General features: G+C 70.7%; 49 protein-coding genes, 2 tRNA genes and 2 pseudogenes (1 of these 53 only partly in view). 18 read left to right on the top strand and 35 right to left on the bottom strand.

From position 1 onward, the window contains the following. Positions 1–811, top strand: partial view of a CHAD domain-containing protein gene (locus ACFHWY_RS05165; RefSeq protein WP_416578914.1) — the 3' portion only. The gene continues 239 nt to the left of window position 1, outside the view; the window shows 811 of its 1,050 coding nt (coding positions 240–1,050); its start codon lies off the left edge, out of view; its stop codon occupies positions 809–811. Beyond that, entirely contained in the window at positions 805–1,677 is an 873-nt protein-coding gene (locus ACFHWY_RS05170; RefSeq protein WP_416578915.1) for an NUDIX hydrolase, read from the top strand. Before ACFHWY_RS05165 ends, ACFHWY_RS05170 begins: the two co-directional genes overlap by 7 nt. A 219-nt stretch (positions 1,678–1,896) precedes the next feature. Here the strand turns inward: ACFHWY_RS05170 and ACFHWY_RS05175 are convergent, their stop codons facing one another. The 4 genes from ACFHWY_RS05175 to leuC all read right to left on the bottom strand — a co-directional run bounded on the left by ACFHWY_RS05175 (position 1,897) and on the right by leuC (position 6,855). Then, a complete protein-coding gene (locus tag ACFHWY_RS05175; RefSeq protein ID WP_416578916.1) occupies positions 1,897–3,828 on the bottom strand; it encodes an endonuclease/exonuclease/phosphatase family protein in 1,932 nt (643 codons plus the stop codon). 144 nt (positions 3,829–3,972) lie between these two features. After that, positions 3,973–4,635, bottom strand: coding sequence for an HU family DNA-binding protein (locus ACFHWY_RS05180; protein ID WP_416578917.1), 663 nt, complete (start codon positions 4,633–4,635; stop codon positions 3,973–3,975). Positions 4,636–4,807: 172 nt separating this feature from the next. Continuing rightward, a complete protein-coding gene (leuD, locus tag ACFHWY_RS05185) occupies positions 4,808–5,395 on the bottom strand; it encodes a 3-isopropylmalate dehydratase small subunit (RefSeq protein WP_416578918.1) in 588 nt (195 codons plus the stop codon). 14 nt (positions 5,396–5,409) lie between these two features. After that, a complete protein-coding gene (gene leuC / locus ACFHWY_RS05190) occupies positions 5,410–6,855 on the bottom strand; it encodes a 3-isopropylmalate dehydratase large subunit (protein ID WP_416578919.1) in 1,446 nt (481 codons plus the stop codon). Positions 6,856–6,904: 49 nt separating this feature from the next. On the opposite strand from leuC, the gene ACFHWY_RS05195 reads away from it, so the two are divergent. Further along, the gene (locus ACFHWY_RS05195; protein WP_416578920.1) at positions 6,905–7,591 is read left to right on the top strand and encodes an IclR family transcriptional regulator; all 687 of its coding nucleotides are present in this window, start codon (positions 6,905–6,907) and stop codon (positions 7,589–7,591) included. A gap of 119 nt (positions 7,592–7,710) precedes the next feature. On the opposite strand, the gene ACFHWY_RS05200 is transcribed toward ACFHWY_RS05195, so the two are convergent. The 3 genes from ACFHWY_RS05200 to ACFHWY_RS05210 form a co-directional block, all read right to left on the bottom strand. Beyond that, positions 7,711–7,783, bottom strand: a tRNA-Glu gene (locus tag ACFHWY_RS05200). A gap of 138 nt (positions 7,784–7,921) precedes the next feature. Further along, positions 7,922–7,993, bottom strand: a tRNA-Gln gene (locus ACFHWY_RS05205). A 96-nt stretch (positions 7,994–8,089) separates the two neighbouring features. After that, positions 8,090–8,893 carry a fumarylacetoacetate hydrolase family protein gene (locus ACFHWY_RS05210; protein WP_416578921.1) on the bottom strand — a complete coding sequence of 268 codons (804 nt, stop codon included), beginning with the start codon at positions 8,891–8,893 and terminating at the stop codon, positions 8,090–8,092. Between the two features lie 135 nt (positions 8,894–9,028). On the opposite strand from ACFHWY_RS05210, the gene ACFHWY_RS05215 reads away from it, so the two are divergent. Then, positions 9,029–10,333, top strand: a complete 1,305-nt coding sequence (locus ACFHWY_RS05215; RefSeq protein WP_416578922.1) for a hypothetical protein — start codon at positions 9,029–9,031, stop codon at positions 10,331–10,333. Positions 10,334–10,429: 96 nt separating this feature from the next. Next, positions 10,430–11,323, top strand: a complete 894-nt coding sequence (locus ACFHWY_RS05220) for a 3-methyladenine DNA glycosylase (RefSeq protein ID WP_416578923.1) — start codon at positions 10,430–10,432, stop codon at positions 11,321–11,323. 42 nt (positions 11,324–11,365) lie between these two features. Here ACFHWY_RS05220 and arfB read toward each other — a convergent pair whose 3' ends face one another. From arfB to cimA, 8 genes are all read right to left on the bottom strand, one after another. Beyond that, positions 11,366–11,791, bottom strand: coding sequence for an alternative ribosome rescue aminoacyl-tRNA hydrolase ArfB (arfB, locus tag ACFHWY_RS05225; RefSeq protein WP_416578924.1), 426 nt, complete (start codon positions 11,789–11,791; stop codon positions 11,366–11,368). A gap of 9 nt (positions 11,792–11,800) precedes the next feature. After that, positions 11,801–12,097 (bottom strand): hypothetical protein, encoded by a 297-nt coding sequence (locus tag ACFHWY_RS05230; RefSeq protein WP_416578925.1) that lies wholly within the window; start codon positions 12,095–12,097, stop codon positions 11,801–11,803. A 109-nt stretch (positions 12,098–12,206) separates the two neighbouring features. After that, a complete protein-coding gene (locus ACFHWY_RS05235; protein WP_416578926.1) occupies positions 12,207–13,070 on the bottom strand; it encodes a S1C family serine protease in 864 nt (287 codons plus the stop codon). A 73-nt stretch (positions 13,071–13,143) separates the two neighbouring features. Further along, on the bottom strand, positions 13,144–14,103 hold the full coding sequence (locus ACFHWY_RS05240) for a VWA domain-containing protein (protein ID WP_416578927.1): 960 nt from the start codon (positions 14,101–14,103) through the stop codon (positions 13,144–13,146). Further along, entirely contained in the window at positions 14,100–15,092 is a 993-nt protein-coding gene (locus tag ACFHWY_RS05245) for a DUF58 domain-containing protein (RefSeq protein WP_416579028.1), read from the bottom strand. The genes ACFHWY_RS05240 and ACFHWY_RS05245 overlap by 4 nt, the downstream gene beginning before the upstream one ends. Before the next feature lie 26 nt (positions 15,093–15,118). Further along, the gene (locus tag ACFHWY_RS05250) at positions 15,119–16,162 is read right to left on the bottom strand and encodes an AAA family ATPase (RefSeq protein WP_416578928.1); all 1,044 of its coding nucleotides are present in this window, start codon (positions 16,160–16,162) and stop codon (positions 15,119–15,121) included. A gap of 189 nt (positions 16,163–16,351) precedes the next feature. Continuing rightward, positions 16,352–16,813 carry a hypothetical protein gene (locus ACFHWY_RS05255; protein WP_416578929.1) on the bottom strand — a complete coding sequence of 154 codons (462 nt, stop codon included), beginning with the start codon at positions 16,811–16,813 and terminating at the stop codon, positions 16,352–16,354. A gap of 513 nt (positions 16,814–17,326) precedes the next feature. Continuing rightward, positions 17,327–18,919, bottom strand: coding sequence for a citramalate synthase (gene cimA / locus ACFHWY_RS05260; RefSeq protein ID WP_416578930.1), 1,593 nt, complete (start codon positions 18,917–18,919; stop codon positions 17,327–17,329). A gap of 294 nt (positions 18,920–19,213) precedes the next feature. Here cimA and ACFHWY_RS05265 point away from each other — a divergent pair, with 294 nt between their 5' ends. Further along, positions 19,214–19,954 carry a tyrosine-protein phosphatase gene (locus ACFHWY_RS05265; RefSeq protein ID WP_416578931.1) on the top strand — a complete coding sequence of 247 codons (741 nt, stop codon included), beginning with the start codon at positions 19,214–19,216 and terminating at the stop codon, positions 19,952–19,954. Positions 19,955–20,021: 67 nt separating this feature from the next. Here the strand turns inward: ACFHWY_RS05265 and ACFHWY_RS05270 are convergent, their stop codons facing one another. Together ACFHWY_RS05270 and ACFHWY_RS05275 are read right to left on the bottom strand one after the other, a co-directional pair. Beyond that, positions 20,022–21,119, bottom strand: a complete 1,098-nt coding sequence (locus ACFHWY_RS05270) for a branched-chain amino acid aminotransferase (protein WP_416578932.1) — start codon at positions 21,117–21,119, stop codon at positions 20,022–20,024. Between the two features lie 214 nt (positions 21,120–21,333). After that, on the bottom strand, positions 21,334–22,365 hold the full coding sequence (locus tag ACFHWY_RS05275; protein WP_416578933.1) for a 3-isopropylmalate dehydrogenase: 1,032 nt from the start codon (positions 22,363–22,365) through the stop codon (positions 21,334–21,336). 214 nt (positions 22,366–22,579) lie between these two features. Here ACFHWY_RS05275 and ACFHWY_RS05280 point away from each other — a divergent pair, with 214 nt between their 5' ends. Next, complete coding sequence (locus tag ACFHWY_RS05280; RefSeq protein WP_416578934.1) at positions 22,580–23,425, top strand: FAD:protein FMN transferase; 846 nt, start codon at positions 22,580–22,582, stop codon at positions 23,423–23,425. A gap of 336 nt (positions 23,426–23,761) precedes the next feature. Further along, positions 23,762–24,127 carry a hypothetical protein gene (locus ACFHWY_RS05285; RefSeq protein ID WP_416578935.1) on the top strand — a complete coding sequence of 122 codons (366 nt, stop codon included), beginning with the start codon at positions 23,762–23,764 and terminating at the stop codon, positions 24,125–24,127. Between the two features lie 59 nt (positions 24,128–24,186). Here ACFHWY_RS05285 and serA read toward each other — a convergent pair whose 3' ends face one another. The 5 genes from serA to ACFHWY_RS05310 form a co-directional block, all read right to left on the bottom strand. Continuing rightward, the gene (gene serA / locus ACFHWY_RS05290; protein ID WP_416578936.1) at positions 24,187–25,785 is read right to left on the bottom strand and encodes a phosphoglycerate dehydrogenase; all 1,599 of its coding nucleotides are present in this window, start codon (positions 25,783–25,785) and stop codon (positions 24,187–24,189) included. Positions 25,786–26,062: 277 nt separating this feature from the next. Beyond that, positions 26,063–27,076, bottom strand: a complete 1,014-nt coding sequence (gene ilvC, locus ACFHWY_RS05295) for a ketol-acid reductoisomerase (protein WP_416578937.1) — start codon at positions 27,074–27,076, stop codon at positions 26,063–26,065. A gap of 112 nt (positions 27,077–27,188) precedes the next feature. Next, the gene (gene ilvN, locus ACFHWY_RS05300) at positions 27,189–27,704 is read right to left on the bottom strand and encodes an acetolactate synthase small subunit (protein WP_416578938.1); all 516 of its coding nucleotides are present in this window, start codon (positions 27,702–27,704) and stop codon (positions 27,189–27,191) included. Positions 27,705–27,766: 62 nt separating this feature from the next. Then, positions 27,767–29,641, bottom strand: coding sequence for an acetolactate synthase large subunit (locus ACFHWY_RS05305; protein WP_416578939.1), 1,875 nt, complete (start codon positions 29,639–29,641; stop codon positions 27,767–27,769). A gap of 231 nt (positions 29,642–29,872) precedes the next feature. Beyond that, the gene (locus ACFHWY_RS05310; protein WP_416578940.1) at positions 29,873–32,233 is read right to left on the bottom strand and encodes a putative bifunctional diguanylate cyclase/phosphodiesterase; all 2,361 of its coding nucleotides are present in this window, start codon (positions 32,231–32,233) and stop codon (positions 29,873–29,875) included. 110 nt (positions 32,234–32,343) lie between these two features. On the opposite strand from ACFHWY_RS05310, the gene ilvD reads away from it, so the two are divergent. The 3 genes from ilvD to ACFHWY_RS05325 all read left to right on the top strand — a co-directional run bounded on the left by ilvD (position 32,344) and on the right by ACFHWY_RS05325 (position 36,268). After that, on the top strand, positions 32,344–34,191 hold the full coding sequence (gene ilvD, locus ACFHWY_RS05315) for a dihydroxy-acid dehydratase (protein ID WP_416578941.1): 1,848 nt from the start codon (positions 32,344–32,346) through the stop codon (positions 34,189–34,191). A gap of 168 nt (positions 34,192–34,359) precedes the next feature. Beyond that, on the top strand, positions 34,360–34,830 hold the full coding sequence (locus ACFHWY_RS05320; protein WP_416578942.1) for a hemerythrin domain-containing protein: 471 nt from the start codon (positions 34,360–34,362) through the stop codon (positions 34,828–34,830). A gap of 211 nt (positions 34,831–35,041) precedes the next feature. After that, positions 35,042–36,268 carry an endonuclease/exonuclease/phosphatase family protein gene (locus tag ACFHWY_RS05325; RefSeq protein ID WP_416578943.1) on the top strand — a complete coding sequence of 409 codons (1,227 nt, stop codon included), beginning with the start codon at positions 35,042–35,044 and terminating at the stop codon, positions 36,266–36,268. Positions 36,269–36,293: 25 nt separating this feature from the next. Here ACFHWY_RS05325 and ACFHWY_RS05330 read toward each other — a convergent pair whose 3' ends face one another. From ACFHWY_RS05330 to ACFHWY_RS05340, 3 genes are all read right to left on the bottom strand, one after another. Next, on the bottom strand, positions 36,294–36,710 hold the full coding sequence (locus tag ACFHWY_RS05330; protein ID WP_416578944.1) for a VOC family protein: 417 nt from the start codon (positions 36,708–36,710) through the stop codon (positions 36,294–36,296). Positions 36,711–36,745: 35 nt separating this feature from the next. Further along, on the bottom strand, positions 36,746–37,150 hold the full coding sequence (locus tag ACFHWY_RS05335; RefSeq protein ID WP_416578945.1) for a helix-turn-helix domain-containing protein: 405 nt from the start codon (positions 37,148–37,150) through the stop codon (positions 36,746–36,748). 215 nt (positions 37,151–37,365) lie between these two features. Next, positions 37,366–38,949 carry a right-handed parallel beta-helix repeat-containing protein gene (locus ACFHWY_RS05340; protein WP_416578946.1) on the bottom strand — a complete coding sequence of 528 codons (1,584 nt, stop codon included), beginning with the start codon at positions 38,947–38,949 and terminating at the stop codon, positions 37,366–37,368. Positions 38,950–39,373: 424 nt separating this feature from the next. On the opposite strand from ACFHWY_RS05340, the gene ACFHWY_RS05345 reads away from it, so the two are divergent. Beyond that, the gene (locus ACFHWY_RS05345; RefSeq protein ID WP_416578947.1) at positions 39,374–39,676 is read left to right on the top strand and encodes a DUF6342 family protein; all 303 of its coding nucleotides are present in this window, start codon (positions 39,374–39,376) and stop codon (positions 39,674–39,676) included. 152 nt (positions 39,677–39,828) lie between these two features. Here ACFHWY_RS05345 and ACFHWY_RS05350 read toward each other — a convergent pair whose 3' ends face one another. Continuing rightward, positions 39,829–40,836: a helix-turn-helix domain-containing protein gene (locus ACFHWY_RS05350; protein ID WP_416578948.1), complete on the bottom strand. Its 1,008-nt coding sequence runs from the start codon at positions 40,834–40,836 to the stop codon at positions 39,829–39,831. 157 nt (positions 40,837–40,993) lie between these two features. On the opposite strand from ACFHWY_RS05350, the gene ACFHWY_RS05355 reads away from it, so the two are divergent. Beyond that, positions 40,994–41,452, top strand: coding sequence for a DUF2690 domain-containing protein (locus ACFHWY_RS05355; protein WP_416578949.1), 459 nt, complete (start codon positions 40,994–40,996; stop codon positions 41,450–41,452). A gap of 97 nt (positions 41,453–41,549) precedes the next feature. On the opposite strand, the gene ACFHWY_RS05360 is transcribed toward ACFHWY_RS05355, so the two are convergent. From ACFHWY_RS05360 to ACFHWY_RS05375, 4 genes are read right to left on the bottom strand one after another with little or no spacing between them, the layout of a single operon-like run. Continuing rightward, entirely contained in the window at positions 41,550–44,042 is a 2,493-nt protein-coding gene (locus tag ACFHWY_RS05360) for a glycoside hydrolase family 2 protein (RefSeq protein WP_416578950.1), read from the bottom strand. Then, on the bottom strand, positions 44,039–44,938 hold the full coding sequence (locus tag ACFHWY_RS05365) for a carbohydrate ABC transporter permease (RefSeq protein ID WP_416578951.1): 900 nt from the start codon (positions 44,936–44,938) through the stop codon (positions 44,039–44,041). The genes ACFHWY_RS05360 and ACFHWY_RS05365 overlap by 4 nt, the downstream gene beginning before the upstream one ends. Next, a complete protein-coding gene (locus ACFHWY_RS05370; RefSeq protein WP_416578952.1) occupies positions 44,935–45,924 on the bottom strand; it encodes a carbohydrate ABC transporter permease in 990 nt (329 codons plus the stop codon). Before ACFHWY_RS05370 ends, ACFHWY_RS05365 begins: the two co-directional genes overlap by 4 nt. Next, positions 45,924–47,195 (bottom strand): ABC transporter substrate-binding protein, encoded by a 1,272-nt coding sequence (locus tag ACFHWY_RS05375; protein ID WP_416578953.1) that lies wholly within the window; start codon positions 47,193–47,195, stop codon positions 45,924–45,926. Before ACFHWY_RS05375 ends, ACFHWY_RS05370 begins: the two co-directional genes overlap by 1 nt. 309 nt (positions 47,196–47,504) lie before the next feature. Here ACFHWY_RS05375 and ACFHWY_RS05380 point away from each other — a divergent pair, with 309 nt between their 5' ends. Continuing rightward, positions 47,505–48,527 (top strand): LacI family DNA-binding transcriptional regulator, encoded by a 1,023-nt coding sequence (locus ACFHWY_RS05380; RefSeq protein WP_416578954.1) that lies wholly within the window; start codon positions 47,505–47,507, stop codon positions 48,525–48,527. A gap of 22 nt (positions 48,528–48,549) precedes the next feature. On the opposite strand, the gene ACFHWY_RS05385 is transcribed toward ACFHWY_RS05380, so the two are convergent. Next, complete coding sequence (locus tag ACFHWY_RS05385) at positions 48,550–50,757, bottom strand: EAL domain-containing protein (protein ID WP_416578955.1); 2,208 nt, start codon at positions 50,755–50,757, stop codon at positions 48,550–48,552. 325 nt (positions 50,758–51,082) lie between these two features. Between ACFHWY_RS05385 and ACFHWY_RS05390 the strand changes: the two genes are divergently transcribed. Continuing rightward, entirely contained in the window at positions 51,083–51,460 is a 378-nt protein-coding gene (locus ACFHWY_RS05390) for a PH domain-containing protein (RefSeq protein ID WP_416578956.1), read from the top strand. On the opposite strand, the pseudogene ACFHWY_RS05395 reads toward ACFHWY_RS05390, so the two are convergent. Then, positions 51,454–52,140 (bottom strand): annotated as a pseudogene (locus ACFHWY_RS05395) (NAD(P)-dependent oxidoreductase). The gene ACFHWY_RS05390 and the pseudogene ACFHWY_RS05395 overlap by 7 nt on opposite strands. Positions 52,141–52,236: 96 nt before the next feature. Between ACFHWY_RS05395 and ACFHWY_RS05400 the strand changes: the two are divergent. Together ACFHWY_RS05400 and ACFHWY_RS05405 are read left to right on the top strand one after the other, a co-directional pair. Further along, positions 52,237–53,400, top strand: a complete 1,164-nt coding sequence (locus tag ACFHWY_RS05400) for a PQQ-dependent sugar dehydrogenase (protein WP_416578957.1) — start codon at positions 52,237–52,239, stop codon at positions 53,398–53,400. Positions 53,401–53,463: 63 nt separating this feature from the next. Further along, on the top strand, positions 53,464–55,077 hold the full coding sequence (locus ACFHWY_RS05405) for a metallophosphoesterase (RefSeq protein WP_416578958.1): 1,614 nt from the start codon (positions 53,464–53,466) through the stop codon (positions 55,075–55,077). A 96-nt stretch (positions 55,078–55,173) separates the two neighbouring features. Here the strand turns inward: ACFHWY_RS05405 and ACFHWY_RS05410 are convergent, their stop codons facing one another. Both ACFHWY_RS05410 and ACFHWY_RS05415 read right to left on the bottom strand, forming a co-directional pair. Next, complete coding sequence (locus tag ACFHWY_RS05410; protein WP_416578959.1) at positions 55,174–55,374, bottom strand: DUF397 domain-containing protein; 201 nt, start codon at positions 55,372–55,374, stop codon at positions 55,174–55,176. Beyond that, positions 55,365–55,740, bottom strand: a pseudogene (locus tag ACFHWY_RS05415) (Scr1 family TA system antitoxin-like transcriptional regulator). The gene ACFHWY_RS05410 and the pseudogene ACFHWY_RS05415 overlap by 10 nt, the downstream one beginning before the upstream one ends. Before the next feature lie 392 nt (positions 55,741–56,132). On the opposite strand from ACFHWY_RS05415, the gene ACFHWY_RS05420 reads away from it, so the two are divergent. Continuing rightward, positions 56,133–56,564: a hypothetical protein gene (locus ACFHWY_RS05420; RefSeq protein WP_416578960.1), complete on the top strand. Its 432-nt coding sequence runs from the start codon at positions 56,133–56,135 to the stop codon at positions 56,562–56,564. Positions 56,565–56,567: 3 nt separating this feature from the next. Here the strand turns inward: ACFHWY_RS05420 and ACFHWY_RS05425 are convergent, their stop codons facing one another. Beyond that, positions 56,568–57,284, bottom strand: a complete 717-nt coding sequence (locus ACFHWY_RS05425; protein WP_416578961.1) for a hypothetical protein — start codon at positions 57,282–57,284, stop codon at positions 56,568–56,570. Positions 57,285–57,671 lie beyond the last annotated feature (387 nt).

Here is a 57,671-nt window from a genome sequence, read left to right on the forward strand (position 1 = left end):
GATCTCCCGGGCCGGCGCGGCCCACGCGGTACCGGCGGAGCTGGTCGAGCCGGTCACCGTCGTGCACCGGGGCGCCCGACTCGCCCCGGTGGCGATGGTACGCACCGTCAGGCACGGTCACGAGATCCTCGACCGCGCCAGCACCGTACTGGCCGAGGTGGTGGACGACCAGGTCACCGTGCTCGACGCCGAGGGCGCCGGCACCGGCGGGTTCCGTGAGGTGGAGGCGAAACGCAAGGCGGGCGACGTCGACCTGCTCGACCGGCTCACCCTGGCCGACGTCGACGAGGCGCTTCGGTCACCGAGGTATCCGGCCCTGGTGGACGCGCTGGTGCTGGCCGCCCGGGCGCCGCGCTTCACGCCCCGGGCGGAGTTGCCGGCCAACCGGGTGCTGCCCCGGCTGGTGGCCCGCCCGTGGCGACGACTGGCCGGCACGGCGAGAAAGCCGGGCGGCGTGGCGCTGCTCGATCCCGCCGGGCCAGACGAGCAGTGGCACACCGTACGCAAACAGGGCAAGCAGGCCCGCTCGGCGGTGACCGCGGTCGCCCCGGTGCTCGGCGGGGACGCGACGAAGCTGGCCCGGGCGCTGGCGAAGGTGCAGAAGCTGTTGGGCGAGCACCAGGACGCGGCCGTGGCGGCGCAGACCTGGCGGGCGGTGGCCGAGGCCCGACCCGCCGACCATGAACTGGCCGTGACCGCCGGCCGGCTGCTGGAACGCGAACGCGCCGCTGTTCGCCGGGCCCGGGCCGACTTCCCGTACGCCTGGCGGCGGGCCAGCCGGCGGCGACGGACCCGGTGGCTGGCGTGGTGAACACCATCCGGGCCGCCGGCGGCGTGGTGTGGCGACCCGGGCCGAGCACGAGGAGCCAGGTGTGCCTGGTGCACCGCCCCCGGTACGGCGACTGGTCCCTGCCGAAGGGCAAGCTGGAGCCGGGAGAACATCCGCTGGTCGCCGCCGCCCGCGAGGTCGCCGAGGAGGCCGACGCCCAGGCGGTACCCGAACTGCGGCTGCCGTCCGCGCGGTATGTCAGCGAGGGCCGGGCCAAGGTGGTCGACTACTGGTCGATGAGGGCGGTGGGCACCGGTGGTTTCCAGCCGGACACCGAGGTCGACGACGTGCGCTGGCTGGACGTCGACGAGGCGGTGGCCCTGGTCAGCTATCCGCACGACGCTGAGGTCCTCGCCGCGTTCGCGGCGCTGCCGCGGGTCACCGCGACGCTGCTACTGGTCCGGCACGGGCATGCCGGCAAGCGGCTGGCCTGGACCGGGCCGGACACGGCTCGGCCACTGGATGCTCGTGGCTGGTCCGAGGCGTACGCGCTGGCGCCGCTGATCGGGCTGATCCGCCCGGCCCGGCTGCTCTCCGCCTCGCCACGCCGCTGTGTGCAGACCCTGGATCCGGCGGCAGCCTCGCTGGACCTGCCGATCGAGGTGTGCGGGGACCTCGACGAGCCGCTCGCCGGCCAGCAGCCTGACGAGTGCGTGCTCGCCGCCGCTGCCCGCCTGGCCGCACTGGCTGGCGTCGGCGAGTCGGCGACGGTGTGCAGCCAGGGCAAGGTGATCCCGGGTGCCCTGGAGCGGCTCGCCGGGCAGTGCGGCGACTACACCACGGACAAGGGCGGCGGCTGGCTGCTCGCCTTCACCGGCGACCGGCTCGTCGCCACCGACCGTCTCTGACAAGGGCAGGGCGGGTGCTCGCCGGGTCTCGCGCCCCGGCCGGCCCCCATCGGAGCACGGCAGCCGGCCTCGACGGCCACGGAACTCCACCTCTTCACGCGGTCCGCGCCGACAGCAGCCGAGCAGGCCGAGACACCAGCGCGGCCGTGCCGAAGCACCACTGTCCACCAAGCTGCCCGCACACCACGGCGCGGCCCACGTGCGCCGCGCCGTGGTGGCTCAGCTGGTCGGCAGCGTGAGGGTGACGGCGACCGGCAGGTGGTCGCTGGCGGTGCTCCGCACCGCGACGGGGCTGGTGGCGACCAGGTCGGGCGAGACGAAGATGTGGTCGAGCTGCTCTCGCGGGTCGTCGGCGGGGCTGGTCGGCAGCGGACGGGCGGGTCCGAAGGCGTCGACCAGTCCGGCACTGGTGAGGGCGGTGAACGCCGGGTCGCCCGGCTCGGTGTTGAGGTCACCGGCGACCACCAGCGGCAGCCCGTCCGCGTACCCGGTGGCGAAGTCGGCGACCGCCCCGGCCTGGACCACCGGATCCGCGCCGGGCGGCGGCTGCAGGTGGGTGCTCACCACGGCCAGGCGTACGCCCTCACTGAAATCAACGGTGACGCCGAGCGCCTGCGCCCCGATGGGCGCGCCCACTGCGGGAAGCTGGCGGGTCCGCGCACGCTGCACCGGCCAGCGGCTGAGCACGGCGTCTCCCCAGAACGGGCCGGCGGCCGGCGCGAAGACGTAGGGCATCTCCAGCCGGGCGGCGAGCAGGTTCAGTGTGTCGTGCCCACCGTTGAGCAGCCAGCCCCGATCGACCTCGCTGAGCACCACCACGTCGGCCTCTTCGACCGCCCGGTCGAGGCCGGCCAGGTCAAGGCGACCGTCGAGGCCGAAGCCCATCCTGATGTTGTACGCCACCAGCCGCACCTGTTCCGGCGGACCGTCCCGGTTGCTCGCCACCAGCCACGGCCCGTGCATCCAGGCCGCGAGAAAGCCGATGAGCGCGGCCAGGGCCGCCAGCCGCAGCGGGACCCGGGCCGGCGCGGCGGGTTGCGGCCCGGCGGACGGCACCCGGGCGCCGTCCGCCTTGCCAGCGGCCCGCAGGGCGACCACCCCGATCAGGGCTGCCACCACCGCCGGCAGCCACCCGTTGGGGTAGCCGATGTCGTAGGCGGCGTAGAACAGCACCACGGCGACGGCGAAGACGAGCATCCCGCCGACCGCCGCGTACCCGCGTCGGACCGGGTTCCGGTCGGTGGCGCGCCCCGCCGCCGGCGCCTCACCGGCAAGGGCGAGGCAGCCACCCAGGCCGGCCGCGGTGAGCAGCACGGCGAAGGTGAGCAGCGCCGGCGGTCCGTACCCGAACAGCACGGCCCCGGCAACGAGCAGCGACGGCGGCAGGGGACGCCACCGGCGGCCGAGCGGAATCAGCGCGGCCAGCACGAACAGCGCCGCCGCGGCCCCCAGGGGTGCCAGTGCGAACGGTGGCGGCCCGGCAGTGCCGGCCTCCCCGTACCAGAACGACATCGCGGTGCTGGCGACCGCCGGCGACAGTGCGACCATGCCGGCGAGCAGCAACGCGGGGCCGGCGAGCAGCCAGGCCGGGCCGCCGGAATTGGGATGGGCACCGACCGGCACAGCCGATCCGTGGCGACGCGCGAGGGTCCCCTCGGCGACGACCAGTGACACCACCAGCACGATGCTGGCCACCCACGCCGCCCAGTGTTCCCTCCAGAGAAGGTCGTACGTGCCGAGCAGGGCATGACCGAGCGCGCCGGCGGTCAGCCCCAGCGCCAGTCCGGGCACCGGACGTTCGACCCGGACGGCGGTGGCGGCCAGCCACGCCAGACCGGCGAGCAGTCCGGCGGTGGCCAGCCAGAGTTGGGCGCGACCGCCGGGTGCGGCGGTGAGGGCGAGGCGGGCGGCACCGAGCAGCGCTGCCGCCGCGACACCGACGAGGTGGGGGCCGATCCGCGCGACGAGGGCGGGTACGGCGAGCGCGAGTACGAACCAGCCGAGCGTGAACGCACCGAGCAGTTCGGCCGGCGTCGACGCGGCCTGGCCGAAGATGGTGATGACCGAGGGCAGAAAGACCCGCAGCATGTCGGTCAGGACGACGAGGCCGAGCGCCAGGGTGACGGTGTTGAGGCGACGAAGGCTTGGCACGGTTCTCTTTTCTCCGAGGGGTCGTGCTGCAATTCTGAGCTGAGTGCCGGGCCCGCCACCGTCAACCATGGCGGCGACACGCCGATGTGCCGGGAACGGCGAGGGCGCCCGCCATCACGGCGGGCGCCCTCTCGTACGACCGGCTCAGCGCCGGGTGGCTGTCTTTCTGGCCGGCGCCTTCTTCGCCGGAGCCTTCTTGGCTGTCGCGGTCTTCTTCGCCGTGGCGGTCTTCTTTGCCGCCGTCGACTTGGTCGCCGTGGCGGTCTTCTTCGCCGGTGCGGTCTTCTTCGCCGGTGCCGCCTTCTTCGTGGCGGTCTTCTTGGCCGCCGCCGTCGACTTGGCCGGCGCGGTCTTGCTGGTGGTGGTCTTCTTGGCCGCCGTGGTCCTGCTGGCGGTGGTCTTCTTTGCTGCGGTGCTCTTCGCCGCGGTCGTCTTCTTCGCGGTGGTCGCCTTGGCACCGGTCGCCTTCGCGCCGGTGGTCCGGGTGCTGGCCGTGGCGGTCTTCTTCGCCGCAGCCGTGGCCTTCGGCACCTTGCCGCTGGCCACCATCTCCTTGAACCCTGCGCCCGGGCGGAAGGTCGGCACCGAGGTCTTCTTGACCTTCACCGCCTCCCCCGTACGCGGGTTCCGGGCTGTTCGCGCGCCCCGTACGCGCTTCTCGAACGCCCCGAAACCGGTGATCGCCACTTTCTCGCCCTTGGTGACCGCCGCCTGGACCTCAGCGAGTACCGCGTCGAGCGCGGCCGTCGCCGTTTTCCGGTCCCCCAGGCGAACGGCGAGGGCCTCGATGAGCTCGGCCTTGTTCACGACTTCCTCCTGATTGTGCAACTGACTCGACGCGAGCCATTCTGCGCGCACCGTATGCCCTGTGCTGCCGGGACACAAACATTCGGTGGAAAAAAGCCCTTGTGTCGTAACGGTTTCGCCCCCACCGGTGGCACCGGTGGGGGCGAAATCGAGTACGGGGGGCGGCGAACGGCTACCCGACCCGGGGCAGGAAGGCCGGCCGACTGGCCTCGAAGACGCTGATCTGCGCCTCGTGCCGGAGGGTGAGTCCAATGTCGTCCAAGCCCTCGATCAGCCGCCACCGGCTGAAGTCGTCGAGCGGGAACGACCAGGCGGCGTCGCCGGCCCGGACCTCCCGGGCGGTCAGGTCGACGGTGACCCGGGTGGTCGGATCCGACTCGACCAGGTCCCAGATTTCCTCGACGGCTTTCAATTCCAGCTCGACCGGAAGTAGCCCTTCCTTGAGGGCGTTGCCGCGGAAGATGTCACCGAAGCGCGGCGAGATCACGGCCCGGAAGCCGAAGTCGCGCAACGCCCACACGGCGTGCTCACGCGACGACCCGGTGCCGAACTCGGGACCGGCTACCAGAATCGACGCACCCCTATACGCTTGATCGTTGAGTACGAATCGGGGATCCTCGCGCCACGCGCTGAACAGTCCGTCGGCAAATCCGGTGCGGGTCACCCGCTTGAGGTACACGGCGGGGATGATCTGATCGGTGTCCACGTCGGACCGACGCAGCGGCAGCGCGGTGCCGGCGTGCACGGTGAACTTGTCCATCTGTCGCAGCCCTTCTACAGGTCGGCTGGTGCGGCCAGCCGGCCGACGACGGCGGTGGCGGCGGCCACCGGCGGGCTGACCAGGTGGGTGCGCCCACCCCGGCCCTGGCGGCCCTCGAAGTTGCGGTTGGAGGTGGAGGCGGCGCGCTGCCCCGGTGAGAGAGTGTCCGGGTTCATGCCCAGGCACATCGAGCACCCCGCGAAGCGCCACTCGGCACCGGCATCGACGAACACCTTGTCGAGACCTTCAGCCTCGGCGGCCTCGCGAACGGCGGCCGAGCCGGGCACCACCAACATGCGCACCCCGTCGGCGACCGTGTGGCCGCGCAGCACGTCGGCGGCGGCGCGCAGGTCTTCGAGGCGCCCGTTGGTGCACGAGCCGACGAAGACCACGTCGACGGCGAGGTCGCGCAGTGCCGTTCCAGGGTGCAGGTCCATGTACTCCAGTGCCCGCCGGGCGGCGGCCCGCTCCGGTTCGGTGACGAACTCGTCCGGATCCGGTACGGCCGCACCCAGCGGCGCACCCTGGCCCGGGTTTGTGCCCCAGGTGACGAACGGCGTGATCTCGGCGGCGTCCAGGGTCACCTCGGCGTCGAAGGTCGCGCCCTCGTCGGTGGGCAGCGTTCGCCAGTACGCCACCGCCGCCTCCCAGTCGGCCCCCGCCGGAGCGTTCGGCCGCCCCCTGAGGTACGCGAAGGTGGTCTCGTCCGGCGCGATCATGCCGGCCTTGGCACCCCACTCGATGGACATGTTGGCGATGGTCATCCGGCCTTCCATGGACAGCGCCCGGATCGCCTCGCCTCGGTACTCCACGATGTGCCCACGGCCTCCGCCGGTGCCGACCTTGGCGATCAGGGCGAGCACCAGATCCTTCGCGGTCACCCCGGGGCGCAGTTGGCCGTCGGCGGTGACCGCCATGGTCTTCGGCCGGCCCTGTGGCAAGGTCTGGGTGGCGAGGACGTGCTCGACCTCACTGGTGCCGATGCCGAAGGCCAGGGCGCCGAACGCGCCGTGGGTGGCGGTATGCGAGTCGCCGCAGACGATCGTCATGCCGGGCTGGGTGAGGCCGAGCTGCGGCCCGATGACGTGCACGATCCCCTGGTTGGCGTCGCCTAGTGGGTGCAGCTTCACGCCGAACTCGGCGCAGTTGCGCCGCAGCGTCTCGATCTGGGTCCGGGAGGTCGGATCGGCGATGGTGAGCAGGTCGCCACGGCGCTGCTGGAACGAGACGTCCGCGTACCCGGTCGGGGTGTTGTGATCCTCGGTCGCGAGCGTGAGATCGTTGCGGCGCACCCGGCGGCCGGCCACCCGCAGCCCGTCGAACGCCTGCGGGCTGGTCACCTCGTGCAGCAGATGCAGGTCGATGAAGAGCAGGTCGGGCTCACCATCGGCGGACCGGACGACGTGCGCGTCCCAGACCTTCTCGGCCAGGGTCCTCGGCTCAGGCGTGACTCCCACCATCTGGACATCCTAAATTCTGGGAGGTAAGTTTCGGCTTGTGGGACACAGTATGAGCGGTGTCGGCGTTCTCGACAAGGCGGTGGTCATCCTGGCCGCCTGTGTCGACGGCGCCAGCCTGGCCGAACTCGTTGAACGCACCAAGCTGCCCCGAGCCACCGCGCACCGGTTGGCGCAGGCGCTGGAGATCCACCGGATGCTTGTCCGGGACACCCAGGGTCGCTGGCGTCCGGGCCCACGCATGGGTGAGCTGGCGAACGCGGCGCCGGACGTGCTGCTGACCGCGGCCGAGCCACTGCTGGCGGCGTTGCGGGACGCCACCGGCGAGAGCGCCCAGCTCTACCTGCGGCGGGCGGACGAACGGATCTGCGTGGCCGCCGCCGAGCGGGCCAGTGGGCTGCGGGACACCGTGCCGGTGGGTTCGGTGCTGCCGATGATCGCCGGCTCGGCGGCGCAGATCCTGCTCGCCTGGGAGCCACCCGAGGCGGTGATGCCGCTGCTGCCCCGGTCCAAGTTCACCGGCCGGACCCTCGCCGAGGTACGTCGCCGTGGCTGGGCGCAGAGCGTCGCCGAACGCGAAGCCGGCGTGGCGAGCGTCTCGGCTCCGATCCGCGACCGGACCGGCCGCGTCATCGCCGCGATCAGCATTTCCGGCCCGATCGAGCGCCTCGGCCGCCGCCCCGGCGAACGCCACGCCATGGCCGTGGTCCGCGCCGGCCAACGCCTCTCCGGCCTCTGACCAGGCACGAAATCCCGATCAACGGAGGTTGGGAGGAAAGGTCGGAAGGCTGGCGGAGGCGCTCAGGTGAAAGGAAACGACTCGTCCCGCCTGAGCGGAACGAGCCGTACCTCAATTTGTAGCCCCGACCGGATTCGAACCGGCGCTACCGCCTTGAGAGGGCGGCGTCCTGGGCCACTAGACGACGGGGCCAGAACTTTTGCGGCACCGCCCTGTCAGGCGGTGCCGCTGAACCCTACCAGATCTTTCGCGACCGAGCCCCTCGCGGTGCATCGGTGACGAACTCCACCAGAATCCAGCGACCTCGATTCTTGACGAATCTCGGCTGCGCTGGGGTACCAGGACTCGAACCTAGACTAACTGAACCAGAATCAGTTGGGCTGCCAATTACCCCATACCCCAATGGCGCCTCGCGGCACCGAGGTCGAACTTTACCCTCCCCGGCACCGACAGGCCAAATCGACTTCCCAAAACGCACATGAGCTGCGAAAACAGGGATCAGGTCGCAGACACCACCGGGTTGGTCAGCTCGCCGATCCCCTCGATCCGGACGCTCACCGTATCCCCCTCGACGAGCGGGCTAACCCCCGCCGGAGTACCGGTCAACACGATGTCGCCGGGCAACAACGTCATCACGTGCGAGACGTACGACACAAGTGCCGGCACGTCGAAGACCATGTCCCCGGTACGGCCCAGCTGACGGACCTCCATCTCCTCCGGATCGCGCCCCACCTCGCAGCGGACCTCCAGGTCGGTGACGTCGAGTCCGGTGGTGATCCACGGACCGATCGGACAGAACGAGTCGAACCCCTTGGCCCGGGTCCACTGACTGTCGGAACGTTGCAGGTCGCGAGCGGTGACGTCGTTGGCGCAGGTGTAACCGAAGATCGCCCGCTCCGCGGCGACCCGGTCCGCCCGACGGGCACCCGGCGCACCGATCACCACCGCCAGTTCGGCCTCGTGCTCGACCTGCTTGCTGAACTCCGGCAGCCGGATCGCGTCCCAAGGGCCGATGACGGAGGTGGAAGGCTTGAGGAAGAGCAGCGGCTCCTTCGGCACCTCGTGGCCGTGCTCGACGGCGTGCTCGGCGTAGTTGCGGCCGACGCAGACCACCTTGCTGGGCAGGATCGGCGAGAGCAGCCGGACGTCGGACAACGCCCAGCGGACACCGCTGAACGTGATCTGGCCGAACGGGTGGCCGGAGATCTCCGCGACGGTGAGTCCTTGGGGGCTCGCCTCCGGTTCCCCCTCGACGACGCCGAACGACATTCCCTTGGCATGAGCGAAACGAGCGATACGCACCAGGCCAATCTAGTCCCGCCGGCAGCCGGGCTGGGCGCACCTTACAGGTGACGGTCACCTCCCAGGCTGGATTCACCGCTTCGTACCCGCACGGCGGGCGGCCGCACCTAGCGTCGGCGGCGGAGGTTCGTTGGTATGCCTGCATCGAGACGACACCACAGGACCCTCGCGGCGATCGTGCACTGCGTCGGTCTGCTCACCGCCCTGCCGATCCTGCCGGCGGCCACCACACCGGCGGCCGAACGGCCCCGGGCATCCACCGTCGCGGCGGCAGGACGGCCCGGGGCGGCGGCCACGCCCGATCCCAGTATGCCGGCGGCGCCGCCGGCGGTGCCCACGCCGACGCGGGTCGCCTCGCCGGTCGCCAAACCGGAGATCAGCGTTGCGGTCACGCCCGACAACACCGCCGAACCCGGGTACCGGATCAAGGTCCACAACCGGGGCGACGCACCGGTCGACACCACCGTGCGCCAGGAACTGCCGCAAGGGCTGCACGCCAGCACGATCAGCGACGGAGGCCGGGAGACGCGCCCCGGGGCGTCGGCGACGACCGAGGTGACCTGGCGCCTGAAGCTGCCGCCGCGCAGCACCACCACGCTGGGCACCACGCTCACCACCACGGCGACCCGGCAGCCGGTGACCGCACCGGCGTGCGCCTTCTCCAGCGACGGCCGGCGGCCGTACGACTGCTCGACCGCCACCTGGACCGCGCCGGGCGCGGTCGCGGACGAGGCGCAGGAACCGGCGGGATGGCGTCGCCAGCTGCCCGCACTGCTCGCTGGCGTGGTCGCGGTGCTGGTGCTCGGCATCGCGGGACTGCTCACCTGGCGGCGCCGCCGCCCGGTGGCCGCCGCGCTCGCCACGGACGGGCCGGGCACGATCTATCCCCGCCCGGCCACTCCCCGCCCGCCGGCCCGGCGGCGCAAGCCACCGGTCTGGGTGGTGGTGCCGATCGCCGCCGCGGTGCTCGCCGGCACGGTCGGTGCGGCCACCTGGTCCGCTACCCAGCGGGTCACCGCGATCGACACCGACAGCCGGCCGACCAGCGGGGCGTGGAAGGGCACCGGCGCCAGTGGCGAGCTGGGCATGCCGCTGCGCGAGGATGCGTTCGAGTTCACCGTCTACCGGATGACCTGCGAACCGGGCCGGACCGCCCGGCAGTGCCATACCACCCTCGGGGTTCGTAACCTGACCCGGGAGAACCAGGTCTGGCACGGCAAGCTGCAGCGGGCGTACCTGGCGAACGGGAACTGGGTCACCACCGACGAGCAGGCCACCCGCCGGGCGAACCAGGGACGGGACGTCTTCGCCCAGCCGATGGCGGCGGGCAGCCGCATGGTGCTGCCGCTGGTCTTCACGATCAACGGGCGCGAGACGCCGCAACGGCTGGAACTGCGCAGCGGTGTCTTCTCCGCCGGGGTGCGGGTGGCCGTGCCCTGACCGGCGGCGGGGCCGGCGGCCGTACCCTGGGCTGGTGACCGCTGTCCTCGCCCCCACCACAGCCGACCGGCAGGGCCACCCGGCGGGGGCGGACCGGTGACCAGCCTTCCCGCGACAACCTGGCGCCGCCTGCTGGAGGCCCACCAGCAGCGCGCCGACTTCCTCACCGCGGACCACCGTGCCCGCAGGGCCGCACGGGAACATCACGCCATCGACGATTTTCTGTACGAGTACTACGGCACCAGGCCCGCGGTGCTGCGCCGTTGGCACCCGGGCGTCGGCGTCGGCCTTGAGCCCGGGCCCGACGGCTCAGCGCCGCAACGGCAGTGGCGCTGGTACGCGACCGAGCCGGATGGGTCGACACAGCTCGACAGCACGGCGTTCCTCACCGACCGGGCCGACTCGGTGCGCTTCATCCACCGCCTGCTGTCCGCGATCGCCTCGCGGCCGGCCTTCACCGGCTGCTTCGGCCTGCACGAGTGGGCGATGGTGTACCGCCAACGTGAGCACCGGCATCCGCTGCCCCTACGCCTCGGACAGGCGGGCACCGACGCGGTGGTCGACTCGCACCACATGCGCTGCACGCACTTCGACGCGTTCCGGTTCTTCACTCCCGCCGCCGTGGACCTCAACCGCCTGCGTCCCACCCGGGCGAGCCAGGTGCAGCTTGACCAACCGGGCTGCCTGCACGCCTCGATGGACTGCCACAAGTGGGCTACCAAGCTGGGCCCCGCCGTCCCCGGAGACCTGGCCCTCGACTGCTTCGAACTGGCTCGGGACATCCGGCTGCTCGACATGCGGGCCTCCCCGTACGATCTCTCCTCCTACGGTGAACCGGCGGTGCCGATCGAGACTCCGGAGGGCAAGGCCGAGTATGTGGCCCGTCAGCGCGAGTTCGCACAGCGTGCCGGCGAACTGCGAGCCCGGCTGATCGAGGTCTGTGCGGCATTGCTCGACCAGCCGGAGCCGGCAGCTCGGGCGGTACGGTAGGCCCGGCGGAACCGCAGTGCCCGCGAAACCGCAGGGCCGCGGCTACTCGCCGTCCACTCGCCGGTCGCGCTTGCGCTGGGCGCGACGCTTCTTCTCGGCCAGCCGTCGTTCCTTGGCTCCCCGCGACGGTCGGGTCGGGCGGCGGGGCGGAGGCGGCGGGGCCACCGCGGCTCGCAGCAGTGAGAGCAGCCGCTGCCGGGCCGCCTCACGGTTCGCCAGTTGCGCCCGGTGCTCACTCGCGGCGACGGTCAGCACCCCGTCGACCAGGCGCCCGGCGAGCCGGTCCAGTAGCCGGGCGCGGAGCGACTCAGGAATGCTCGACGAGCCGGCCACGTCGAAGCTCAGCTCGACCCGGGAGTCGGTGGTGTTGACTCCCTGGCCACCCGGCCCGGACGACCGGGAGAAGCGCTCCCGCAACTCGGCGTCGGGCAGCACCCACCGGTCGGTCACCCGCAGTCCCTCGTCCACGCCCTGAGGTTAGCTTGCGGGCCGTTCGTCCGGAGAGGTGCTCGGGTTCGGCGTCACCGGCGCCGGATCCTCGTCTCCACCGGCGGCGGCGTAAGCGACCGCGCCGATCAGCAACAGGGCGATCACGCCGACTTTCGTGGTGACCACCTTGATCAGTAGCCACGCGGCGTGACGCGCGCCCGGCACGGTCTTCTTCGCCGCCTGGTAGTCGTTCCAACCCCGTCGGGCACGCGCGTACGACGAGCCGACGCCACTTCCGATAATGAGGCCCACCAGCAGGAGGACCGCGATGAGAGGACGCTCCACCCACGCCAGTATCCATACCCAGCGTCATATTTCCATGCCCCGATCACCGGCCGCCGATATCCGACAGATCGCCCCATCTCTCAGTAATCGGACAGTGGCTCTGTGTGACTTATCCACCCTTGCCGATGATCGTGTCGGCGGTCTGCTGCACCTGCTCGATCGGGATGGCGAAGCCGATCCCGATCGAGCCGTTGCCGTCGATAGTGGCGATCGCGGTGTTCACTCCGACCACCTCACCCCGCGCGTTGACCAGCGGTCCGCCCGAGTTGCCCGGGTTGATGGAGGCATCTGTCTGCACCGCCCGATGCCGGTTGTCGCCGAGCCGTACCTGCCGATCCAGCGCGCTGACGATGCCGGCGGTGACCGTGCCGGGAAGCCCCAGCGGCGAGCCGACGGCCAGCACCGGTTCACCCACCCGGGTCGACCCTTGCCGGGCCAGCGGCAACGGCGCCAGGCCCGCCGACGACGGCACCTTGAGCACCGCGAGATCGCTGCCAGGTTCCCTACCCACCACCTCCGCCGCGAACCGCCGGCCGTCCGGTAGCTCCACCGTCACCGGCCCGGCCCGCCCCTTGGCCAAGATGTGGTCGTTGGTGATGATGTGCTGCTCGGCGTCCACCGCGAAGCCGGAACCGCTCGCCGAACCGCCACCGGCCCCGCCGACCAGCACCGACACCACACCGGGCACGGTCTTCTCGGCGGCCGTCACCAGCTCGGCCGGCACCGGTGCGGCCGACGCCGCGGCCGGCCCCGCGACGCCGTCGCGGCCGGCCACCCAGCCGCCGGCCAGCCCCCCCGACCCGGTGGACAGCGCCACCACGGCCAACCCCGCCAGCAGCCGACGGCGCCAACCCCAGGCCGCCCGGTCCCCTGAACCCGACCCGCCGTCCGGCCCGTCCCGTCCGTCCGGGCCCAGGTCCGGCGAGACGAACCAGGGACCGCGCGGCTCACCCAGTCCGGTCTGTACAGCCATCTAGGTACGCTCCTCACGTGCGCGGCCACCCGCCGGCCGCTGCTGAGAATCGGTTGTGCCGGTCCCGACGAGGTCAGGGCAGGCGGGAGAACCACCGCATCGAGCCGTACGCCGCACCCATCGCGAACACCAGCCCGATCCCGATGAACCGCGCCGAGACGTCCTGCCGCACCTTCCGCCACCCCACCGAGCTACCGATGTCGTCGTAGACGGCACGCAGCTCGTCGCTCGTACCCGCCTCGTGGAAGCCGCCCCCGGTCTCCTCGGCGACGGCCTGCAACGTCTCACCGTCCACCGGCACTCGGATCGGCCGCCCGCCACGGTCGACGAAACCGCCCGGCGTACCGAACGAAATGGTGTGCACCGGCACCTCGACGGCGACGGCGTCGGCGGCGGCCTCCATCGGGTCCATGCCCGAGGTGTTCGCCCCGTCGGAGAGCAGGATGATGCGGGCCGGCGGCGGCTGGGTCGCGGCCATCTCGTCCAGCGCCTTCACCGCGCCCAGCGAGGTGTTGATGGCCTCGCCGATCGCGGTACCCTGCACACCGGTCACCCCCTCGGCGAGGCGTTCGATCCCGTCGTGCAACGCCTCCCGGTCGGTGCTCGGTGGCACCAGCACCGCGGCGCTGCCCGCGAATGCCACCAGCCCGACGTTGAACTCTCCGGGCAGTCCGTCGACGAACCGCCCCGCGGCCCGCTTGGCCGCGCTGAGCCGGTCCGGGTCGACGTCGGTGGCGAGCATCGAGGTGGAGACGTCCACCGCCACCATCACGGTGGCCCGTTCCCTGGGCACCCGCACCTCGGCGGTGGGCCGGGCGAAGCCGACGACCAGCAGGGCCAGCATGGCCAGGAAGAGGCCGGCCGGCAGATGCCGACGCCAGGTCGGGCGCTGGGGCGCCACCCGGTCGAGCAACCGCAGATTGGTGAACCGGAGGGCGTAGCGGCTGCGGCGGCGCTGCGCCACGAGGTACGCCACGGCCAGGGCCGCCACGCCGATGAGCAGCCAGAGCCGGACGGGCGACTCCCAGATCACGCGACACCGCCCCGCCGCGGCGCGCCCGAGGCGGTGGCCAGCCGCCGCTGCGCGTGCACGTGCCGCACGATGTCGACCGCCCAGTCCCGGTCGGTGCGGAGCCCCAGGTGGGTCGCGCCGGATCGGCGCAGCGAGTGCCGCACCTGGTCACGCTGGGCCGCCGCAGCCTCCGCGTACCGTTCGCGCAGGCGGCGGTCACCGGTCCACACCTCGCGACACCTGCCGGTCTCAGGATCGGTGAGCGTGATCAGGCCGACGTCCGGCAGTTCCAGCTCGCGCGGATCGGTGATCTCGACCGCGAGCACCTGGTGCCGCACGACCAGCCGACGCAGCGGGCGTTCCCAGCGGGCCGGGAACCCCGGCTCGTCGGGCAGGCCGTCGAGGAAGTCGGAGACCACCACCACCAGGCCACGCCGGTTCGCCACCCGGTGCACCGCCGCGAGTGCCTCGGCCAGATCCGCCCCAGAGTGGGCGAACCGCGACGTGGTGTTCGAGCCGGCAGCGCTGCGCGGCCCGGCCAGCAGCGCGCGCAGCAGCCCGAACAGGTGATTGCGTCCGCCCCGGGCCGGTACCCGGTGCAGCCCGTACGGGGTGAGGACCTGCGCGCCGAGCCGGTTGCCCGGCCCGGCGGTGAGGAAGCCGATGGTGGCGACCGCCGCCACCGTCAGCTCACGCTTGTCCAGCTCCGCGGTTCCGAACTCCATGCTGGGGCTGGCGTCGACCAGCAGCCAGGTGGTCAGCTCCCGGTCGGCGTCCACCTCCCGCACGTGTGCCACAGCGGTACGGGCGGTGACCGACCAGTCCATCCGGCGTACCTCGTCCTCACCGGGCCGGTACTCGCGGCTGCCCGCAGGTTCGCTGCCCGGGCCGGGCAGCAGGCCGCGGCGCTCGCCGTGCAGCAGGCCGTCGAGGCGTCGGGTCACGGTCAGCTCCAGCTGGCGTAGCCGCTGGTCGGGGGTGAGGTCCGTCATCGCCGGTTCCGGTGCCATGGGTGCCGGCGCGCTGCGACGTCCCATCAGGCGACCACCAGCTCGGGCGCGTATCCGGCATGCCCGGTCGCCGCCACCCGGGGCGGCGGAACCGCCTCGACCAGCCGTCGGACGACCCACTCGGCGCTCACACCGTCGGCGATCGCGTCGAAGGAGAGCACCAACCGGTGCGCCAGCACGTCCACCGACAGCTCCCGGACGTCGTCGGGCAGGACGTACTCCCGGCCTCGCAGTAGGGCCTGGGCGCGAGCGGCGGCAACGAGGCCGAGGGTGGCGCGCGGACTGGCACCGTAGGCGAGCAGCGGCGCGATCTCCGGTACGCCGAACCGGCCCGGTTCGCGGGTCGCGAGGATGAGCCGGACCACGTACTCGGCGATGGCGTGGTGCACGAAGACCTGCCGGGCCCGGCGCTGTAGCTCGCGCAACCGGTCCGGGTCGAGCACCGGGTGGGCCGTGGGACGCTCGGCGCTCATCCGGTAGAGGATGGCCAGCTCGTCCTCACCGCCGGGATAGCCCACGACGATCCTCATGAGGAAACGGTCCCGTTGGGCTTCGGGCAGCTGGTAGACCCCTTCGGACTCGATGGGGTTCTGGGTGGCCAGCACGAGGAACGGCTCTGGTACCCGGTGACTTCGCCCGCCGATCGACACCTGCCGCTCGGCCATCGCCTCCAGCAGCGCCGACTGCACTTTCGCCGGCGCCCGGTTGATCTCGTCTGCCAGCACCAGGTTCGCCATGATCGGGCCCAGCTCGACGTCGAAGCTCTCCTTCGAGGCGCGGTAGATCCGGGTGCCGACGATGTCGGAGGGAACGAGGTCGGGGGTGAACTGGATGCGGGAGAAGGTGCCGCCGACCACCGTCGCGAGGGTCTGCGCGGCGAGGGTCTTCGCCACCCCGGGTACGCCCTCCAGCAGGCAGTGTCCGTCGGCGACCAGCGCGGTGAGGAGGCGTTCGACGAGCCGATCCTGCCCGACGATCACGCGTTTGACCTCGTAGAGCGTCTGGTCCAGCTCAGCCGCGGTCGCGTAGGGATCGACCGGGCCGGCCATGGTGTCCGAGATGTCCGTCACGGTGCTTGCTTCCCGTGGGGGCCCTCGGACAAACGTCGGAATTTCCGGCCCTCGGCACCCCAGACCCCGTGACGACACCGTTAGCGCCTGGATCGCCGCTTACCGGACAGACGGCGCCTGGCGAAGCCGGCGACGGAAGCGAACGGCGACGGCCCCCGTCGAGGACAGGGGCCGTCGGCGGTTCGCGGATCAGCGGTGGACGAGCAGATGGAAGGGCAGGTCGGCGGCGACGCCCACGGAGTTGCGGGTCTGGATGAAGACCGCGCTCGGGGTGAGCAGGCGCGGGGCCACCGAGACCTCGCCGGCCGGCGGCACGCAGCACGAGCCGGCGTCGCCGATCGTCGCCACGTAGACGGCGGTGGTGACGTTGCTGCCGAACTGCACCTCGTACTGCCCAACGCCGTACTTGATGACGACCCCGGCACCACGGGCCTTGGTGCCGTTGGCGTTGACCACCGTGGCGTAGAAGCCGGCGGCCTGGGTGCCGATCGAGTCGCCCTTGGCGAGGGTGGCCTTCGCGCTGTTCAGCGAAGCCGCGCTGACCGCCGGCTGCTGGGCGGTGCGGGCGGCGGGCTGGGCGGACTCGGCCGTGGGCTTTGCGACGGCGATCCCGCCGCCGGCCAGAGCCAGCGCCAGAGCCGCGATTGCCACCGCAGCCGTCCTACGTCGGAAAAATCTGGTCATGACAGGTCTCCCTTGGTGACCGTGGGGGTACGGCCGACCCGCGACACGCGGGACGGTGGTTACTTTTCCTGGTCGGACGAAAATGCGCATGAGCCGTCGACATATTTCGTTTCGGAATACATTTCAAAACTGGCTGCACCCTGCGACATGTATGCACCCTGAGCTGGTGATACTTCCTCCGGATAGCGGCCCGCCGACCAGCTGGAACGTAGCACTGAAAAACACCTCAGGTCAATAGTCGACCCCTTTTCTAGGACCTGTCGGATCAGCGCCACAATCAGGGATAAGTGAACCTGAATAATCCTTCGCAAACGGCGTTCGACAATTTTTGGCACGAACCGTGAGTCGACGGCGGCCGGTACCACCAACTCGGCGGGACCCCCTGGTCCAGGCGTTGGCGTCCACACTCCCTGTAGCGGCGCTGGACAGCCTGGCACCGCTGGACCTCGCCGCGACACCGCCTACGTTCCAGGAACCGCACTAGACCCGGTGCCGAAGCCCCCGGTCGAGGCCGAAGGTGAGCGCGTCGACCAACGCGTGCCAGCTCGCCTCCACCACGTTGGGATGAACGCCGACCGTGGTCCAGCCGCCGCCCCGGCCGTCGGCCGTCTCGACCAGCACCCGGGTCACCGCGCCGGTGCCGTGGCTGCCCTCCAGGATTCGTACCTTGTAGTCGGCCAACTCGAAGTCGCGCAGCTCCGGATAGTGCCGGCCGAGGCCGACCCGAAGCGCCTCGTCCAAGGCATTGACCGGCCCGTTGCCCTCCGCGGTGGCGATCACCCGTTCACCACGTACCCGGATCTTCACGGTGGCCTCGGAGACGACAGCGCCGTCCTCGCGGTGCTCGACCATCACCCGGTACGACTCCAACGCGAACGGCCGCACCGGCGCGGCGTCCGGCAGTTCACCGCGGACGAGCAGCTCGAACGAGGCGTCCGCCGCCTCGAACGACCAGCCGCCGGCCTCCAACTCCTTGACCCGGTTGGTGACCCGGGACAGCGTCTCCGGATGGCCGGACAGGTCCAGCCCGAGTTCACGACTCTTGAGCTCGATGCTGGCCCGACCGGCCATCTCGGTGACCAGGATCCGCATGTCGTTGCCCACCACCGCCGGTTCGACGTGGTTGTAGAGCAGCGGATCCACCTTGATCGCACTCGCGTGCAGCCCCGCCTTGTGGGCGAAGGCAGCGGCCCCGGCGTACGCCTGGTGGGTGTCGGGGGCAATGTTGGCGATCTCGGCGATGGCGTGGGAGACCCGCACCATCTGCTCCAGGCAGCCCTCCGGTAGGACCGGCAGCCCGAGCTTGAGCTGGAGGTTCGCCACGACGGCGAAGATGTCGGCGTTCCCTGGCCGCTCCCCGTACCCGTTGGCGGTACCCTGCACGTGCTTGACGCCGGCCTCGACGGCTGCGATGGTGTTGGCCACCGCGCAGGCGGTGTCGTTCTGGGCGTGCATACCGAGCAGCTCGGGCACGACGCCGATCCGGTCGCCAAGGTCGGCGATCGTCCGGGTCACCTGGGACGGCAGCATTCCACCGTTGGTGTCGCAGAGCACGAAGCGCTCGGCACCGGCCGCCAGCGCGACCTCCACCACCGACGCGGTGTACGCCGGGTCGTAGCGGTAGCCGTCGAAGGTGTGCTCACCATCGACGAAAACCCGCCGCCCCTCGGCCACGAGATGAGTCACCGTGTCGTGGATCATCGCCAGGTTCTCCTTGGCGGTGGTGCGCAGCGCCCGCTCCACGTGGCGCAGATCTGCCTTGGCCACCAGGGCGACCGCCGAGGTGTGCGCGTCGAGCAGGCCGCGCACCTGCGGGTCGTCGGCGGCGACCGCGCCAGCCCGGCGGGTGGCGCCGAAGGCGACCAGCACCGCGTACCTGAGATCGAGTTCGGTACGCGCCCGGCGGAAGAACTCGGTGTCCTTGGGCACCGCGCCCGGCCACCCACCCTCGATGAACCCGACGCCGAACTCGTCGAGCAGCCGCGCCACGGCGAGCTTGTCGACCACCGAGTAGCTGAGCCCCTCGCGCTGAGCGCCGTCGCGCAGGGTCGTGTCGTAGACCTGGAACGTCATGGGGATCCCTTCGTCAGGCACCGGCCAGCGCAACAAAAAGACCCCCCGCGGCTGCGGGAGGTCTGCGCGCTCGGCAGAGGGGGAGGCCGGCGCGCTAGTTGCCAATAATGCGGGCGGTGCTGGTCACGCTCGGTACTCTGCCACCCTACGGCAGCTGTTGGGAGGCACAATCCACATTCCGGGACGTCCGCCCGGGTCTGGTGTGGTCGCCGGGTCTGGTGTGGTCGCCGGGTCTCCTGTTGGTCGAGTGTAGGGCGGTGGGCAGCTTCCCACCGGCCGCCTACCGTGTCAGGGGTGGACTCCAACGAGCTCAACCGAAGTACCCCGTTCACCACCACCTTCAACTTTCGGGACGTGGGCGGCTACCGCGGTCAGGACGACCGCACCGTACGCACCGGCCGGCTCTACCGTTCCGACTCGCTGCACCGCATCGGCGACGCCGACCGGGACGCCTTCGCGGCGCTCGGCGTGCGGACCGTCATCGATCTGCGCCGCCCGCACGAGGTCGAGCGCGACGGCCGGGTGCCCGACTTCGACGGGCTCACCTACCGGCACATCCACCCCGAGCACGCGCAGTGGGAGGAGCAGCCGTACCAGCCCGGAGGCGACCTGGCCCGCTACCTGGCCGACCGGTACGCCGACCTGGCCCGCACCGGCACCGCCGGGCTCGCCGAGGCGATCGGCCTGATAGCCGAAGGCGCCAACTCGCCGGTGGTGGTGCACTGCGTGGCGGGTAAGGACCGGACCGGCATCGTCTGCGGCCTGACCCTTGCCGTCCTCGGCGTGGACGACACCGAGATCGCGGCGGACTACTCGCTGAGCACCGGGGCGTCAGAGCGGTTCAGTGCCTGGGTCGCCGCGACCTTTCCCGACTCAGCGCCACTACCACCACCGTTCCTGTCGTCGCCGGCCGAGGCGATGCTGCTGTTCCTCGCCGAGATCCGCGAGGGCCACGGCTCCGTGGACGACTACCTGCGCCGCGCCGGCGTCACCGGCGAGCAACTCGCCGCCCTGCGTACCCACCTGCTCGACTGACGCCGCACCGCGCGGTCGCCGCGCACGGTGTCGCGCCGCGTGTTGAGAAGGTGCCCTTCCTTACAGCTCATAGCACGTGGTGGACCCAGTCGTGTGGGTCGGCGGCCTCGCCGCGCTGGAGATCCACCAGCCGCTGACGCAGCGCCATCGTCACCGTTCCGGGCTCACCGCCGGCGACGGCGAACTCCCCGCCGGGGAAGCGCACCCGCCCGATCGGGGTGATCACCGCCGCAGTGCCGCACGCGAAGACCTCGCGGAGCCGCCCGCTCGCGGCGTCCGCCTGCCAGTCGTCGAAGGTCACCGGCCGCTCCTCGACCCGGTGACCGGCCGCCGACGCCAACGTGAGCACCGACTCGCGGGTGATGCCGGGCAGGATCGTGCCGGTCAGCGGCGGCGTGGCGATCGAACCGTCGTCGTAGACGAAGAAGACGTTCATGCCGCCCAGTTCGTCGACGAAGCTGCGCTCGACGGCGTCCAGAAAGACCACCTGCTCGCAGCCGTGCTCGAAGGCTTCGGCCTGGGCGGCCAGCGAGGCGGCGTAGTTGCCGCCACACTTGGCCGCGCCGGTGCCGCCGGGCGCCGCCCGGGTGTAGTCGGGTGAAACCCAGACCGTCACCGGCTTGACCCCACCGGAGAAGTAGGCGCCGACCGGCGACGCGATCACCGAGTAGAGGTACTCGTTGGCTGGACGGACACCGAGGAAGACCTCGCTGGCGAACATGAACGGTCGCAGGTAGAGGCTGCCGTCCGCACCGCCGGGGATCCAGTCCCGGTCGATCTCGATCAGCCGGTGCAGTGAGTCGACGAAGGTTTCCTCCGGCAGCGACGGCATGGCCATCCGGGCGGCGGAGGTGTTGAACCGGGCCGCGTTGGCGTACGGGCGGAACATCGTCACCCCGCCGCCTGCCGTGCGGTACGCCTTCATCCCCTCGAAGATTTCCTGCGCGTAGTGCAGGACGGCGCTGGCGGGATCCATCGGGATCGGCCCGCGTGCCTCGACGCGGGCGTCGTACCAGCCCTTGCCCTCGGCGTAGCGGATGATGACCATGTGGTCGGTGAAGACCCGGCCGAACCCGGGGTTGGCCAGCAGCGCAGCCCGGTCGGTGGCGGATACCGGCGCGGGGTTCGGACGGATCTCGAAGTCGATCTTGTCACCACCGCTCATCGCGCTGACCTCCCTGAGGGACCACGGCATGCGCCGACCGCACGCCGGAAACGTTTTGTGCCAGAAAACCTACCCCGAACGGTCGTTCAGCGGATAGGTCCACCCACGCACAGGTGGCACCGTACCCCGCGGACGCCGCCGGTCGGTGTGTTGCCACCGTGCCGCCGGAGGGCCGGGCAGGAGTGGCCGTGCGACCCGCAGGAACGGGAGGCGATCAGGCGGCTACCTGGGCCGCGATCCGATTACCCACGTCGGCGGTGCGCAGGGCTACGTCCGGGCCCCGCGTGGCCAACTCCGCACCGACCGCGACGGTGATCCGGGCGGCGGCGTCGGCGTGCCCGAGCTGGTCGAGCAGCAGGGCCGCCGAGAGCACGGCGGCGACCGGGTCGGCCACGCCACGCCCGGCGATGTCCGGTGCGGAGCCGTGCACCGGCTCGAACATCGACGGAAACGCCCCTTCGGGGTTGATGCTGCCGCTGGCGGCGAGGCCGATTCCTCCGGTCACCGCCGCCGCGATGTCGGTGAGGATGTCACCGAAAAGGTTGTCGGTGACCACGACGTCGTACCGCTGCGGCTGGGTCACGAGGAACATCGCGGCGGCATCGACGTGCTGATACTCGGTGGACACGTCGGGATGCTCGGCGGCGACCGCCTCGAAGGTGCGGGCCCACAGGGAGCCGGCGTGGGTGAGTACGTTCGTCTTGTGCACCAGTGTCACCTTGCGCCTCTCGCGCCGGGCGGCGCGGGCGAAAGCGTCCCGGACCACCCGCTCGACACCGTGCCGGGTGTTCAGGCTCTCCTCGGTGGCGACCTCGGCCGGGGTGCCCCGGTGCAGGTTGCCACCGGCGCCGGCGTAGAGGCCCTCGGTGCCCTCACGGACGACAACCAGGTCGACCTCGCCGGGCTTGACCGCGGCCAGCGGGCTGGCCACCCCCGCCCAGAGCCGGGACGGGCGCAGGTTGACGTACTGGTCGAAGGCGAAGCGCAGCTTCAACAGCAGGCCCCGCTCCAGCACGCCCGGCGGGACGGTCGGGTCGCCGACCGCGCCGAGCAGGATCGCGTCGTGCCCGGCCAGCTCGCCGAGCACCGAGTCGGGCAGCACCTCACCAGTGCGGTGGTAACGTGCCGCACCGAGGTCGTACTCCGTCGCCTCGACGCCGGGCAGTACCGCGTCGATGACCTTGCGGGCCTCCGCGACCACCTCGGGTCCGATCCCGTCCCCGGCCACCACCGCGATCCGTGCCACGTCCGTCAGCTCCTTCGCTCGTGTGGCTCGACGGTACGCCGCCGTCCCGCTTCCCGGTACGAAAGTTCCACTTCTCGGGAAAGCGTTACGCACAGCAGCTTCCCAGGGTGCATTCATGGGGCAGTCATCTCCGCTGCCTAGCGTGAAGTGACGGGCTACGGGTCCGGGCGTCCGCCGCGACGGCGCGACGGGCGCCGAGGAGGGGACGGATGCGATGTGGACCGACGAGCAACCACGAACCAGCTGGGTGGACCCGGCAAGCTTCCGTTTCCGCCGACCCGACCTGCGACTGGGTGCCCGTGAGCAACGGCCCGACCGGGCTGGCGTGGTCGCCGGGGACCGGATCGCCGTCCGACACACCGTGCGCACCTCGACGGCGGCGTACACCCTGCTGCTGAACGCACCCGAGTGGCTCGGCCGGCGGGGAGTCGGCGAGGCGCTGCGTGACGCGGTGGCCGAACTGCGGGCAATCGACCTCACCTACGGCCCGAACCGCCCGGAGAGCCTGGTGTCCAGGCTGCGCCGGGACGAGATCAGCCCCGAGTCGTACCCGCCGCTCGCCGATTTGGTGGCCCGGTGCGCCACGATGCGCGCCGCGACGGACGGCTGGTTCGACGCCTGGGCGGTGCCCGGCGGCTTCGACCCGGGCGGCCTGCTCGGCGGGTGGGCGGTGGAACGGGCGGCGGGCCGGTTGCGCAGCGCCGGCATCCACGACTACGCCGTGCTCAGCGGCGCCGACCTGGTGGTCCGCGGCCACGCTGGGCACGGCGGCCCGTGGCGGGTCGCGCTGCACCACCCGACCGACCGGCACCGGGCTCCCCTGGTGCTGGCGATGACGGCGGGCGCGGTCGGCACCTCCGGAGTCACCGGACGGCAGGGGCACGTGGTGGATCCGCACACCGGTGAGCCGGCCGAACAGTTGGTCGCCGCGACGGTGGTCGGTCCCGACCTCGCGGTGGCCGACGCCTACGCCACCGCGCTGTACGCGGCAGGACCGGTCGGGCTGGCCTGGTTCCGCGCCGGATCGGACTACCGGGTGCTTTTCGCCGCCCGTCGCTGACGCGGCGAGCCCGGTGGGTGACGCAGCGAGCTGGCGGGTTGACGCAGCGACCGGCCTCCACGGTCGCGGCAACGGCCGTGGAGGCCGGTCGACGACGAGTGCGCGTGGCTCGCGCAATCGAGGGGTGCGGGCCGGTCGGTCGGACGCCAACCTCGCCACCCGAAGACGGGTCGGCGCGCCAACTCGGCAGGTAACCGCATCGGTACGCTATCGAATTGATGCGTTTCGCGGCAAGAGCTCCACAGGGGATGATCCAGGCGATCCTTGCGGCTCAACCACTGGCCTGCGGCAGGGGCGTTTTCGACAAGGTGAAGCGCAGATGGCACGCTGTCCGCCGTGAGCTTCGATCTGAGCGTGTGGGCCCTGTCGGACGGGGCGACGCCCGAGGACGTGCGAGCGGCGGTGCAGCAGTGCCGCAACGGGCGGCACGTCGAGCGACAACCTGACCCGCGGTGTGTGTCCTTCTATCGGGCTATCACCGCCAGCTACCCGGAACGACCAACCGGCCCGAACACCCCCTGGGCGGTCGCGCAGTTGCACAAGGCAGCCGACCACATCGAGCTGAACCTGGACCCGGCCTGCCCCGACCAGGTGCTCCTCGACATCGAGCGGCTGGCCGGGGAGTGCCGTCTGATTCTCTTCGACGCCCAGGACGGCTCGGTCTACCCGCCGCCGGCGGCCCGGATGCCCGGCCCCCGCTGACACGTGCCGGCCACGACAAGGGGCCCGGCCGCCGGCCGGGCCCCGACGGCTCGTGCGGACTACTCGTCGCGCAGGTCCGCGGCGCTGGCCGAGGTGGCGCCAATCGAGTCGGCGGCCGAGGTGAGCAGGTCGGCCCCGAGTGCCTGGTCGACGGTGAGAGTCATCAGCGTCTCACCGCCGGCCTCCCGCCGGGCCACCTGCATCGCCGCGATGTTGATGCCGGCCGCGCCGAGCAGGGTGCCGACGGTGCCGACCACGCCCGGACGGTCGACGTAGCGCAGGAAGAGCAGAATGCCCTCGGCACCGATCTCCACGTCAAACCCGTCGACCTCGGTCAGCTTTATGATGTCGCGGGTACCGGCCTGGGCCACCGTGCCGGAGACGCTGACGGTGCGGCCGTCGGGCAGCGCACCGCGCACGGTGACCAGAACCGGGTGGTCGGCGGTCTCGGTCTGGGTGGCAAGCGACACCTCCACGCCGCGCTGGGCGGCCAGGTGCGGCGCGTTGACGTAGGTCACCTGCTCCTCGACCACCGAGCTGAACAGGCCCTTGGTGGCGGCCAGCTTGAGCACCGAGACGTCGTGGCCGACGATCTCACCGCGTACCTCGACGGTGACGCTGGCGGCGACCCCGCCGGCGACGGCGGTGAAGGCGCGGCCGAGCTTCTCGGCCAGCGGCAGCAGCGGCCGGACGTCCTCGGCGACGACTCCGCCGGCCTGCACGTTGACCGCGTCCGGCACGAACTCGCCCTGCAGGGCCAGCTTCACACTCTTGGCCACCGCCAGGCCGGCCTTGTCCTGCGCTTCACCGGTGGAGGCGCCCAGGTGCGGGGTGGCCACCACGTTGTCGAAGGCGAACAGCGGCGAGGAGGTGCAGGGCTCCTTGGCGTACACGTCGATCCCGGCCCCGCCGACCCGGCCCTCGGCCAGCGCGTCGGCCAGGGCCTGCTCGTCGATCAGCCCGCCCCGGGCGGCGTTGACGATCCGCACACCCGGCTTGACGATCGACAGCTCCTTCTCGCCGATCAGCCCCAGGGTCTCCGGGGTCTTCGGCAAGTGGATCGAGATGAAGTCGCTCTCCCGCAGCAGTTCATCGAGGCCGACCAGACGCACGCCGAGCTGCGCGGCCCGCGCCGGCTGGATGTACGGGTCGTAGGCGATCAGCCGGGTGCCGAAGGCCGCGATCCGAGACGCGAAGAGGACACCGATGCGGCCGAGGCCGACGACGCCGACGGTCTTGCCCTGGATCTCCACACCGGTGTACTTCGAACGCTTCCACTCCCCCGCCTTGAGCGCGGAGCTGGCGCTGGCGGTGTTCCGGGCGACCGCGAGCAGCAGCGCGACGGCCTGCTCCGCGGCGGAGACGATGTTCGAGGTGGGCGCGTTGACGACCATGACGCCCCGCGCGGTGGCCGCCGACACCTCGACGTTGTCCAGGCCGACGCCGGCACGGGCCACGACCTTGAGCCGAGGTGCGGCGGCGATCGCCTCGGCGTCGATCTGGGTGGCGCTGCGGACGATGACGGCGTCGGCCCCGGTGAGCGCCGAGAGCAGGGCCGGGCGGTCAGTGCCGTCCACATGCCGGACGTCGAAGTCGTGGGCGAGTACCTCGATGGCGGCGGGGGCGAGTTCTTCGGCGATCAGTACGACAGGAGTCATTGGTCCTCGTAGAGGTCGTCAGAGCGGTCGGCCGGGGGACGGGACGCTGCACTGCGCCCGGCACGGACCGGCCATGGCCGTCAGGTGCCGGCAACGCACCTATCCGCGATCGTAGGGCGCAGGCCGCCCGGCGTGCTCCGGACTGCGGGGTGAGTGCCCTCACAAACCGGACGTGACGTGCGGGTTAACGTTCGTTAGCCGACTGGGGGCGGCGCACGGCACCCGGGCTCGGCGTCGGGGAGAACGCCGGCCCGGGTGCCGTTGGTGCGAGTACGCCTCAGGCGGTCTCGGTGATCGGGCGATCCACCCAGCTCATCATGCCGCGCAGCTTGCGCCCGGTCTCCTCGATCGGGTGCGCCGCGCCCTCGGCCCGCCACTTGTTGTAGTTCGGCCGGCCAGCCTCGTCCTCGGCCACCCACTCGCGGGCGAACCCGCCGGACTGGATCTCACCGAGGATTTTGCGCATCTCCTCCTTGACCCGGCCGTCGATCACCCGTGGGCCCCGGGAGAGGTCCCCGTACTCGGCGGTGTCGGAGACGCTGTAGCGCATCCGGGCGATGCCGCCCTCGTACATCAGGTCCACGATGAGCTTCAGCTCGTGCAGGCACTCGAAGTAGGCCACCTCAGGCGCGTAGCCGGCCTCGGTGAGCACCTCGAAACCGGTCTGCACCAGCGCCGCCGCGCCACCGCAGAGCACCGCCTGCTCGCCGAAGAGATCGGTCTCGGTCTCCTCGGTGAAGGTGGTCCGGATCGCGCCGGCCCGGGTTCCACCGATCCCCTTCGCGTACGCGAGGGCGAGCGCGAAGGCGTCGCCGGTGGCGTCCTGCTCGACCGCCACCAGGCAGGGCACGCCCTTGCCGTCGGTGTACTGCCGGCGGACCAGGTGACCGGGGCCCTTCGGAGCGACCATCGCCACGTCGACCTCGGCCGGCGGCTTGATCAGGCCGTAGCGGATGTTGAAACCGTGCCCGAAGAACAGCGCCTTGCCCGCACTGAGGTTCGGCGCGATCGACTCCGCGTAGATCTTGCGCTGGGCGGTGTCCGGCGCCAGCACCATGATCACGTCAGCTTCAGCGGACGCCTCCGCCGGGGTGAGTACCCGCAGGCCCTGCTCCTCGGCTTTGGCCCGGCTCTTCGAGCCTTCGGGCAGCCCGATCACGACGTCGACACCCGAGTCGCGCAGCGACAGCGCGTGGGCGTGGCCCTGGCTGCCGTAGCCGATCACGGCGACCCTCTTCGCCTGGACAAGGCCCAGGTCGGCGTCGTCGTCGTAGTACACCTCAACGCTCATGACTTCCCTTTCGTACGGCCGCCGTGGCGGCCCGTGGTGGCTCTGTGCCCGGAGCGGCCCGCAGGGCCGGCCCAGTCGGATCAGGCGGCCCGCAGGGCCGGCCCGCAGCGGATCAGGCGGCCCGCAGGCCCGGGCCGGCGGTGATGGCACGCGGTCCGCGCCCGATCGCCACCAGGCCCGACTGGACCATCTCCTTGATGCCGAAGGGCTCAAGGTCGCGCAGTAGCGCGTCGAGCTTGTCGGGAGTGCCGGTCGCCTCGATGGTGAGGGTGTCGGCGGCCACGTCGACCACCCGGGCGCGGAACAGGCTCACCGTCTCCAGCACCTGGGCGCGGGCGGTACGATCAGCACGCACCTTGACCAGGAGCAGCTCGCGTGCTACCGACATCGACGGATCCAGCTCGACGATCTTCAGTACGTTGACCAGCTTGTTGAGTTGCTTGGTGACCTGTTCCAGTGGGGAGGACTCCGCGTTGACCACGATAGTGATCCGCGAGACGTCCGGATTCTCGGTCTCGCCGACGGCGAGGCTGTCGATGTTGAACCCGCGCCGGGAGAAGAGTCCGGATACCCGGGCCAGTACGCCTGGCTTGTTCTCCACCAGGACGGACAGGGTGTGCATCGTCATGGCAGTGCCTTCCTCGTCATGTCCTCATGGCCCTCGCTGCGCTCGGTGCAATTGGCCATGACCTAGATATCGTCCTCGTCAAAGGCCGGGCGGACGCCGCGGGCGAACATGATCTCGTCGTTGCTGGTACCGGCGGCGACCATCGGCCAGACCATCGCGTCCTTGCCGACCACGAAGTCGACGACGACCGGCGCGTCGTTGATGGACATCGCCGCCTCGATGGTCCGGTCCACGTCCTCGGCGGTCTCGCAGCGCAGCCCGACGCAGCCGAGGGCCTCGGCGAGCTTTACGAAGTCCGGGATGCGGTGCTTGTGGGTGCCCAACTCCGTGTTGGAGTAGCGCTCGTTGTAGAACAGCGTCTGCCACTGGCGGACCATGCCGAGGTTGCCGTTGTTGATCACGGCGATCTTGACCGGGATACCCTCCAGCGCGCAGGTTGCCAACTCCTGGTTGGTCATCTGGAAGCAGCCGTCGCCGTCGACGGCCCAGACCACCGTGTCGGGCCGCCCCACCTTGGCGCCCATCGCCGCCGGCACCGCGTAGCCCATGGTGCCCAGACCGCCGGAGTTCAGCCAGGTCTGCGGCTGCTCGTACGAGATGAACTGTGAGGCCCACATCTGGTGCTGGCCAACGCCGGCGACGTAGATCGCGTCCGGTCCGGCGATCTCACCCAGCCGCTTGATCACGTACTGCGGGGAGAGCGTGCCGTCCTCAGGCTCGTCGTAGCCCAGCGGGTAACGCTCGCGCAGGTCGTTCAACTGCACCCACCAGTCGGCAATGTCGGTGGTGCGCCCCGCCGCCCGCTCGGTGGTGACCGCCCCGAGCAACTCGTCGATCACGTGCCGGGCGTCGCCGACGATCGGCACGTCCGCGTGCCGGTTCTTACCGATCTCGGCCGGGTCGATGTCGGCGTGCACCACCGTGGCGTCCGGGGCGAAGGAGTCCAGCTTGCCGGTGACCCGGTCGTCGAACCGGGCGCCGAGCGCCACGATCAGGTCGGCCTTCTGCAGCCCGTAAACCGCGGCGACGGTGCCGTGCATGCCGGGCATGCCCAGGTGCTGCCGGTGTGAGTCGGGGAACGCCCCCAACGCCATCAGCGTGGTGACCACCGGGATGCCGGTCAGCTCGGCCAACCGGCGCAGCCCGTCGGTGGCGCCGGCCTTGAGCACTCCGCCGCCGACGTAGAGCACCGGCCGGCGGGCGTTGCTCATCAGCCGCGCCGCCTCCCGGATCTGCTTGCCGTGCGGGTGCAGGGTGGGCCGGTAGCCGGGCAGGTCCAGGGTGGGCGGCCAGGCGAAGGTGGTCGATGCCTGGAGGACGTCCTTGGGGATGTCCACCAGGACCGGGCCGGGCCGACCGGTCGACGCCAGGTGGAACGCCTCGGCCAGCACCCGCGGGATCTCGCTGGGCTCCTGCACCAGGAAGTTGTGCTTGGTGATCGGCAGCGTGATGCCCTGGATGTCCGCCTCCTGAAAGGCGTCCGTCCCGATCGACGGGCGGGCCACCTGGCCGGTGATGGCCACCACCGGCACCGAGTCCATGTACGCGTCGGCGATCGGGGTGACCAGATTCGTCGCGCCCGGACCGGAGGTGGCGATGCACACCCCGACCCTCCCGGTGGCCTGGGCGTAGCCGGTGGCTGCGTGGCCCGCGCCCTGCTCGTGCCGGACCAGGATGTGCCGGACCGTCGAGTCGTAGAGCGGGTCGTACGCCGGCAGGATCGCGCCGCCCGGGATGCCGAAGACGACGTCGACGTCGAGCGCCTCCAGGGAGCGCACCAGCGAGCCGGCACCGGAGACCTGGGCCTGCGCGGAGCGTACCGCTGCGACGGCCGGCGTGGCGGCGACGCTGGCGTGGTCGGCGTCGCCGGTGGACTCGGCGGCGGTGCGGGCCCGCCGGGCGGTGTTGGCGAGGGTCTCGGGCGTGGGTCTCGTCATGGCGGTTGGCCTTCGGCTGGAGTGGGTGGGGCTGCTCACACTGTGAAACGCGGGCGGGGCCGGCGTCCGGTGGATTTGACGGCAAGAAAAAGGCCCTCGTGCCAGATGCACGGGGCCAGCGCACTCTCAGGTGGGGAGAGTGCGCTCAGGTAAGTACTCGCAGCGACCGGTACGACATGGGCTCAGCCTGACGCATCTCACGCGATGAGTCAACTGATCCCACATTTTGGTTCACGGACGTGGTGGGTCGCCTACTGGCAGGCCAGCCGCACCCGGCCTGACGTGCCCGGAGAGTCCTTCGCCGAGGCGCGGGGCGGGCGGCCGGCGGGCAGCCGGCGGCGGGGCGCTCGAAGGTGCGGGCCGGGCTGGTCGGGCACCGGGAGACGTGGCGGCGTCGAGCATCGCCTCCAGGTGCTCGGCCGGCACGCCCCACCCGAACAACGCGCCCTGGCCGAACCGGCAGCCCGCGGCCACCACCGCAGCCAACTCGGGCGGCGTGGTGACCCCCTCGGCGATCACCTCCAGGCCGAACTGGTGGCCCAGCCGCATCACGATGTCGACCATCGGGGCGAAGGCCGGACCGTCGCGCCCGACCGGCCGGACCGGTTCGTGCTCCGCCACCAACCCATGGTCGATCTTGAGAATGTCGATCGGCAGGCGACGCAGCTGACCCAGCGAGGAGTAGCCGGCGCCGAAGTCGTCCAGCGCGATCCGCACGCCGGTCAGCCGCAGCGCGGTCAGCCGGCGGATCAGCTCGTCGAGGTCGGTGGCGACGGCGTGCTCGGTGACCTCCAGCACCAGCCGCTGCGGCGGGACGTGGTGAGCCCGCAGCGCCTCGGCGACCTGTACCACGTACTCGGGGGCGTGCAGCTCCCGCGGCGACACGTTCACCGACACCCAGACGTCGTGCCCCTCGGCCAACCAACGGGACAGCTGGTAGCAGGCCTGGTGCAGCACCCAGGCGCCGAGTTTGGCGATCATCCCGCACTCCTCGGCAAGGGGGATGAACTCGTCCGGCCGGACGTTGCCCAGCTCGGGATGACGCCAGCGCAGCAGGGCCTCCGCACCGACCGGGCGCACCGACGGCAGGGAGGCCACCGGCTGGAAGACCAGCCGCAACTCGTCGCGCTCGATCGCGCCACGCAGCTCGTGCTCCAGCGTGGTGCGCCGGCGCAGCAACTGGTCGTACGCGCCGTCGTAGCGCTCGATCCGACTTTTGCCGCGCTGCTTGGCGTAGCGCAACGCGAGATCCGCGTGGCGCTGCAACAGCTCGACATCCGGTTCGTCCGCCCAGCCCGCGAGACCGATGCTGACCGAGAGGAAGACCGGCGCCTCGGGCTGCCCGTAGGAGCCGCCGAGCACCCGTAGCAGCCGCTCGGCGACCACGCCAGCCTCGGCCGGGCCACCGTGCATGAGCACCGCGAACTCGTCCCCGCCGAGCCGGGCGGCGAGGTCGCCGGGGCGCAGGTTGCCCCGCAGCCGCTGCCCCACCTCGGCCAGCACGACGTCGCCCACGTCGTGGCCGCGCATGTCGTTGACGTTCTTGAAGCCGTCCAGATCCAGACCGAGAAGGACACATGGCACCCGCGCCTCGGCGCACCGGCGCAGCGCCTGTAGCAGTCCCCGTCGGTTGGCCAGGCCGGTGAGCGCGTCGGTGTGCGCGAGTTGACGGAAGTGCGCCTCCCGCTCGGTGAGCCGCCGGGCGTACGCCCGGACGTCGTGCAGGGTGAGGTACTGCCGGGCCACCAGCGCGAACCCCTCGACGATGCCGGCGGCGATGGCCAGCCCGTCGAAGCGGCCGTCCTGCGTGAGGTGGTAGATCGCCGAGGTGGCCATGGCGACCATCGGCACGAAGGCGTACTCGCCGTCGCGCCGGATCACATCAATGTCGAGCTGGCCCGGCGGGTCGATCCGGTAGGCCGCCAACGCGGCCACCAGCAGCCCTACGGCGAGCACCGCCGCGCCGGCCATCGCCAGGGGCGACCCCGACTGGCAGAGCCCCGCCGCGACACCCAGCCCGCCGAACGACGAGGCGGTGATCCCGGTGCCCAGCACGGCGAGGCAGCGTCGGGGCGCGGGAGCGCGAAGGACCATGATGGCGGCGATACCGGCGCTCAACGTCGCGCTGACCGAGGCGAGAAGGATCGACGGGCAGGCCGTCGGGGTCGCGTCACCGAGCAGCCGGGTCGGCTCGGAGACCAGCATCCAGCCGACGAACCAGAGCGCCGCACCGACGATCACCCCGTCGAGGGCGAGCCGTGCGGCCGAGGGCACCGAGCCGGTCACCCCCGGCACGCGAAGCAGACCGAAGCAGAAGAGCAGGCCGCTGGTTGCCGTGCCGAGCGCGACCAGGGTGGCCCACCCGGTGCGCTGCTGCTGCTCGTGTGCCCAGTGCGCGTTCACGCTGACCGAGGCGGCCACCCCGGCCAGCATCGTCACCAGCGCGACGGCACCGGCCACGGCCAGCACCGCGTACGCCTCGCGGTGGGTGGCGGCCCGGCGGCGGACGGCGGCGGCCAGCAGCACGCCGGCCGTGAGGGCGATCAGCGCGCTCAGCACCGCAACGCCGATCATGGCGGGGGGTGTGTGCACCCCTCAACTCTGCCGGATCGGTGCCCGACGCGGGGATCGGGTGTGCATCTGTTGGGACACGGGTGCGTGCGCCTGTCCGGTGCCCGGCCCCCGGTGACAGACTGGGTGGCATGCCTGAGCTGCGGTCGAAGACCTCCACGCACGGTCGGACGATGGCCGGCGCCCGGGCCCTCTGGCGGGCCACCGGGATGACCGACGACGATTTCGGCAAGCCGATCGTCGCCATCGCGAACAGTTTCACCCAGTTCGTTCCGGGGCACGTACATCTCAAGGACATGGGCGGACTGGTCGCCGACGCGGTGGCCGACGCCGGCGGGGTGGGCCGGGAGTTCAACACGATCGCGGTGGACGACGGCATCGCCATGGGCCACGGCGGCATGCTCTACTCCCTGCCCAGCCGCGAGCTGATCGCCGACGCGGTCGAGTACATGGTCAACGCGCACTGCGCGGACGCCCTGGTCTGCATCTCCAACTGCGACAAGATCACGCCGGGGATGCTGCTGGCAGCGCTGCGACTGGACATCCCGACCGTGTTCGTCTCCGGCGGCCCGATGGAGGCCGGCAAGACGGTGGCGATCGAGGGCATCGTCCACTCCAAGATCGATCTGATCGACGCGATGATCGCCTCCTCGAACGAGGCGGTCACCGACGACCAGCTCGGCGAGATCGAGCGCTCCGCCTGCCCCACCTGCGGCTCGTGCTCGGGCATGTTCACCGCGAACTCGATGAACTGCCTAACCGAGGCGATCGGGCTGGCGCTGCCGGGCAACGGGTCGACGCTGGCCACCCACGCCGCACGGCGGTCGCTCTTCGTCGAGGCCGGCCGCACCGTCGTGCAGATCGCCAAGCGGTGGTACGACGGCGACGACGCCTCGGTGCTGCCACGTGCGTTGGCCTCGCGGGCCGCGTTCGAGAACGCCGTCGCCCTCGACGTGGCGATGGGCGGGTCGACGAACACGATCCTGCACCTGCTGGCCGCTGCCCGTGAGGCCGAGCTGGACTTCACCGTCGCCGACATCGACGCGATCTCACGCCGGGTGCCGTGCCTGGCCAAGGTCGCCCCGAACTCGCCGCAATACCACATGGAGGACGTGCACCGGGCCGGCGGCATCCCGGCCATCCTCGGCGAACTGGACCGCGCCGGCCTGCTGCACCGGAACGTGCGCGCGGTGCACTCCCCGTCGCTGGAGCGCTGGCTGGCCGACTGGGACGTGCGCGGCGGCTCGGCCACCGCCGAGGCGATCGAGTTGTTCCACGCCGCCCCGGGTGGGGTGCGTACCGTCGAGCCCTTCTCCACCACCAACCGCTGGTCGTCGCTGGACACCGACGCGGCCGGTGGCTGCATCCGCGACGGCGAGCACGCGTACACCGTCGACGGCGGACTGGCCATCCTGCACGGCAATCTCGCGCCGGACGGCTGCGTGGTGAAGACCGCCGGGGTGCCCGAGGAGTGCCTGACCTTCCGCGGCCCGGCCAAGGTCTACCAGTCGCAGGACGACGCGGTCACCGCCATCCTGACCAAGGAGATCGTCGCCGGGGACGTGGTGGTGATCCGCTACGAGGGGCCGAAGGGCGGCCCGGGCATGCAGGAGATGCTCTACCCCACCTCGTTCCTCAAGGGCCGCGGGCTGGGCCGGGCCTGTGCGTTGCTCACCGACGGCCGGTTCTCCGGCGGCACCTCCGGGCTCTCCATCGGGCACGTCTCCCCCGAGGCCGCCTCGGGTGGGCTGATCGCGCTGGTGGAGCCGGGAGACGAGATCGTCATCGACATTCCGGCGCGCTCCATCGAGCTGAACGTGCCGGCCGACGTGCTGGACGCCCGTCGGGTCGCGCAGGAGAAGCGGGACCGCCCGTACACGCCAGTGGACCGGCAGCGTCCGGTGTCGGCGGCCCTGCGCGCGTACGCCTCAATGGCCACCTCGGCCAGCGACGGCGCCTACCGCCGCGTCCCGGAGTGACCGGCCGGATGGCCCGGCCTCGGCTGGCGGGCCATCCGGGGACCACGGCCACTGGCCTCGTCGGGTAGCTTCATCTCAGCGTCGCGTGCCGGTGGCAGACCGTGTCAGGCATGGAGGCGCCGGACCGAAGGACCACGATGATGACACTGTCGTTACCTTCGCCCTCCTGTGACTGAGGGCCAGAAGACCAGGCTCGTCGCCTGGAGTCGCGAAGTCCGCAGCGTGCACGACCGGCTGCGCAAAGCCCTGCACCTGACCCGCGGCGCACTGGCCAGTGGCGAGGCGGCGGAACCCGCCAGCCGTGATCTGCTGCTGTTCTGTCACGGCTTCTGTGCCGCGCTGACCGGGCACCACGAGGGCGAGGACCGCGAACTCTTCCCCGCGATCGCCGCCGCCCATCCGGAGCTACGCGACACCCTGCGATACCTGCAACAGGATCACTCGATGATCGCGCATCTGCTCGCGGGATTGCAGGCTGCCGTGGATCGGGCCGCCTCCCCGGCCGAACTCGACCGCCACATCGAGGGAATCGCCGCGATCATGGAGAGCCACTTCCGTTACGAGGAACGGCAACTACTGGCGGTACTCGACACGCTCGCCCTGGACGCGGACCCCCACCACGTGCTGGGACCGCTGTGAGCCGTTCCGCCGCTGGCGGCCGACCCGGCCCGCACCGTCGCCGCCACGCTGCGCTCACCGCGACCAGACCGAACGCACACGCCCAGGCACAACAGTTGATCGTCGACCACGGTTCATCCGGGCGCCATGGCGGTCCCGGTAGCGTGGCGATCGGTGACCGTGAATCGGGAGGGTGTCGATGGGTGCGAAGCGAACGGTCTGCGCTGGAATCATGACGGCGCTTGTCGCCGCGACGACGACGGTCGCGGTGGCGACGCCGGCCGCCGCGGGAGGTCAGCAGCCCGGCGGGCAGCGGACCGGCGCGCCGCGGATGGCGACCTTCAACGCCTCGCTGAACCGGGGCGCCGCCGGTGGCCTGGTCGCCGACCTCTCCCGCCGGGACGACGCCCAGGCCGGCAACGTCGCCGAGGTGATCCAACGGGTACGCCCGGACGTGCTGCTGATCAACGAGTTCGACCACGACCCGGGTGGGCGGGCACTCACACTCTTCCAGGACAACTACCTTTCCGTACCGCGCAACGGCACCCGGGCGATCCGCTACCCGTACCGCTACGCGGGCCCGTCGAACACCGGCGTCCCCTCCAGGCACGACCTCAACAACGACGGGACCGTCGGTGGGCCGGACGACGCCTACGGCTTCGGGCTCTTCGCCGGCCAGTACGGCATGGCGGTCTACTCGAAGTACCCGATCGACCTGGCCAAGGTCCGCACCTTCCAGCTGTTCCGCTGGCAGGACATGCCCGGGGCGCTACTGCCCGACGACCCGGCCACCCCCGAGCCGGGCGAGTGGTACTCCCCGGCGGAGCTGGCCGACCTGCGGCTGTCCTCCAAGAGCCACTGGGATCTCCCGGTCCGGCTGCCCGGCCGGACGGTGCACCTGCTGGCCAGCCACCCGACGCCGCCGGTCTTCGACGGGCCGGAGGACCGCAACGGCCGCCGCAACCACGACGAGATCCGCTTCTGGGCCGACTACGTCTCTCCCGACCGCGCCGGCTACATCTACGACGACGCCGGTCGACGTGGCGGGCTGCGGCCCGGCGCGGCCTTCGTGATCGCCGGTGACCTCAACGCCGACCCGCATGACGGTGACAGCGTGCCCGGCGCGGCCCAGCAGCTACTGGAGAACCCTCGCGTCAACGCCCGGGTGGTGCCGGCCAGCGCGGGCGGTGTCGCCGCGGCGCAGCGGCAGGGCGGCGCGAACCTGGACCATCACAGCCGTCCCCACTTCGACACCGCCGACTTCGCCGACACCAACCCCGGCAACCTGCGAGTCGACTACCTGCTGCCGAGTCGGGGCCTGCCGGTCCGCTCCACCGGGATCTTCTGGCCGGTGCCGGGTGACCCGTTGTTCCGGCTGGTCGGCGACTACGACCCGACGCTGCCGGGCGGCTTCCCCACCTCCGACCACCGGCTGGTCTGGCTCGACCTGAGGCGATAGCCGCGACACCGCCGAGCGGACGCGATCATGCGTCGAACATCTGCCCGATCCGGATTCGGTTGCCGAACGGGTCGCGGATGCCGAAGTCGATGCCGTACGGCCGATCCATCGGCTCGTCGGTGATGTCGACGCCCTTGGCAACCAGATCCTCGTACGTCTTGTGGGCGTCGTCAGTGATCATGAAGAGGGAGCCACCCGCGGCGCCCTTGGTGAGCAGTTCCCGGATCTGCTCGGCGGTGCTCGGGTCGAGGTTGGGCGGGCCCGGCCTCTCCAGCAGGATCTCGCGCTGGCGGTCACCGGGCACGTTCACCGTGAGCCAGCGCATGAAGCCGAGATCCTGGTCGGTGTTGAGTTCCAGGCCGAGTTTGCCGATGTAGAAGGCGAGCGCCTCGTCCTGGTCCAGGACGTAGATCTGGGAGCGGCTGATCGCGTTCATCGTCATGCCCAGGACGCTAGTGCAACGCCGTCACCTGCTGCTTATCCAAAACTGCTGGGGCGTGTCCAGGCTTTGGTGTAGCAGCTCGGCACCGGCGCGGCGGGCATCGTCCGCCGCCTGCGATAGTCGGTGGGCGACTCGCCGACGATCTGCCGAAAGGTACGGCTGAACGTGCCGAGACTGCCGAACCCGACCGCCGTGCAGATCTCCGTCACGTCCTGATCGGCGTGCGACAGCAGGTACATTGCGCGCTCCACCCGACGGCGTTGCAGGTACCGGTGCGGGGTCTCACCGAAGGTCGCCCGGAACGTGCGGATGAAGTGAGCCTCGGAGACGTACGCGATCCGGGCCAGGGTCGGGATGTCGAGGGGCCGCGCGTACTCCCGGTCCATCGCGTCGCGGGCCCGCAGCATCGCCCGGTTCGTCTCCTCGACCGCCCTGCTCACGCTGAGTACGGTGCCACAACCGGTCGCTGGGATCGGCGGCCGGGTACCTGCGGCTCCCGCCACCGCACGCACGGCCAGGTTGGCGTTTCTCGACGTCGGCGAGCGGCACAGGCACACCTCAGGGTTCGATCCACCTGATCGGCAAGGTGATCGATGCCTGTGCGGCGCGGCCGGCTGCGCCGCACAGGCATCGTGGACAGATTCTGTCCTGTTGGCTAGAAGCGGGCTCCGACTTCCGCGCCGTTGGCCGGCCGCAGGAAGTTCGACGACGGGATCGATCCGGCGGCGGTACGCGGGCCGATGATGGTGGCCGGGTTGGTGCTGGCCAGCGGCCAACTGCCTCCGATGTCCCAGGAGTTGCCGCCGCCCTGGGAGTTGCTGCCCAACGACACGTTCGTGCCGTTGCTGGCCGCCAGGTTGCCGGTCAGGGTGCTGGCGGAACGATTGACGTTGAACCCGGTGCCCGGGTTGTTCCACGCGGTGCTGCGCTCGATCCGGTGCCGGCCGGGGTTGTTGTTGTCGACGAAGCCGCTGACCGCGTTGCTCCAGGTCATGCTGTTGCGAACGGTGTGGTCGGCGGAGATTCCGTTGCCACCGAGTTTGAAGCCGTTGCCGTCACCGGTGTAGCTCGGCAGGTTCCACCGGTTGAATCCGTTGCCCCACGCCAGAGTGTCCTCGGTCAGGATCGGCGAGCTGAACATCCAGTAGTCCAGGCCGTCGTCGGAGTTGTTCCAGAGCCGGGCGCCGCGTACCACGTTGCCACTTCCAGAGCCCTCCTTGATGGCCAGGCCGTCTGCGCTCTCGCCGTTCTTGCGCGGGTCCCGGTTGCCGTACGCGTCCAGGTTCAGTATCTGGTTGTTGCTCGACGCCCCCTGGATATGGAAGCCCGACTCGTAGTTGTCCCGGGTCACCAACCGATCGAAGACACCGTTGTTGACGTCCAACCCGAAGACACCGTATGGGCCGTTGATGATCTCCAGCCCGGCCAGCCGCCACCAGTCGCCCTCGATGTGGACCGCCCCCCGTTCCGGGCGGGGGATGCTGCCGCCCACCGGAGCCGGCGTGTGCGGCATGTTCTCCCCGTCGATGACGACCCGCTCGTTGGCGTGGTTGCGCATCGTGATGGGCTGGCTCGCCGTACCGTTCGTCAGAAGTTGGATGTTGCTGCCCGGCGCGTACGTCCCGCCCCGGATGACGATGGTGTGGCCGGGTCGCGCAAGATCGACGGCCCGTTGGATGGTGGCCAGCGGCGCGCTCATCGTGCCGGGGTTGCTGTCTCTGCCGGTGGTGGCGACGTGGAGCGTAGCTGCCGGTGGCGGCGGTGGCTCGTCGCCGGCGTCCAGGTCGAGGTAGTCAACGTTCGGCAGGCCGTTGGACGAGCTGGGGTCGAGCCTGATGGTGTTGGTGCCGGCGCGCAGGTTCGCCGACAGGGTCTTGGTACGCCAGGAGTCCCAGGCGCCGGTGCCCTCGAACGAGGCGGTCGACACGCTCGCCCCGTTCACAATCAGGTTGACCGGCCGGGAACTGCTCGTGCCGTTGGCGAACCGGACGTACAGCGCGGCCGTCGCGGCGGTCGTAGCGGACACGGCGAATTCGGCATACGCGCCAGTGGCGTTGGTGCCGTTGCAGAATCCGGCGCCAGAGTAGCCGGACCAGTTGGCATCGATAGTGCCGCTACATCTTGCGGGACTGTTCTCGGCCTCGTAGCGGACGGGGGCTGCCATCGCCGGTGCGGCGATCGACAGCGTGGCAGCACAGGCCACGAGCACGATGCTGGTGGCGAGCGGCTTGAGATTCATGATTCTCCATGGATAGCTGAGCCTGCGGCAAGGTGACCGACAGGTGCGGTCCCTGGAATGACCCTGCCGGCCGCGCCGTGGTTGCCACGGTCGGCGCGCCTGCGCCGCCCCGCCCGAGGGCTCCGCAGCGGTCAGCGGGATCTCGTGGCGCCCGGACCAGCCACGAAGAAAGCGCTTTCCAGCAGCGGCGATACTAGCAACCCACCACGCCATCGTCAATGCGTGTAAATTTGCTCGATAATTGGCCAAAGCGCCTAACAGCGGATTCTGCGACAGATCGGGCCGATGCGAATTTCGTTAAGGACCGGAGGCCGAATTTTTAATGCGGCCGGTAAGATCCTAGACACTCACGATCGACAGGAGCGTTATACGCTCGCCCTGCGGGTGAGAGCATTTTCGCCCACAGAATGAGGGGAGCATTGACATGCCAGATGTCGATCTGGGATTGGCCACCGACTGGGACGAGGGCGACACCCACGCCCGGGTCCGGCTGCGACAGAACCAGTTCTACCCGGACTCACCGAAGAAGGACGTGCTGATCAGCTCGCCGGTGAGCATCGAGCTGTCCGTGAATACCAACTACAGCACCAGCCAGGAAGCCGACAAGATCTTCTTCACCACCCACCACGGTAGCCAGAAGCGAATCATCGCGATCCTGGACTCGGAGGGCAACTTGCAGATCGCCGGTCGCCTCATGGAAATGCAGAACGACCTCAGGTACAGGTGACGTGATCGTTCGCCGGCCGACGGTGTGAACAATTCCAACCACCGCCGGCCGGTCGGTCATCCGCAGCAGCAAAATGCAGCCTATGACATCGGAGAGCGCAATTCCAGGCTGGTGACCGACCTGATCCGGCCAATCCGGATCGGCCGGCCGCGTCAGGGCACCGGGCGGACCTGGGTGGCACCGCGCCAGCAGCCCGTCCGGCCCACGGCCGACCGCCAGCCCGATCCAGAGAGCTCCACCTGCGCGAAGACGCAGGTACGGGTACTGGACAGCAGGTTGCCGTAGGCGGAAATGCCAGCGTAGTCCATGCTGAACTCGGCGGTACGCGCCGGATCATCACCATCAACCACCGTCAGCCCAACCAGCGCCGGGCTGGGTACCCGCACGGCCGGAGCCGGCGCGGGCACGAAACGAGGCCAGCTCGCGCCGCACCCGGGCGCGTAGCGTAGCTCGACCGTGCCGACCACCCGATCGTCGAGCAGCACCGCGTTGCTGTCCAGGGTGGTCACGGCGGGATCGGCGGCGCAGCCGGCATCCTTCGGGTCGACACCATCCCGGATCATCGCGCTGTCGCGCGTGGCCGGCGGATGAGACGCCTCGGCAGCCGGATCTACGGACACGGTCGGCGGCGGCGGCCGGAAGGCTCCGACAAGCCAGGGCACGATGACCACCCCGGCCAGCACGGCGGCGGCGAGCCCGACGGAGGAGCCGGTTCGCCTCGCCGTCCGCAGCGCCGAGCCGACGGGACCGCCTCGGAGATGGCCGCTGTCGGCAAGGTGGCCGGACACGACCGCTGGACCGACGGTGCCGGCGCTACCCGCAACGGTGCCGACCGCAGTACCGGCAGGCCGATCGGCACCGGGACCGCGTTCGACGGGTAGCGGGCCGGGGGTCACGTCACCGACGGCCCTTGCGTCGACAGTGGCCCGCAGCGCGTGCCACCGCCCGGCCCATTCCCGCTCGTCGCCGCCGAGCGCGCGGACATAGGCCAGTGTGGTGTCCAGCGTGGGCAGTCGCCGACCGCCGGCCGCCTCCGACAACGAACTCGACGACCGGTGGGCCCGTCGAGCCAGGGCTTGATACGTGGGACGGCCCGCCGCCTCTCTGAGCTGGCGCAACCCGGCGGCGAACGCCTGGAGAGGATCGGCGCCGGGGTTCACGGGCCGTTCCGCCCGAGCCATGGGCCCTCCCGAGGGATTGATTAACCGTCACCGTGGTTGATTGTCCGACGCGACACAGCGTAGATACCACTCTCGACAGCCGGTAGAGATGAGGAGCCGAATCTTCCGACTTCCATACGCCCTACCGGAGGGAACCATGACACCCCGCATCTTGGGCCGCCTCACCGCAGGTGCCGCCGGCGCCATCCTGGGCGCCACCATGCTCGTCGTCTCGCCCGCCAGCGCCGCCTGCCCGTCGTCGGGCTGCGACGGCACCGACCCGATCGACACCGGCTGCTCCACCGGCGCGCAGAACGCGACCAGCAACCCGAGGAACATCACGCAGGGCGCCACCACACTTGCCGTGGTGGAACTGCGGTGGAGCCCGAGCTGTAAGACCAACTGGGGCAAGATCTCCAACCGGGTGAGCCCGAACAACACCGTCCGCGTGTGGGTCTACCGAAACAACCCGTACGGCATCACGACCAAGTACGGCGGCACCGGTCGGCAGTACTACGGCGACCAGCTCGACGGCAACAACAAGACCGTTTGTGCGGTCGGCGAGGTCGTCCTACCCAACGGCAGCACGCTGACCAGCACCCCACTCTGCGCGTAACCCGTCCTCCCGGCCGACCGGCCGGAGGAGCTGGCAGCAAACCCCGGCAGCCAGGTCCGGGCCGGCGCGTCACAGGACCCCGCGCCGGCCCGGCACACTAGTCGACCAACTTCCGGCCCGGCACACCGTCGTTCACACAGCGCAGCACCGGACGGGTGGTCAGTGCGACCGGGTCGAGCGGGTCGCCGGCATGCACCGTGAACGTCACCGACTCACCGGGCAGCAGGGTCACCAGCGCCTCGTCAACCTCGGCGGACGGATCGAGCCGATCCGGATACAGCGTCAGGTCACGCAGGATCGTGTGGGCGGTCACCCGCACCCGCTGGCCGCCGGCCGTCGGCTCCACCACCGCGTCGAAGCCGGCCGCCGGCCACCGCACGTCGCGATCCTCGGCGAAGAACCACAACGCCCGCCCGCCCGCGACGCCGTCCTCAGCAGCCACTAGCACTTCGTCTCGGCCGTCGTCGGGCCGTACTTGATCCGCTGGCAGCGGCACCGTCACCGCCGAGTACGCGGGCACCTGCAGCTCCAACGTGCACTTGGCTTTCGGCTCACCGGCCAGGGTGAGGCGAGTGGCGGTAATCGTTGTCCGCCACGGCCGTCCGCCGTCGTTGACCGCGACCAGCGCCAGCCCAGCCTCCCGGGGCTGCACGGTGAGCAGCCGGTCGGCGTACGCCCGGCGCAACGCGTACCACAGGGGTTTACGGCGACCGTCACCGTCGATGGCGGCCCAGGAGGTGACCGGCCAGCAGTCGTTCAGCTGCCAGACGATGGCGCCCATGCACCGGCCCCGGTGGGAGCGGAAGTGCTCCACCCCGAGGGAGACGGCGCGGGCCTGGTTGAGCTGGGTCAGGTAGTGCCAGTCGTCGAAGTCGCGCGGTACGGGCAGGTGAGCGACCAGCCCTCGGCGCAGTTTCAGGTCGCCGTCGGCGGCCTTCTGGTGGTGCGCCATGCCGGGTGAGTCGTGAGCGAGCGGTTCGTCGGAGAGCGCCCGGCGCAGCGTCGCGTACGTCGGCGGCCCCTGGTAGCCGAACTCGGCCACGAACCGGGGCACATAGTCCCGGTACCTGACGTAGTCGTCGGTGTTCCAGACGTCCCAGATGTGCGTGGTGCCGTACGCCGGATCGTTGGGGTGGAGTTCCTCGCTGCCGGAGTACGGGCTGCTGGGCCAGTACGGGCGGGTGGGGTCCAGCTCGGCGACGAGGCGTGGCAGCAGCTCCAGGTAGTAGCCGCGCCCCCAACTACGCCCGGCCAGTGGCTCCTGCCAGTCCCAGTCGTGCCAGCCCCAGATGTTCTCGTTGTTGCCCGTCCAGAGCACCAGCGACGGGTGGCCGGCGAGCCGGGTCACCTGCTCGGCGGCCTCGGCGGCCACCTCGGTGGTGAACGGTTCCTCCTCCGGGTACGCGGCGCAGGCGAAGAGGAAGTCCTGCTGCACCAGCAGGCCACGCTCGTCGGCCAGGTCGTAGAAGTCGGCCGACTCGTACCGGCCGCCGCCCCAGACCCGCAGCAGATTGATGTTCGCGGCCTGCGCCTGGTCGAAGCGCCGCGCCAGCCGGTCGGCGGTGACCCGGTTGGGGAAGGCGTCGTCGGGGATCCAGTTGGCTCCCCGGACGAAGACCGGCACCTCGTTGACGTGCAGGGCGAACGGAGCACCGTGCGCGTCGGGTGTGGTGTCCAGGCGCACCGAACGGAAGCCGATCCGCCGATCCCAGGTGTCGAGCAGGTGACCGCCGGGCCCGTGCAGAGTCACCGTCAGCTCGTAGCGGCGCTGCCCGCCGTAGCCCCGGGGCCACCACAGCTCGGGCCGGTCGACGGTCAGGGTCAGCACCGCCGCCCGCTCCCCCACCGGGATCGCCACCTCGGCGCTCTGCCCGGCCACCCGGGCCCGGACGGTCACCGGCACATCCGTGGCGCGTTCCACCTCGACGTGCAGCTCGACCCGCCCGTCGCCGCCGTCGACGGTGACCAGTGGCCGAACGGTCGCCAGTCGGGCGGCGGACCAACCGTGCAGGCCGATGGCCTGCCAGATGCCGGCGGTGACCAGGGTGGGGCCCCAGTCCCAACCGAAGTTGCAGGCCATCTTACGGATGAACTGGAACGGCTCCGGGTACGCGTTGGGCCGGTCACCGAGCCGGTCCCGGTGTGCCTGCGCGTACCGGTAGGCGGAGTCGAAGCGTACGGCCAGGGTGTTGCCCTCGGCCCGCAGCAGCGACGTGACGTCGAAGCGGTAGCCGCGGTGCATGTTCTCGGTGTGGCCGACCGCGACGTCGTTGACGGTGACGGTGGCCACCGTGTCCAGCCCGGCGCAGACCAGGTCGAGGCGCTGCGGGTCGCCGGCCGACCGATCGAAGGTGGTCTCGTAGACCCAGTCGGTGCGCCCGATCCACGCCAGGTCGGTCTCGTTGTCGTCCAGGTAGGGGTCGGGGATGAGCCCGGCCGCGAGCAGGTCGGTGTGCACGCAGCCCGGCACGGTGGCCGGTATGGCCCGGCCGCCGATCCCGGCCGGCACCAGCGGATCGGGCACCGCCCGCAGGGTCCAGCCGTCGTGCAGCGCCTGCCGGTATGGACCGGTTCCCCGAGCGTCGCTCAAGACTTCACCGCGCCTTCCATGATTCCCCGGACGATCCGGCGACCGCCGATGACGAGTACGACCAACAGTGGCAGCGTCGCCACGAAGGCACCGGCCAGCACCCGGCGGTAGATGACGTAGTTGCCGCTGGCCAGGTCGGAGATGGCCACCATGGAGGTGGGGTAGTCCGAGCCGTTCAGGGTGATCAGTGGCCACTGGAAGTCGTTCCAGGTGGCTACGAAGGTGAGCAGGCCGAGTACCACCATCGCCGGGCGTACCGCCGGCAGGACGATGTTCCAGTAGATCCGCATGGTGGTGGCGCCGTCCACCCGACCCGACTCGACCAACTCGTCCGGCACGGTGTTGACGATGAACTGCCGCATGTAGAACACCCCGAACGCGGTGACCAGGCCCGGCACGATCACCGCCAGCAGGGTGCCGTTCCAACCCAGTTCGCCCATCACGATGTACAGCGCCACCACACCGAGCTGGTTGGGCACGGTCAGGGTGAGGATCACGAAGAGCATCAACGGCTTGCTACCCCGGAAGCGCAGCTTGGCGAAGGCGAAGCCGGCCAGCGAGCAGAAGAACAGCACCGAGGCGGTCACCACGCTGGCGACGATCACGCTGTTCACCAGGGATGCGGCGAAGTACACGTCCTGGAGGGAGAAGACCTCGTCCAGGTTCGCCAGGAACCGGCCGCCGGGGAGCACCACCGGCGGCAGCTGGGAGGTCGCCTCGTCGGTGCTGGTGGAGATGACGAACATCCAGTACAGCGGAAACGCCGCGAGCAGGGCGGAGCTCGCCAGGAACAGGTAGGTCCAGAGCCCGGCCGGGGTGTCCTGCGGGGCCCGACCGGGCGGCACGGTCCGCTTGCGTCCGCCGCGCGAAGCGTGGGGGCGTTCCAGCAGGCTCATCTGCGTCCCCCGGAGATTCGGTTGGTCATCAGGGTGTTCAGTGCGGCGACCACCAGGATGATGAGGAACAGTGCCCAGGACATCGCGGCGGCGTAGCCGAGGTTGAGGTCCTTCCAGCCCACCTTGTAGATGAGTTGCGCGACGGTCTGCCACTCGCCGCCCGCGCCGCCCCGGGCGGTCTGGGCGTTGAGGTCGAAGAGCATCGGTTCGGTGAACAACTGAAGCCCGCCGATGGTGGACAGCACCACGGTGAAGATGACCACCGGGCGGATCATCGGCACGGTGATCCGCCAGAGCTGCCGCCACGGTCCGGCGCCGTCGAGCGCCGACGCCTCGTAGACGTCGCGCGGAATCGACTGCATCGCGGCCAGGTAGAGCAGGGCGTTGTAGCCGATCCACTTCCAGTTGACCATGGTGGCGATGGCGATCCAGGAGTGCAGCTTGTCCGCCCGCCAGTCGATCGGGTTCTCGGTACCGATGCCGAAGAGGCCGAGTCCCCAGTTCGCCATGCCGAAGTCGCGGGAGAAGAAGACGTTGAAGACGAGCGTGGAGGCGGCGATCGGGGTGATGTAGGGCAGCAGAGCGCTGACCCGCCACCAGGTCTGCGCCCGCAGCCGCCGGTTGAGCATCGACGCCATGATCAACGCGAGCAGCAACTGCGGGACGGTGGAGAGCAGGAAGATGCCGAACGTGTTGTAGAGGGCGTTGCCGAAGTCACCGTCGGTGAACAGCCGACTGAAGTTTGCGAAACCGGCCCAGCCGGTCAGGTCCGGTTCGTCCAGGCGCCAGTGACGCAGCGCCACCACCCCGTTGAAAATCATCGGGAAGAGCCCGAAGACGAGGAAGAGCAGGAAGAACGGCGCGATCATCGGGTACGGCATGTACCGCGCGTCGAAGCGGTGCAGACGGTCACGCCAGGTCAACGCTCGGTTGGATACAGTCCGTGGGCGGCGGGTTGCCGGTTCGGGGGTCGCGCGCGTGGACATTACTGGCTGGCCTTCTCGGCTTCCCTGATCGCCTCGGTCCAGGCCGCGGCCGACTCCAACGTGCCGTTCTGCACCCGGTTGATCACGTTCTCCACCGCTACTCGGGTCGGACCGTTCTTCCTTCCCAGGTACTGCGGCGTCAGACCCTCCGCCATCTTGGGGAAGATCTGGCCGACCGGCGCGGAGCTGAAGAACTCGTTCTTGAAGTCCGCGATCGCGGGATCGGTGTAGAGGGCAGGCTGCGAGGGCAGGTTGCCGACCGTCTTGAAGACCTCGATCTGCTGCTCCGGTTGGATCAGCCAGTCCACGAACTTGTACGCCTCGTCAACGTTGCGGCCCTGCTTGGGGATCGTCAGGAAGGAGCCGCCCCAGTTGCCGCCGCGGCCGGGTACCGCGGCGATGTCCCACTTGCCCTTGGTGCCGGGCGCGGTGTTCTGGATGTGCCCCAGCATCCATGCCGGGCAGGGCAGCACCGCGAAGGCACCGCTGGTGAAGCCCTTGTCCCAGTCGGCCTGGAAGGTGGTGAGGTTCGCCGAGAGACCGGCGTCGACGGCCCGGACCGCGTAGTCGAAGGCGACCTTCGGGCCGCCCTCCATCCGCAACTGCTCGCTCTCGTCGTAGAAGCCCGCCTGCTGCTGGCCGAGGATCGGGTTGAAGAGGTTGGTCGCGTTGTCGACGAACTTCTTCTTCATCGTGGCGGTGTATCCCTGGCCGACCTCCAGGAACCGGTCCCAGGTGGGCCAGAGTGCGGAGACCTGGTCCCGTTCGGTGGGCAGGCCGGCCGCCTCGAACAGGTCGGTGCGGTAGCACATGGCCAGGCCACCGACGTCGGTGCCGAGGCCGATCTGGGTGGCGCCGTCGGCCGACAGCGACTGCTTCCACTTCCACGGCAGGTAGCGGTCCTCGTACTTGCCGGCACCCTTGTCGAGCAGGTTGACGAACTGGTCGGCCTGGCTGCGGAACTGCACGACGAAACCCTCGTCGACGGCCGCGATGTCGGGCGCGCCCGAGCCGGCGATCAGCTTCTTCTGCAGGTCTTCGTGCTGGGCGTTGTACTCGCCGGAGTTGAGGGCGATCTTGACATTGACGTTCTCCGCCTCGTACTTCGCCTTGAGCTCCTGTAGGCCGAAGTCGCCCCAGAAGTTGATCGTCAGGGTGACGTCGCCGCCGGAGCCACCTGTGGTGCTGCGCCCGCTGCACGCCACGACGAGCGAACCGACCGCAAGACCAACGGCTGCGACCCGCAGCCAACGAGGCGTCGACCGTCTCATGACCCGTCCTCCGAAACCTTGTGACGAACGCTCCAGACATCGAGGAACGTTGACTGAACCGGATAAGTTACGCCACCGTACGGGCGCGTCTCCGCAGTGTCAACGGCGGATCAACAACGTGGCAGGGCCGTAACGTGGCACTGCAGCCCGGGAACCGAACCGAACAAGTTCCGGCGCCTGTCCGCCAGCGACCGCCCCACCCGGACCCGGACCGGGCCACCGGCTCGGACGACCAGTAACGTGTCCACCGCCTGCCCGCGCCACACGGCGTGGACGGAGCAGGAAACTGGTTCAGGAGGAAGTACGCCGGTGAAGCGGCCCACGATCGCGGATGTCGCCCGGCGGGCGGGGGTTTCCAAGGGCGCAGTGTCGTACGCGCTGAACGGGCAGCCGGGAGTCTCCGAGGCGACCCGGCAGCGCATCATGGCCATCGCCACCGAGATCGGGTTCAGCCCGAGCAGCGCCGCCCGGGCCCTCTCCGGCGCGACCGCCCGCGCCATCGGGTTGATCCTCGCCCGACCGGCCCGCACGCTCGGCATCGAGCCCTTCTTCATGGAGCTGATCAGCGGTGTCGAGGCGGAACTGTCCGCCCGCTCGTACGCGCTGACCCTTCAGGTGGTGACCGACCAACACGCCGAGGTCGCGGTCTACCGACGGTGGTGGGGGGAGCGCCGGGTCGACGGCGTGCTCGTCTGCGACCTGCGCACCGACGACGTGCGGGTGCCGGTGCTGGAGCAGCTCGGTCTGCCGGCCGTGGTGATCGGCGGGCCGACGGGCACCGGCGGGCTGCCCAGTGTCTGGTCGAACGACGCGGCGGCGCTGGTGGAGACGGTGGAGTACCTCAACGCCCTGGGGCACCGGCGGATCGCCCGGGTCGGCGGACTGCCCGAACTCCTGCACACCGCGATCCGCACCCGGGCCTTCGCCGAGGTGTGCCAGCGCCTCGGCCTCGCCGAGGCGGTCACCGCCCCCGCCGACTACACGGGTGAGGAGGGCGCACGGGCGACCCGGCGGCTGCTCAGTTCCCGGGTACGCCCAACGGCAGTGATCTTCGACAACGACGTGATGGCGATCGCCGGGTTGTCGGTCGCCCAGGAGATGGGGCTCGCGGTACCCGCCGACCTGTCCATCGTGGCCTGGGACGACTCGCCGCTGTGCCGGCTGGTGCACCCACCGCTGACCGCGCTCGGCCGGGACATCCCGGCCTACGGCGCGCACGCCGCGCGGCAGTTGTTGCAGGTCATCGAGGGCGGCCCGGCGGTCGGGCTACAGGACGAGACCGCCCACCTGACCCCGCGCGGCAGCACCGGTCCACCGGCGAGCGACATGTGAACCGGTTCAGCCAATGCCGCGATCAGCGCGACGTGGAGGGGAACTCCTCGAAGAACGCCTCCACGCGTTCCGCCGTCGCCGGACGGGCCAGCTCGAACCCCTGCCCGTAACGACATCCGGCGCGCAGCGCTCCCTCGACCTGGTGGGCGGATTCCAGCTCCTCGGCGACCACCTCAAGACCCAACCGGTCGGCCACGGCGACCACCACGTCCAGCAGCGGATGGTGCCGATCGCCGGCCGCACCGACCGCCTCCGGCCCCACCTTGAGCAGGTCGATCGGCAGCCGCCGGAGCTGGGTGAGCGACGCCTGTTCGACCCGGAAGTCGTCCAGCGCGGTACGGATGCCCATCGAGCGCAGGCCGGCCAGCCGGGCCGTCACCGTGGACAGGTCCGCGGCCACCCTCGGCTCGGCGACCTCGACCACCAGTTGGTCCGGCCCGACCCCGTACGCCTCCAGCACTGCCGCGGTGCGAGGCACGAAATCCGGTGAAGTGAGCTCGCGGGTCGTGACGTTCACCGCCATCCACAGCCGTCTTCCGCCGGCGGACCAGCCGGCCAGCTGCCGGCAGGCCCGATCCAACACCCAGGCACCCAGTTCGCCCATCATGTCGAGATCCTCGGCCACCGGCAGCAGCTCCGTCGGGAACACCGTGCCCAGCACCGGACTGCGCCAGCGCAGCAACGCCTCAGTGCCGACCGGTGACCGGTCGGCCAGCCCGAGCACCGGCTGGTAGACCAGGTCCAGCTCACCCCGGGCGACCGCGCCCGGCAGCTCCCTTTCCAGGTCCAGCCGGCGAACCAGCTGCTCCTCCAGGTAGGCGTCGTACCACTCGACCCGGTCCCGACCGAGCTGGGCCGCGCGCCGCCGGGCCAGGTCCGCCTGGCGGAGCAGATCCTCCGGGCGGCCGGTGACGAGTTCGGCGAGCCCGACACTGGGCCGCGACCGCAGCACCGCGCCGGCCACCTCGTACGGCCGGGCCAACTCGGCGAGCAGCCGGGTACCCAGCGCGTAGGCCAGCACCGGGCCGGCCCTAGTCAGAACCGCGAGTCCGCTGCCGGTGAGGTCGAACACCTCATCGTCGGCGGTGGCCACCGCTCGGGCCCGGTGGACCGCTTCGGCGGCCACGTCGTCGCGCGCGACGGGCCCGGGCAGCTCGGTCAGGTGCAAGTCGACCACGAGCAGCGCGCCGGAGGCCGGTTCGGTTCGCGCCCCCAACGCCCGTAGCAGGGCGAAGCGCCCAGCCGGACCTCCGTTGCCGGCGAACGCACCCACCGCCACCGTCGGTACCGCCGCAGCCGGCGCGGGTGCCGCCGTCGCAGCCGGCGCGGCTTCGGGTGCGGGATGCCCCGCCCCACCCAGCAGCTCGCGGGCCACCAGCGCCGGCAACGCGCTCAGCGCGATCAACACAGCGGTGCGGTCCGGCAGCAGACCGGCCTGCAACTGGTGGACGACGGCCAGCAGCGCCGCGACCGCCGGCAGCACGGCCCGGGGCCAGATCCACGGCGTCGACCGGTCCGCGGCAGCGTCGGTCCGCGCCACCCGGCGTACTCCGGCCGCCACCAGCAGCACACCGGTCACCAACGGGGGTACGGCCAGCAGCGCCGGCCGCCCCGCGTCAGGACCGGCCGGCAACGCGGCCAGCAGCACCAGGGCGAGCAGGGTCAGCGCGGCCCCGGCGCGGCAGCGGGCGAAGCCGGAGCCCCGCCGCGACCCGGTCAGCGCGGTCAACACGTCGACCGCGAGCACACCCAGGACCACCGCGACGACCAGCCGCACCGGTGCCGGGACATCGGCGTACGGCAGCAGCAGCCAGGCGACGAGCACCAGGCCGGCGCTGGGCGCGGCGCCGTCGAGCAGGTGACGCAGCCGGCTGCGGACCGACGGGCGCGGTCGGCGCGGCAGGCTGACCAGGCCGCCACCGAGCAGCGCGGTGGTGCCGGCAAGCCCCGCCAGGGCCGCCGCCGGCCGATAGCCGGCGGAGGCCACCGGTAGCACCGCCGCGGTCAGTCCAGCGGTCACCACCGCGGCGTGCAGGAGGGCCGCGGCCCGGCGAGGACGGGCCGCCCGACGGCGGGCCAGCCGGCCGCCGGCCGGGTCGGCTGCCGGCGCGTCGACGCCGACGGCCAGCCGGGACAGGCGTACGCCGGCCAGCGTGGAGCCGGCCGCACCGGCGAGCGCCACCGCGGCGAGGGCCGGCACCGGCCCGGTCACACCGAGCACGACCAGCACGGCGACCAACGCGAGGACACAGGCTTCCGGTAGAAGCGGACGGTGCGCCGCGACACGGCACACAGCGACACGGAACACAGGCGGGACGGGCACGACGTTCGCCTTCGTGAGGGGGCACGGGGCGGTGCGGCGGTGCACGGGCGCCGGACAGATGGTCCGACGCCCACCACCGGTGAACGAGTCGACCCGCAAGAAGTAACGGCCGATCGACAGTGAGGCCGAGCACTGCCGCCGTCCCGTCGCAGCGAGTTGGACAACGGGGCGGGTCCCGTGCCGCTCCGGCCCGCTCGTCCGCTCCTCGCCGCCCGGGTGGGATCATCTGGGCATGGCTCGCTCCGACACCGTGCGCTTCCGGCACCACCAGGCCATCCTGGTCGCGGCGATCGTCGCCTTCATCGGCGCGCTGCCGCTGGCCAGCGCCCGCGCGTACCTGCTGCCGGTGCTGCTGGTGCCGGTGTCCGTGGCCGTCTGGGCCTGGCGCGCCGGCACCGACGCCGACGACCGCGGACTGCGGCTGCGGGCGCTGGCCGGACAGCGTCGGATTCCCTGGGAGCAGGTGGTCGAGCTGGGGTCCGACCCGCGCGGCCGGGCGGTCGCCCAGCTCGGCGACGGCCAGCGGCTGGTGCTGCCGGCCGTCCGCCGCCAGGACCTGCCACGGCTGGTGGCCGCGGCCGGGCGCGGCGAGCCCGAGTCGGCTCAGTAGCCGTGCACTACCACCTTCCGCGGTGGCTCGCCGGCCGCCAAGCGCCGGATCTGTCGTCCGACCAGGCGGTACGCCCGCGGCAGCAGGCCTCCGCACCGAGCCGGCCACGTGCGGAGTCATCAGCACGTTCGGCATCGCCCAGAGCGGGTGGTCGGCGGGCAGTGGCTCCGGGTCCGTGACGTCCAGGGCAGCGGAGATCCGGCCGGTGGCCAGCTCGGCGACCAGCGCGTCCGTCCGGGCCACCGGTCCCCGGGCGGCGTTCACCAGCAGAGCGCGGCCAGCTCGTCGGTGGGCGCCACCTCGTCGTACGCCCACCGTCACTGCGCCTGCGCACGGGCGAGCGCCGGAAAGGAGCGCAGCTGGGAGAGGATCGCGGCGACCACCCATTCGGCCGTGGAGGGGTCGTGCACCCCTCGGGCGTCGCAGAGGGTCACCCCCGGCGGGATCCGGCCCGCCCAGATGTCCGCGCCGGCCGAGAGCAACTGCACCAGCGCCAGATCCGGCAGCTCGTGCAGCAGTGCCGTGGCGTCCGCGCCCGCCAGGAAGGGCGGCACCCAGCACCGGACGCCGGTGACCCGCGAGGGCAGCTTCGCCGGATCGTCCATCGTCTCGACGGTGACCTCCGGCGGCAGCTCTCCGAGCAGGGCATGACCGGTCTCGTGCGGAATCCAAACCTTCACGTTCGCCGACGATAGGCCCCGCCGGCGCACCAGCCGATTGAGGTCCGCCCGCGCCGAGCGCCGCGGTCCCCGCCCCGGCGGGCTACCCTGGGCCGCGTGAGCGCTACCCCGCACCTCCGCGCCCGTCAAATCCGCACCGCCCTCGCGGCGTGCTGCGCGGCGCTGTTGCTCGCCGCCACAGGTTGCAGCCTCGGCGACCCGGAACCGGATCCGGCCGGCGAGCCACCGAACCTGCCCACCCCCTCGGCCAACGCCGGCACCGGCGACCAGGAGGCCGTCACCACCGTGCTCGCCCAGGGGCTGCGGGTGCCCTGGGGCATCGCGTTCCTGCCCGACGGCGGTGCCCTGGTGACCGAGCGCGACAGCGGCCGGATTGTCCAGGTCGGCCCGGAGTCGAGCCCGGACGGTTTGAAGATCACCGAGGTGCAGACCATCGACGACGTGGTGGCCTCGGGCGAGGGCGGTCTGATGGGTATCGCGGTGTCACCGGACTTCGCCCAGGACGAGACGGTCTTCGTCTACTACACCGCCGAACGGGACAACCGGATCGCCCGGCTTCGGCTCGGCGAGCAGCCCACGCCGATCCTCACCGGGATCCCGAAGGCGGGCATCCACAACGGCGGCGGGCTGGCGTTCGGCCCCGACGGGCAGCTCTACGCCAGCACCGGCGACGCCGGGGACACCGACCAGTCGCAGGACCTCGAACAGCTCGGCGGCAAGATCCTTCGGATCACCCCCGAGGGGAAGCCGGCGCCCGACAACCCCTTTGCGAACTCGCCGGTCTGGTCGCTGGGCCACCGCAACGTGCAGGGCATCGCCTGGGAGGGCGACCGGATGTACGCCGTCGAGTTCGGCCAGAACACCTGGGACGAGATCAACCAGATCACCAAGGGCAAGAACTACGGCTGGCCCGAGGTCGAGGGTCGTGGCGACGACAAGAAGTACGTCGACCCGATCGTGCAGTGGTCGACCGACGAGGCGTCCTGCTCCGGCCTGGCCGCGGTGGAGCGGATGCTCGCCACGGCGTGCCTGCGTGGCCAGCGGCTCTGGCTGGTCGAGCTGACCGAGACCGGCACGGTGCTCGGGCAGCCCCAGGCGATGCTGACGGAGAGGTACGGTCGGTTGCGGGCGATCGCCGCCGCACCGGACGGCTCGCTCTGGGTCGCCACGTCCAACCACGACGGGCGGGGCCGGCCAACGCCGGAGGACGACCGGCTGCTCCGGCTCGTCTTCGCCGGGGGTGGCGCGGGACGCAGCTGAGGCGCGAACGTCGCATCACGCAGGTTTGCCAAGATCCTTCAGCGGGCAGGTCAGAATCTCAGCATGGATGGTCAACAGAACGACGAGCCGCGCCGCGACCGGAACGGGGACGCCCCGGCCGGCCGCCCGCGCCGCTTCCCTCCGCTGCGGCGCGCCGCAGCGGACTCCGGTACGCCGCGGCGCCACACCGGTCTACGCCGGATCGCCGTCACCCTGGCCGTCCTGGTGGTCAGTTTCGCCGGGGTGCTGCTCGGGGTGCTCGCCGGCGGGCAGGTGGGCACCGACATCGGCCCCTTCCACGCCAAGCTGTCGGTTTCGCCGACGGTCGACGGCAGCACCACCGTCGGCATCCCACCGCTGGGCGCACTGCTGCTCGACAGTCACGACGGCCCGACCCACCTGAAGGTGGAGTTGGGCGCCCTGGACCAGGGCCGCACCGAAGCGCTGCTGGGCGACCCGGCGGGCCTCAACCGAGCCACCCAGTCGGCGGTCGACGAGGTCCAGGTGGGCGTGCTGCGGCTCGGGCTACGTACCCTCGGCTCCGTCGTGCTGGCGACCCTGGCGCTGGCCCTGCTGGTCTTCCGGGACACCCGGCGGGCGGCCTGGGCCGGAGTTCTGGCCTTTCTGATCACCGCGGGCAGCCTGGGCACCGCCGCGGCGACCATGCGTCCGCAGGCCATCGAGGAGCCCCGGTACGAAGGGTTGCTCGTCAACGCCCCGGCGATCGTGGGTGACGTACGCAAGATCGCTGACGACTACACCCGGTACGCCGAGCAGCTCCAGCGACTCATCGGCAACGTCACCCAGCTCTACACCACCGTGTCGGCGCTGCCGGTCTACGAGCCGGATCCGAACACCACCCGGGTGCTGCACATCTCCGACCTGCACCTCAACCCGTCCACCTGGCAGCTCGTCCGGACCGTGACGGAGCAGTTCGCCATCGACGTGGTGATCGACACCGGCGACATCACCGACTGGGGCAGCGAACCCGAGGCCTCCTACGTCGGCTCGATCAGCCTGCTGGAGAAGCCGTACGTCTACATCCGCGGCAACCACGACTCCGGGCGTACGGCGGCGGCGGTGGCCCGCCAGCCCAACGCGGTCGTACTGGACAACACGACGGCCACCGTCGCCGGAATCACCATCGCCGGCATCGGTGACCCCCGTTTCACCCCGGACAAGAGCACCTCACCGGCCAGTGGTGGGCTCAACCAGCCCACCGCCGACGAGCTGATCACCAACGGCGAGACGCTCGCCGACACGATCCGCAGCTCGCCCCGCCCGGTGGACATCGCGCTGGTGCACGACCCGGCCGCCGCCGGGCCGCTCTCCGGGACCTGCCCGTTGGTGCTCGCCGGGCACACCCACAACCGGCAGATCAACACGCTGCCCGAGGTGCCGGGCCAGCAGCCCACCACGCTGATGGTGCAGGGCTCCACCGGTGGAGCGGGGCTGCGCGGGCTGGAGGGCGAGGAGCCGACCCCGCTGGCGATGACCGTGCTCTACTTCGACGAGGAGAAGCAGCTCCAGGCGTACGACGACATCACGGTCGGCGGCACCGGTCAGGCCCAGGTGAACCTCGAACGCACCGTGATCATCCCGCCCGCCACCGCCACTCCCCTGGACAGCACCACCCCCACGCCGGCCATCACCCCCACCCCCACGCCGACCCGCTGACGGGCTGCCGATCCAGACGAGAAGGCGCTTCAATCCCGGCGGATGGCGCACAGGTAGGGCCCTCGGCGTCGCGCCGAGGGCTCTGCCAGGGCGAGGTCAGCCCACGGGACCGATCTGCTTCGCCAGGTTGACGAAGCCCTGCCAGGCCACCGGGTTGAACTGAAGGGTGCCGCCCTCACGGTCCTTGGTGTCCCGGACGCCCACGACGCCGGACACGTTGTCGGCAACCTCGACGCAGTTGCCGCCGTTGCCGCTGCTGCGGCTGCTCTTACGCCAGGTGGCGCCGCTCAGGTCCATGTCTCCGCCACTTCCCTCAGGAAATCGATCGACTGCCGGTGGGACATCGCCTCAACCCGGACGTTCTCCCAGGCTGCCAGTATGGCCGCTACGTCGTCTGGGTCGCTAACCACTTGTCCCTGTAGCTGAGTGTCCAGGTAGGCGGAACCACACAAGGTCACGGATTCGGCGTCTCGAAGTGTCCGGCCATATGTCCGACGTCTCCTTGCCGAGAACGGCGGCTGCGCTGGCGCGGTGCCCCGGGTGCGGGAGGCGGCCCTGGCGGAGCCACCGGTCGGTCGTCTTCGGGTCCACACCTATCTGTGCCGCCAACGAATCCGTTGTGTGGCCTGCCTCGTGGAGCGCTACCCGGAGTGCGTCGTTCATCGAACCTCCATCGGACACCGCAGATTTCCGTCCACCATATACACACGCGGTGTTGCCGTCCCGTCACAGATTGGCAGAGTCGCTGGCATGGCGGCACTGCCTGGTGGAGGTGAAAGAGCCCGGCAGGAGTGTTCGCCCCCGGGGCCGCCCGTGCACATCCCCCGTGCAGGGGCGGCCCCGATCCATCGCCGACTCAAGGAGGCCGACGTGCGTACCAGAACCGCGTACACCTGCCCGCGACAGTTCTCCTGCCGGTCCTGCCGCAGCGCCAGCGCGGCACGCACCTGCCCGAGTGGATGCGCCAGCCGACCCAGCCGCTCCCCCCGCCAGGGCCCCGGCCGCCCCGGCTGGCTGACACCGGGCCAGCAGTGGCGGGCGGGCGGAGGTCGGCCGTGCTGACCACCCAGCTCGCGAAGCCGGGTCGCGGCCCGCACCCCGACCGACCAAACGGCTCGGGCGGGAACACCCCACACACCCCGGCACGCCCCAGCTGGCACTGCCGCGTCGACGGACAGCCCTGGCCCTGCGGGGAGGCCCGACTCCCGCTGCCCGTGGAGTTCAGGGACAACGTCCCCGGCCTCACGATCTACCTCGCCGGCCTGATGTACGAGGCCATGCGGGACCTCTACCAGCTCAACCCGCACGACGGACCGGAGCCCGAGGAGCTGTTCACCAGATTCGTCGGCTGGGCCGCTCGCCGCACGGCTGCCTGCCCGCCCACCACCCGGAGCCTGCCTACACGCCTACAACACCTATCCGCTGCCGGCACCCTCGATCCGTCGGCTGACGTGGAGGCCGCGGACGAGACAGGTGGCCCTTCGTGAGGCTCACAAGGTCGTCCGTACGGCCTGAATCAGATACCAGAGTGCGACGCTCACTGTGGTTGAGATTGTTCCCGCCGCTAGAACCGCTAAAGGAGAGACGGACCTTCGTCGGATCCATAGAGCTACAATAGCGACGATTGCGGCAAGACAGAGCTGCGTCGCCGCAGGCTGAAGTTGAGTCCACACAAAAGCGTCTAGCGGACCAACCCATATGAAGGCAAAGTGGAAGACTGCATAGGCCGCCTCTCCGATGAGTGCACCGATCGCCACACCGAATGCAATACCAGAACTGCGAGCTGAGCCAGTTTTCGCCCCATAAGCCAGCCACCCTAGGAATAATCCACCCAGCAAAGCGCCTGCCATCCAAAACATCAACGCCCGGGTAACTGGCGAAAATGCATTAGGTAGGCTTGAAGCGCCGGACGACTGATGCCATCGATCAGAAAACAGCAGAACAAAGCTGTAATATGTCGTCACTGCTAGTGCGAGCGTGCCGACTGAGACGATGAGCGCAACCCTTCGCGTAGGAGCGAAGTAGCCCACGGCGAAGGAAACCAGACCCCAACTGAAGCCAGAACTGACGGCCGCGCCGAGGATCCCGCCTTCGGGAGCTGGCACGAAGTCAACGGCGAAAGCCACCACTCCCGCCACCACACCTGTAAGCATTGAAAGAAGTCGACGATCAACCGCGATGGAACCCCGCCGTGAATCTTCCATCATTGAGAGGCCACTGGACAGTTCAGTTCCACGGTCCGCTTGAAAAAGCTCAGCTCCCCCCGTTTGACGTCCTCTAGTAGCTGGTCTTTGCGTCGACGCTCCAGGTCATCTGAACCCCATTCATAAAAGGCGGAGTCCCGGATTAGGAGAACTTTGTATAGAGCTTCCTCTCTCTCAACCGGATCGGTCGCTGAAAGGAAAGTTCTCGCCCACGAGCAGTGCCAGTACCAGGCTGCCTCAACCCGCCACCTCGTACATCTGAGTGGTGCCGTCCTCGGCTTTGTCGGGAAAACGTAGATCGCCAGGCCACACCCACCCAGGTGCCAAATCGAGACCCTTCGCCTCATCGCGATACTCGACGGCAACTTGGGCGCCGTTTATCCAACGAGA

The sequence above is a fragment of the Micromonospora sp. LOL_024 genome (assembly GCF_048060415.1).
In the GTDB taxonomy this organism is placed as follows: domain Bacteria; phylum Actinomycetota; class Actinomycetes; order Mycobacteriales; family Micromonosporaceae; genus Micromonospora.

Bases quoted from the DNA above. Each gene is read 5' to 3' on its own strand.
- ACFHWY_RS05365 (WP_416578951.1), bottom strand. From the start codon at position 44,938: ATGAGCCTGCTGGAACGCCCCCACGCTTCGCGCGGCGGACGCAAGCGG.
- ACFHWY_RS05195 (WP_416578920.1), top strand. From the start codon at position 6,905: ATGAGCGGTGTCGGCGTTCTCGACAAGGCGGTGGTCATCCTGGCCGCC.
- ilvD (WP_416578941.1), top strand. From the start codon at position 32,344: ATGCCTGAGCTGCGGTCGAAGACCTCCACGCACGGTCGGACGATGGCC.
- ACFHWY_RS05235 (WP_416578926.1), bottom strand. From the start codon at position 13,070: ATGGCTGTACAGACCGGACTGGGTGAGCCGCGCGGTCCCTGGTTCGTC.
- ilvN (WP_416578938.1), bottom strand. From the start codon at position 27,704: ATGACGATGCACACCCTGTCCGTCCTGGTGGAGAACAAGCCAGGCGTA.
- serA (WP_416578936.1), bottom strand. From the start codon at position 25,785: ATGACTCCTGTCGTACTGATCGCCGAAGAACTCGCCCCCGCCGCCATC.
- ACFHWY_RS05245 (WP_416579028.1), bottom strand. From the start codon at position 15,092: ATGGCACCGGAACCGGCGATGACGGACCTCACCCCCGACCAGCGGCTA.
- ACFHWY_RS05390 (WP_416578956.1), top strand. From the start codon at position 51,083: ATGGCTCGCTCCGACACCGTGCGCTTCCGGCACCACCAGGCCATCCTG.
- leuC (WP_416578919.1), bottom strand. From the start codon at position 6,855: ATGGTGGGAGTCACGCCTGAGCCGAGGACCCTGGCCGAGAAGGTCTGG.
- ilvC (WP_416578937.1), bottom strand. From the start codon at position 27,076: ATGAGCGTTGAGGTGTACTACGACGACGACGCCGACCTGGGCCTTGTC.
- ACFHWY_RS05280 (WP_416578934.1), top strand. From the start codon at position 22,580: ATGTGGACCGACGAGCAACCACGAACCAGCTGGGTGGACCCGGCAAGC.
- ACFHWY_RS05425 (WP_416578961.1), bottom strand. From the start codon at position 57,284: ATGATGGAAGATTCACGGCGGGGTTCCATCGCGGTTGATCGTCGACTT.
- leuD (WP_416578918.1), bottom strand. From the start codon at position 5,395: ATGGACAAGTTCACCGTGCACGCCGGCACCGCGCTGCCGCTGCGTCGG.
- cimA (WP_416578930.1), bottom strand. From the start codon at position 18,919: ATGACGTTCCAGGTCTACGACACGACCCTGCGCGACGGCGCTCAGCGC.
- ACFHWY_RS05375 (WP_416578953.1), bottom strand. From the start codon at position 47,195: ATGAGACGGTCGACGCCTCGTTGGCTGCGGGTCGCAGCCGTTGGTCTT.
- ACFHWY_RS05305 (WP_416578939.1), bottom strand. From the start codon at position 29,641: ATGACGAGACCCACGCCCGAGACCCTCGCCAACACCGCCCGGCGGGCC.
- ACFHWY_RS05405 (WP_416578958.1), top strand. From the start codon at position 53,464: ATGGATGGTCAACAGAACGACGAGCCGCGCCGCGACCGGAACGGGGAC.
- ACFHWY_RS05355 (WP_416578949.1), top strand. From the start codon at position 40,994: ATGACACCCCGCATCTTGGGCCGCCTCACCGCAGGTGCCGCCGGCGCC.
- ACFHWY_RS05325 (WP_416578943.1), top strand. From the start codon at position 35,042: ATGACGGCGCTTGTCGCCGCGACGACGACGGTCGCGGTGGCGACGCCG.
- ACFHWY_RS05330 (WP_416578944.1), bottom strand. From the start codon at position 36,710: ATGACGATGAACGCGATCAGCCGCTCCCAGATCTACGTCCTGGACCAG.
- ACFHWY_RS05345 (WP_416578947.1), top strand. From the start codon at position 39,374: ATGCCAGATGTCGATCTGGGATTGGCCACCGACTGGGACGAGGGCGAC.
- ACFHWY_RS05370 (WP_416578952.1), bottom strand. From the start codon at position 45,924: ATGTCCACGCGCGCGACCCCCGAACCGGCAACCCGCCGCCCACGGACT.
- ACFHWY_RS05410 (WP_416578959.1), bottom strand. From the start codon at position 55,374: ATGGACCTGAGCGGCGCCACCTGGCGTAAGAGCAGCCGCAGCAGCGGC.
- ACFHWY_RS05340 (WP_416578946.1), bottom strand. From the start codon at position 38,949: ATGAATCTCAAGCCGCTCGCCACCAGCATCGTGCTCGTGGCCTGTGCT.
- ACFHWY_RS05270 (WP_416578932.1), bottom strand. From the start codon at position 21,119: ATGAGCGGTGGTGACAAGATCGACTTCGAGATCCGTCCGAACCCCGCG.
- ACFHWY_RS05215 (WP_416578922.1), top strand. From the start codon at position 9,029: ATGCCTGCATCGAGACGACACCACAGGACCCTCGCGGCGATCGTGCAC.